Below are 57,671 nucleotides of genomic sequence, written 5' to 3'. Positions count from 1 at the left end.
GCGTCGGACTGCCGCTCACGGCGTTCATCTCGGTGAAACCGTTCGACCCCAGCGCCCCCGACGACATCGCCGAACGCCTCGCGGGCGTCCCGGAGATCGAGGCGTGCCACAGCGTGGCTGGCGACGAGAACTACATCCTCAAGGTCCGAGTGGCGACCCCCCTCGAACTGGAGCACCTGCTGAGCCGGCTGCGCGCCCTCGCCGGTGTCTCGACCCGTACGACGGTCGTGCTCTCCACTCCGTACGAGGCGCGGCCCCCGCAGGTCTGAGCCGCCCGTGGGCGACCCCTGCGCGGGGCGCCCGCACGCAGGGGCCAGACTGGTCCCATGAGCGAGAGCACCACCCCCCAGAACGGCCCTCAGGGCCACCGCACCGTGCTGCTGCGCGGCGGAGACGTCCACAGCCCCGCCGATCCGTTCGCCACGGCCATGGTCGTCGAACGCGGGCACGTCGCCTGGGTGGGATCCGAAGGCGCGGCCGACGCCTTCGCCGACGGCGTGGATGAGGTCATCGACCTCGAAGGGGCCCTCGTCACCCCGGCGTTCACCGATGCGCATGTGCACACCACGGCGACCGGACTCGCGCTGACGGGACTGGATCTGACGGGCGCCCGCTCCCTGGACGACGCCCTCGTCCGCGTACGCGAACACACGGCGGCCCGGCCGCACGACCGCGTCCTTCTCGGCCACGGCTGGGACGCCGCCCGCTGGGCCGACGGCCGTCCGCCCACGCGCGAGGAGCTCGACGAAGCGGCCGGCGGCCGTCCCCTCTATCTCTCCCGCATCGACGTCCACTCGGCCGTCGTCACCACCGCCCTGCTCGACCTCGTCCCCGGCATCACCGGGCGCACCGGCTTCCACCCGGACGCACCGCTGACCGCCGACGCCCACCACGCGGTGCGCGCCGCCGCCCTCGGCGCGCTCTCCCCGCTCCAGCGCACCGAGGCCCAGCGCGCGACCCTGCGCCATGCCGCGTCCCTCGGCATCGGCTCCCTGCACGAGTGCGCGGGACCCGACATCTCCGGCGAGGACGACCTCACCGGTCTCCTTCGCCTCGCCGCCGACGAGGCCGGACCGCGCGTCGTCGGCTACTGGGCGGAGCAGGGTGAGGCAGGCATCGCCCGTGCAAAGGAACTGGGGGCCATCGGCGCCGCGGGTGACCTGTTCGTCGACGGAGCGCTCGGCTCGCACACCGCCTGCCTGCACGAGCCGTACGCCGACGCCGGCCACACCGGCACCGCCTACCTGGATGCCGCCGCCGTCGCCGCGCATGTCGTCGCCTGCACCGAGGCCGGGATCCAGGCGGGCTTCCACGCCATCGGCGACGCCGCGGTGACCGCCGTCGTCGAGGGCATCCGCGCTGCTGCCGAGAAGGTCGGCCTGGCCCGCGTCCGCGCCGCCAGGCACCGCGTCGAGCATGCCGAGATGCTCACCCCCGAGTCCATCGCCGCCTTCGCCGAACTGGGCCTCACCGCCTCCGTGCAGCCCGCCTTCGACGCCCTGTGGGGCGGCGACGACGGCATGTACGTCCAGCGCCTCGGCGCCGAACGGGCCCGCACCCTCAACCCGTACGCCGCCCTCCTGCGCACCGGGGTCCCGCTGGCCTTCGGCTCCGACAGCCCCGTCACCCCGCTCGACCCCTGGGGCACCGTCCGCGCCGCCGCGTTCCACCAGAACCTCGAGCACCGTGTCTCGGTGCGCGCCGCGTTCACCGCCCACACCCGGGGCGGCTGGCGGGCCATCGGCCGGGACGACGCGGGCACCCTGGTGCCGGGGGCTCCGGCCGACTACGCCGTATGGCGTACGCGGGATCTCGTGGTCCAGGCGCCGGACGACCGTGTCGCCCGCTGGTCGACCGACCCGCGCTCGGGCACGCCCGGCCTGCCCGATCTGACGCCGGGCGCCGAACTCCCCGTCTGCCTGCGCACGGTGGTCTTCGGAGAGCCGGTGTTCGTACGGCCACAAGAGTGATGTCCCGGCGGTGCGTACCGCCGATCGCGGGCCGTCGGCGCGTCGTACGACCTGCGTATCCTCGGCACTGACCTGGCTGTCTTTGGAATAGGCCCAGGTCAAACGGCTATTGACAGAAAGCGCCCGTCGGCCGGTAGGTTCGGCCGGGTCCACCAAGGACGCCCGACCGTGAAACGTCCACGCAACCGTCGAACGCCGCTGGGCCATGGGCGGTGTGCCGCACCGGCGCACCACCACTGGGAGCCAGGTCCAGCGCCCGCGTCGCGGACGCGAGGGAACGTTCCACCGGACCGGCAGGTGTGACCCGGGTGGGGCCCGGACGCTCAGTAGACAACGGCTCTCGGTCGACCCGCAGCCAGCGGGCCCCAGGTCGGCCCGAAGGGTGCCGGGCCCCGATCCGCAGTACTCCCCCCCAACCGCCCGTGCCGTCGTGGCAGTGCGGGAGGCGGCCACTATGGTGGTCCTCTGCGTACGAACGAAGGGGCAGTAGTGAACGACGGCGGTGGGGTCTCCGAAACCGGTGACCAGGGGAGGCAGTTCGGCCCGCTCGGCATGGCCTTGGTGATCATTCCGACCTACAACGAGGCGGAGAACCTCCAGTCCATCGTCGGCCGGGTCCGTCTCGCCGTGCCCGAGGCGCACATCCTCGTCGCCGACGACAACAGCCCCGACGGAACCGGCAAGATCGCCGATGAGCTCGCGGGCGGGGACGATCACGTCCACGTACTGCACCGCAAGGGCAAGGAAGGCCTCGGCGCGGCCTACCTCGCGGGCTTCCAGTGGGGCCTTGACCACGACTACGGAGTGCTCGTCGAGATGGACGCCGACGGCTCCCACCAGCCGGAGGAGCTGCCCCGGCTGCTCACCGCGCTCAAGGGTGCCGATCTCGTCCTCGGCTCGCGCTGGGTGCCGGGCGGCCGGATCGTCAACTGGCCCAAGTACCGCGAGATCATCTCCCGCGGCGGCAGTACTTACTCCCGGCTGATGCTCGACGTGCCGATCCGCGACGTCACGGGCGGCTACCGCGCCTTCCGCCGCGAGACCCTCGAAGGCATCGGCCTGGACGAGGTGGCCTCACAGGGCTACTGCTTCCAGGTGGACCTGGCGCGCCGCGCGATCAAGTCGGGCCATCACGTCGTCGAGGTGCCGATCACGTTCGTCGAGCGGGAGCACGGCGACAGCAAGATGAGCCAGGACATCGTCGCCGAGGCGCTCTGGCGCGTCACGGCGTGGGGCGTGGGGGAGCGTGTCGGCCGTGTCGGCCGTGTGCTCGGCCGTAAGGACGCCGCCCCCGAGGGCGGAAAGAAGCCCTGACCCGCGGCTCCGGCCTCGCTGCCGTCGGCTCGGCTCCGGCCTGGCTTGTTGATCATCCCCTTATGCCGCTCTGAGCCTGGCCCAGGCACACTGGAGCCATGACGACTGGCGTACCGCCCACCCGACCCGCCCAGCCCCGGCGCTCCGGAGTTCTGAGGTTCCTGCCGCTGGGCATCGCCGCCTGGCTGGTCCTGGAGATCTGGCTGCTCACCGTCGTGGCGGGCGCCGCGAGCGGGCTCCTGGTGTTCCTGCTGCTCGTGGCCGGTGTCGTGCTCGGCGGCATGGTCATCAAGCACGCCGGGCGGCGCGCCTTCCGCGAGCTGAGCGAGGCGCTGCAACAGCAGCAGAGGGGCGTCGCGCCGCCGCCCTCCGAGCGGGGCGGCGGCAATGCCCTGACGATGCTGGGCGGCCTGCTGATCATCCTGCCGGGGCTGATCTCCGACGCCCTGGGGCTGCTCATCCTGGTGCCGCCCATTCAGAAGGCGGTCAGCCGTTTCGCGGAGAAGACCTTCGAGCGCAAGGTCCGCGAGGCGGCCACCCAGGGCGGTCTCGGCGACGCCTTCCAGCAGGCGCGCATGCGCCGCCCGGACGGCAAGGTCGTCCAGGGCGAGGTCATCAGGGACGACGAGCGTCCGGCCGGCGGTCCGCACCCGGACGACCCGCAGCTGCCGCCGCGCTGAGCGGTCCGGCCCGCCTCTGTGCGGGCCGGTACAGCACGAAGGCCGGGGCCACTGCTGAGCAGTGGCCCCGGCCTTCGTGTGTGCGGTGTTGTGCGGTGTTGTCAAATCCGCCGTCAGGCGGACTTGCGGCTGTCCCGCGGATGCACCGCGATGTTCATGGCTCCTGACCGGAGAACCGCGAGGCGCTCCTCCAGGACCTCCTCGAGTTCTTCTCGAGTACGGCGCTCCATGAGCATGTCCCAGTGCGTACGCGCAGGCTTCCCCTTCTTCTCTTCAGGTCCATCGCCGTCTACGAGGAGTGCCTGGACCCCGCAGACCTTGCACTCCCACTCCGGCGGGATTTCCGCTTCTACCGAGAAGGGCATCTCAAAACGATGTCCGTTCTGGCATGCGTACTCCACGGCCTGGCGCGGAGCCAAGTCGATGCCGCGGTCGGTCTCGTAGCTGGTCACCACGAGGCGCGTACCGCGAAGAGCTCGCTCACTCATGAATCGTGCCTCCCGGGCTTGTCGCCCACAGGACAGGTGTCGCTGTCGTCGTCATCCGGTCAACGTCCGGTCGGCGGTAAAGATTCCCGTTCAGGGTCATGCGTCGCCGTCGTATGCCGCCCCTTGTTGTACCCACCAGTGCCCGGTTTGTCACATCTAGCAACAGATGTCACCCAGCGATTCTGAATCTTCAGCGCGCAGTAACGGTCCGCCTGGTAGGCCAAACGCGTACACTACCGCCCTTTGGCTTCAGTTGCTAAATCCTGTCGGGTACGGGATTTCCCGCGTCGCGCACCGCTCGGCGTACGGGTACCCGCGCGAGGAGGGCGAAACCGATGACGAAGAAGGCGACGAGCGAGACGATCGCGTCCCGGTAGCTGCCCGTGAGCTGATAGGTCAGGCCGAAGATCAGCGGCCCGAGCCAGGCCATGCCGCGGTCGCTGATCTCGTACGCGGAGAAGTACTCGGCCTCCTTGCCCGCGGGCACCAGATGCGAGAACAGGGACCGCGAGAGCGCCTGCGAACCGCCCAGCACCAGGCCGATCCCCGCCGCCAGCACGAAGAACCACACCGGAGCCCCCGCGGGCAGGAAGTACCCGGCCCCGATCGTCAGCGTCCAGGCGACGAGCGAGCCGAGGATGGTGCGCTTGGCGCCGTACGTCCGTGCGAGGCGTCCCATGGCGAGCGCCCCCGCCACCGCGAGTACCTGCACGAGCAGGACCGCCACGATCAGCGTGGACTGTTCGAGGCCGAGCTCTTCGGAGCCGTAGACGGACGCCTGGGAGATCACCGTCTGTACGCCGTCGTTGTAGACCAGATAGGCGAGCAGGAAGGACAGGGTGTGCGGATGGCAGCGCATGTCGCGCACCGTCGACGCCAGCTGCCGCCAGCCGCGCGCCGTCGCCTCTGAGGGCGGCGCCTCGCGGTCACGGAGCCGCCGCAGCGGTACGAGGGTGAAGGCGCCCCACCAGACGCCCGCCGAGGCAAGACAGATGCGCACGGCCGTCGACTCCGAGACACCGAAGGTGTCATGGGCCAGGAACAGGACCAGATTCGCCACCAGGACGAGCGCGCCCGCCGCGTACCCGAACGCCCAGCCCCGCGAGGAGACCGCGTCGCGCTCCTCGGGTGGGGCGATCTGCGGCAGATAGGCGTTGTAGAGCACCATCGAGACGGCGAGCGAGGCATTGGCGACGATCAGCAGAAGGCCGCCGAGGAGATAGCGGTCGCCGTCCAGGAAGAACATGCCCGCCGTCGCCGCGGCCCCCAGATAGGCGGCCACCGCGAGCAGCGGCTTCTTGCGGCCCGTCCGGTCGGCGGCGGCGCCCGCCAGCGGCATGACCAGGACCGACACGAGCACCGACGCGGACACCGCGTACGCGAAGAAGGACCCGGCGCTGACCGGGATGCCCAGCGGGTGGACGTACCCGTCCCCGTCGGCGGCCGTCTTCGCGATCTCCGTCAGATAAGGGCCGAGGAACACCGTCAGGACGCTCGTGGAGTAGACCGAGCAGGCCCAGTCGTAGAAGTACCAGCCGCGCTGTTCGCGCCGCCGTTCGGCGGTGCTCTCGTCACTCTCGTCGGCTTGTGGCGTTGCCCGCACGGTGTCGGTGCCCACCCGTGCCCCCTCGCTGGTCCCCGTGTCCGGCGCCGCCTCCAAGGAGGTCAGGTCCAGGCTCCCCGGTCCTTCAGCACCTCGCGCAGCGTCTCGATGTGATCAGTGATGATGCCATCCACCCCCAGGTCGAGGAGCGCGGCCATGCGTTCCGCCTCGTTGACCGTCCAGACGTGCACCTGCAGCCCGCGCGCGTGGGCGGCGTGGACGAAGCGGTGGTCGACGACCCGGATGCCGGCGTGGGTCTCGGGCACCTGCGCGCAGACCGCGGAGCGGCGTACTGCGGCGCGGACGCCGTACGAGCTGAGCCGCAGGGCGGCCACGCCGCGCGTGCCGAACGAGGTGGCCAGGCGGGGGCCCGCGTGCAGCTGGGCCCTGGCCACCCGGGCCTCGGAGAACGAACCGACGCACACGCGGTCCCAGGCGTTGGTGCGGCTCAGCAGATCGAGCAGGGGGAGGAGTGCGGGCTCCGCCTTGACGTCCACGTTCCAGCGGACGCCGGGGAAGGACTCCAGGAGCTCTTCGAAGAGGGGTACCGGCTCATCGCCCGCCACGCGCGCGTGGCGCACGACGCTCCAGGGGAGAGCGGCGATGGCTCCGGCCGCGTCCGTCACCCGGTCGAGCGTCGCGTCATGGAACGCCACCAGACGGCCGTCCGACGTGGCGTGCACATCCGTCTCGATGTACCGGTAGCCCAGTTCGACGGCTCGCCGGAACGCGGCGGCCGTGTTCTCCAGGCCGCCCGCCGCACCACCGCGGTGGGCGAAGGCGAGCGGGCCGGGGTGGTCGAGATAGGGGTGGCGTGCGGGCGTGGTCACGGCTGCAGTATTGCCTGCTCCGGTTGCTTGTCGGCAGCCGCGATGCCTCCCCCGGATGGAGCGGGGACGGCGAAGAAGCGCAGGAAGAACTGGGCCAGCGGGCCGATCGTCAGGGCGTAGAGAACCGTTCCGACGCCCACCGTGCCGCCGAACGCGAATCCGGTGGCGACGACCGCCACCTCGACGAGCGTCCGCATCAGCCGGATCGAGCGGCCGGTGCGCTGATGCAGGCCCGTCATCAGGCCGTCCCGCGGGCCCGGACCGAACTTCGCGGAGATGTAGAGCCCGGTCGCCAGGCCGTTCAGGACGATCCCCGCCGCGAGCAGCGGGATCCGGACGCCGAGCGTGTGCGCGTCCGGCATCAGCGCGAGGGTGCCGTCCATGGCCAGGCCGACGACGAAGACGTTGGAGACCGTGCCGAGGCCGGGGCGCTGCCTCAGCGGAATCCACAGGAGGAGTACGGCGGCGCCCACGAAGATCGACACCACGCCGATGGACATCCCTGTCAGCTCGGCGAGGCCCTGGTGCAGGACGTTCCAGGGTTCGAGGCCGAGGCCGGACACCACGAGGAGCCCGGAGCTTGCGCCGTACAGAGCCAAGCCTACGTAGAGCTGGATCAGGCGACGCGCGAGGTGCGGTGCTGTTGCTGTTGCTGTTGCTGGTGGTGTCGGTGAGGTTGGCGGCGTCGGTGGTGTCGGTGGCTTCGGTGGCTTCGTCGTGGACAAGAGGTCCCCCCTGCTGGTGGTAGTGGCCTGACGCATGACACTCTGTGGCTTGTAAAGGGATGCCAACCATGGCCAATTCCAGGAAGGTGGACTGGGAATCATGGCTCAGTGGACCTCGGCAGTGGGCGCCACACAGCTTGCCCGGCTGCTTACTTCTCAGCAGACGCGCCCCGCGGGCCCCGGCACGCGCCGCCCGCCCGCCTATCGTGCCCTCGCCGACGGCATCCGCATGCTCGTCCTCGAAGGACGCATCCCCGTCGCCGCACGCCTGCCCGCCGAGCGCGAGCTCGCCGTGTCCCTCGCCGTCAGCCGGACCACGGTCGCCGCCGCGTACGAGGCGCTGCGTGCCGAGGGGTTCCTGGAGTCCCGCCGGGGAGCGGGCAGTTGGACCGCCGTGCCGGCCGGGAACCCCCTCCCCGCGCGCGGGCTCGAACCGCTGCCGCCGGACGCGCTCGGCTCCATGATCGACCTGGGCTGCGCGGCGCTGCCGGCCCCCGAGCCCTGGCTCACCCGCGCCGTCCAGGGCGCCCTGGAGGAACTCCCTCCGTACGCCCACACCCACGGCGACTTCCCGGCCGGTCTGCCCGCCCTGCGCCAGATGCTCGCCGAGCGCTACACCGCCCGCGGCATCCCGACCATGCCCGAACAGATCATGGTCACGACCGGCGCGATGGGCGCCATCGACGCGATCTGCCATCTCTTCGCGCCGCGCGGTGAACGCATCGCCGTCGAGTCCCCGTCGTACGCCAACATCCTCCAGCTCATGCGCGAGACGGGCGCCCGTCTCGTCCCCGTGGCCATGGCCGAAGGGCTCGAGGGCTGGGACATGGACCGCTGGCGCCAGGTGCTGCGCGACGCCGCGCCCCGGCTCGCCTATGTGGTCGCCGACTTCCACAACCCCACCGGCGCGCTCGCCGACGAGGACCAGCGGCGCCAGCTTGTCGACGCCGCGCGCTCCGCGGGAACGGTCGTCGTCGTCGACGAGACCATGATCGAACTTCAGCTCGACGGTGACCGGCATGACCGGCCGATGCCGCGTCCCGTCTGCGCGTTCGACCCGGCGGGCTCGACCGTCATCACCGTCGGCTCGGCGAGCAAGGCCTTCTGGGCGGGCATGCGCATCGGCTGGGTGCGGGCCGCGCCCGACGTGATCCGCAGCCTCGTCTCGGCCCGCGCGTACGCCGACATGGGCACCCCGGTCCTTGAGCAGCTGGCCGTGAACTGGCTGATGAGCACCGGGGGCTGGGAGTCGGCCGTGGAGGTGCGCAGGGCCCAGGCGCGCGAGAACCGCGACGCCCTGGTCACTGCCGTCCGCCGCGAACTGCCCGGCTGGGAGTTCGAGGTACCCGCGGGCGGCCTCACCCTGTGGGCCCGCGCGGGGGGCCTCTCCGGCTCACGTCTGGCCGAAGTGGGCGAGCGGGTGGGAGTCCGGGTTCCGTCAGGGCCACGCTTCGGAGTGGACGGAGCCTTCGAGGGGTATGTGCGGCTGCCGTTCACCGTGAGCGGCGCGGTGGCGGAGGAGGCGGCGGTGCGACTCGCGGCGGCGGCGCGTCTGGTGGAGACGGGGGCGGGGTCGGGCGTGGAGACTTCGCGGGCGTTCGTGGCGTGAGGCTGGCGGGGGCTGACGGGGGCTTGCGGGGGCTGGCGGGGCGCGATCCTGCTCGGCCCACGGGGGGCCTGAGTTTCGCCGGTGCTGATGGGCTGCTGGCCTGCTCGGTCCGCTTCCCTGCTCGTGCCGCGCTCCTGCTTGCTCCGCGCCCCGCAGGCCCCGCGCCCTGCCCGCCCCGCGGCTCACCCCTCGGCGGGCACAGGCTCCGGTGTCGCGCTGGTTTCCACTGCCGCCTCGGTTTGCGCCACTGCCTCGGTCTGCATCACCCCATCGGCTTCCGCCACCGCGTCCGCCCCGGATTCCGTAGCCACCGTGTCGGCCGGAGTACTCCGCACGGGCAGTAGCTCCAGTACCGCCTGGCGATGCGCCTCGCTCGTCGCCTCGTCGTACGGGTCGGGCGTCGCGGGGACCTGGAGCCGGTGCACCCGGCCCGTGCCGAGTCGGGCGTAGCCGCGGCCGGGCGGGACGTCGGATGTGGGGGTCGTGTGGGGCGGCACCCCGAGGACGTCCTCGACCTGGTCGAGTGTCGTGGGGCCGAGGACCACGCGCGCGCGGGTGTGCTGGCGCACCGGATCGCTCAGGGCGTCCAGGCTGTCGAACTGGTCGGCCACGACGACCGTGACATTGGCTGCCCTGCCGTGCCGCAGCGGCACCTGCAGCAGCGACTGCGGGTCCTTGCGTCCGTCGGCGGCGGCCAGGTGACCGAGGACGCTGGGGCGGTCCAGGAGGATCCACAGGGGGCGCTTGGTGTCCTCCGGGGCGGACTGGCCCGCCTGCCGGGCGCGGTTGGCGGAGATCAGGCGCCGCTCCGTCTCGTGCGCCGCCCACTCCAGGCTCGCCAGGGCCCCGGCGAGCCCGCACTCGATGGCCAGGACGCCGTCACGCCCGGTCAGGCAGGCGTAGTCGCCGATGCCGCTCCCCTCGACGATGAGGACGTCGCCGTGGAGGAGGGCTTGCAGGGCGATGGAGCGCAGCAGGGTGGTGGTGCCGCTGCCGGGTTCGCCGACCACCAGGAGGTGGGGCTCGGTGGAGCGGGGGCCCGTGCGCCACAGCACGGGGGGTACGTCGCGCTGCTCGTCGCCGTCTGCCACGGGGAGGGTGCGGGGGACCCCGGTGGGGTCGGTGAAGCCTAGGAGGGTCTCTCCGGGGGCCGTGACGAACCGCTGGGCGGCGATGTCGGTGGGCAGCGGGGACAGCACGTTGACAGTGAGCTGGTTGCCCTCCTCGTCCCACTCGAAGTGGTACTCACGGCCACGCCCCGACTTCGCGTGCAGCAACTGCTCGATCCGCCCGCGCGACTCGGCCTCGCCGTCCATGAAGTACGCGGGGTAGCTCACCACCAGGTGGGAAATCCGGCCGGTGTCGTCGAACTCGTACGAAGTGAGGGCCTTGTCCCACTCACCACCGTGCGCGAAGAGCGGGGCAGGGTCCTCGGGCACGGAGAAGTACGGGACGAGCGCTTCGTAGAGGGACTGCAGGCGCTGGGTCTGCGCCTCGTCGGGACCGTCCGGCACCGGCGCCGTCCGCTCCCGGCCGGTCCACGCGGCGGCCGCCATCAGGCAGATGGCGGCGAGCAGCGGACCGTACGGAATGAGGGCCACGACCAGGACCACGGAGGCCACCAGGAACAGCAGCGGTCCGCGCCGGTCCTTGGGTGTGTCGGCCCACTTGCGCCGCCCGGCCCCTGCCAGCCGGCGCAGTCCACGAGTGATCGTGATGAGCGGGTGGAGGACGTCGGTGGCGCTGTCGGCGGCTGACCGTGCGAGTTCCCGGCTCCGGGCGATCTGGGCGGTGCCGTTGCTCAGGATGCGGGGGAGGGGGCGCCGGGCCACGTCAGTCTCCAGTTGGTGCGAACGAAGTACTACAGGGAGCAGGAGGCGTCAGAACTTGATCCCGCCGAGGAGGCTCGCCAGGCTCGCGCTGCCGGCCTTGATGCTCGGGGCGATGGCGGTGCCCGCCATGAAGAAGCCGAAGAGCGCGCAGACCACCGCGTGGGACGCCTTGAGTCCGTCCTTGCGGAAGAAGAGGAAGACGATGATGCCGAGCAGCACGACGCCCGAGATGGAAAGGATCATGACGGTTCTCCTGGTTGGTGGGGACAGTCACCATGAGTTGTTCCAGGTTCACAGCATGTATCCATACGATAAAAGGTGCAAATGGGCGAATTTTGCTCAAATTCCCTCGGATGGTGGAGGGATGCTGGGCCACCCGAGCGCGGGTCCGGCGGGTGGCCGGTGCCCCTGCGTGATCTTTGCCGCGGGCGTGCCAGGTCATGTACCCGGACGCGCAGTACCCTGTCGATTCACCCATACGGCTGTACCGGGCTGCCGTACGCCCGGAGGCACCCCGTAGTCCCCGTAGTCCCCGTAGTCGAAAGGCGGTCCGGTTCATGAGTGAAGCCCCCGACCCTGAAGTCGTGGAGCTGGCGACCAAGATCTTCGATCTGGCGCGCCAGGGCGACGCGGCGGCGCTCGCCGCGTACGTGGACGCAGGGGTTCCGGCGAACCTCACCAACGACAGCGGCGACTCGCTCGTGATGCTCGCCGCCTACCACGGCCACGCTGACGCGGTCCGTGCCCTCCTGGAGCGCGGCGCCGACGCCAACCGCGCCAACGACCGGGGGCAGACGCCGCTCGCGGGCGCCGTGTTCAAGGGCGAGGAAGCGGTGATCAGGGCGCTGCTCGACGGCGGCGCCGATCCGGCCGCGGGCATGCCGTCGGCGGTGGACACCGCCCGGATGTTCGCCAAGACCGAGCTGCTCGAGCTGTTCGGGGCGGCCTGAGCGGGGTACCTGACCAGCAACAACGGGGGCGCTGGAAATGTGGTCGCGGCGGGCTGAACCGCTGGGTCATCATGACGACGTGATTTACGGACGCGACGGCGGGGCAGATGTTGCCGCACCGCGCGGACCGTGAGCGGCTCGCCCCTGGACCTCCCGTCCGGGATCCCCGCGGGCCACCGACGAGAGGCAGAGGAAGATGGTCTACAGCAAGCAAGAGACGGCGGGCGGCCCGACGTGTTGGCGCGCGGCCAGGTAATTCACGATTCCCGGTTGCGTCGACGCTTGATGTGAGGCTGTTTCCCATGTTCGATCCGGTCATAGCGCCCAGCGGTACGCTGCTCGGCCTGCTGCAGCGGGGCCGCGGTGACGGCACGCTGCACGCACTCACCGCCCCCCGCTCCGAGGCGCTCGCCGCCCTTGAGCAGTGTGTCCTCCACGACCCACGCCACGACTGGCAGGTGGAGAACCGCTCCCTCTACTACGCACGGCTCTACCTCGACCTCCATGGCGAGATCGACGTGATCGAGCGGCATCTGTTCGACCCCGAGGACGTCCTGGACACGGACGACTCACGCACCGGCCTCGCGCTCGCGGTCCTGGGCCACCTCGCCTCGTACGGCAGGCGCGACGCCCTCGAACTGCTGCGCCGGTACGCGGCCTTCGGCACCAACTGGGCCTGGGCCCTGGACGAACTGGCGCTGCGCGACGACGACGCGGGCCTGCGCGCACTCGCCGTGCCCGTGCTCGCCCGATTCCCCCACGACGCGGAGGGCGAGGCCGAACTGGCCGCCGTCGTGCGCGACGCCTACGAACCCCGGCCCTGGCGGCTGTGGGAGGAGGACCCGCGAGAGGCCGTCGGAGCGCGCGTGCGGGCCGCCCGTGAGCAGGGGTCCTTCGATCGCTGGCAGCGGCAGATGCGGCCATCGGGGCCACGCCCCGGGTGGAGCGTCCAGGCCGTCTTCGACTGGGCACAGGAAGGGCTCGAACGCGGCGCCGTCCTGCACGTGCCCGCCGCCCGCTGCCTGAGTGCCGTCGCCGGACCAGACGACCGGGCCGAGATCATCGAAGCCGCCCGCAACGGCTCCGACGGGGCGCGCGGCACGGCTCTGCGCTACCTCGCGGACTCCCATGACCCCGCCGTGTTCGAGCTGATCGAGTACGCGGTGGAGAGCCCGTCACGAACCGTCGTGGACGCCGCCGCCGAGGCCTTCGAACGGATGCGCGGTGTCGCCGCCGTCGAGCGGGCCCGCCGCTGGGCCCTGCGGCCCGACGAACTCGGCGCCGCCGCCGGACGGATGCTCGCCTGCAGGGGCGGCGCCCAGGACGACAAGCTCGTCCTCGCCGCGCTACGGGAAGCGGTCCGCGGCGAAGGACCGGACGCGCCTACCCTCTGGACGCTCGTCGACGGGGCCGGCCGGCTCGGCATCGCCTGCGCGGCCCCCGTACTGCGCCACGTCTACCGCGAGACCGCCTCCTCCCACCTGCGAGGCCGCGCGGCCCGCGCCCTCGCGGCCACCGATCCCTCCTTCGCCGCCGGATTCGCCGTCGAATGCCTGTGGGACTGCGAGGAATCCACCCGCGAAGTCGCCGCCCGGCACGCCGAGACCGGCGACGCCCGCGTGGTCACCCAGCTCAGAAGGCTCGCCGCGGACCCCGCCGAGGAGGACGAGGTGCAGACCGCGGTGCGCAGCAGGATCGGGCCCGACGCGGCCGAGGTGTAGCCGGGCGTGCCCTGGGGCGGGGCACGTGCGGAGCGCGACGCTCACGGGACATTCCTCGCCAGGAAAGATCGACGTCGACGTGACCACGCTCCGCGCGACGACAACACGGGTACGCGTGTCGTCATCGTCACCGAATCCTTCCCTCCCGATGTCAACGGAGTGGCGCACTGCGCCGTGCAGACCGCCCGGCAACTCGTCAGTCGGCGCCTGGCCGCCGCGCGCCTGGGCCTGCCCGCCGTCGCCGTCCACCCGGCGGTGGACTTCAACGCCGTGCCGCCGGGACGAACCGCAGCGGCGTACCCGGCACCGCCTGTGCCGCCCGCGCCAGGTCCGACTCCCTCACCACCGCGATGACCGGGTAGCCCCCGGTCGTCGGATGGTCGGCGAGGAACACCACGGGCAGGCCGTCCGGTGGAACCTGGACGGCGCCGAGGACCATGCCCTCACTGGGCAGCTCGGCGGTGAACGCCCGCTCCAGGGGCGGCCCTTCGGTGCGCAGGCCGATGCGGTTGCTCGCCGCCGACACCCTGTACGCGCGCGTGGCCAGCGTGCTCAGGGCCTCGGGCGTGAACCAGTCGGCGCGCGGCCCTGGCGTCACCCTCAGGATCAGTTCGCGGGGCGGCGCCGGAAGCGGAACGCCGTCCACGCGCGCGTGGGGCGCGACAGGGCTCCCCAGCGGGATGACGGCTCCATCCGCCAGCGGCGGAGGGCCGAGGCCGGAGAGCAGGTCCGTGGAGCGGCTGGCGAGGACCGGGTCGACGCCGACACCGCCCCCGAACGCGACATAGCCGCGTACTCCGGAGACAGCCGCTCCGACATCGAGCAGCGCACCGGCCGCTACCCGCACGGGAGCGCCCCACGCCACGGGCCGGCCGTCGACCCTCACCGGGCACGGCGCGCCCACGACCGCCACCGTCACCGCGCAACGCGGCCTTATGGAGCAGCCGTTGAGGGTGGTCTCCAGGACGGCCGCGTCAGGCGGATTGCCGACAAGGCGGTTGGCGAGGCGGGCCGCCGGCGGATCGAGGGCTCCGGAGCGCGGCACTCCGAGATGCGCGTAACCGGGACGCCCCTGGTCCTGCACCGTGGTCAGCGCCCCGGCCCGTACGACGGCGAAGGCCCGGTCGGTCATCGTGGCTCCGACACGGGTACGAAGCGCACCCGCACCCCGGGGGTGAGCAGCGCGGCGGGCACGCGCGCGTGGTCCCACAGCACGGCGTCCGTCGTGCCGATCAGCTGCCAGCCACCGGGGGAGGAGCGCGGATACATCCCTGTGTACGGCCCCGCCAGGGCCACGCTGCCCGCCGGGACGCTGGTGCGCGGCGTGTCCCGGCGAGGCACTTCGTAGCGCTCCGGCAGCCCCGTCAGATAACCGAAGCCGGGCGCGAACCCGCAGAAGGCGACCCGGAACTCGGCCGCCGAGTGGATCCGCGCCACCTCCGTCACCGGTACCCCCCAGAGCGCCGCGACCTCCGCCAGGTCGGGCCCGTCGTAGCGGACCGGGATCTCGCGTACGTCCTCGGCGCGCGCCGAGAGCGGCGGGATCTCCAGGGCGCTGAGCTCGGCGCCGACACGGCCGGGGTCGTCAAGGCCGTCCAGGAGCACCGTGCGGGCCGCCGGCACGATCTCCCGTACGCGGATGAGGCCCGCGGCCCTGCGGCGCAGCAGCTCGGCGTGGAGCGCCTGCGCCTCGTCGCCGTCGGCGAGTTCGACGAGCAGCGCCAGATCGCCGACCGGAAGCACCCTCACGCGAAGGCCTCCACCCGAACGCCCGCGCCTTCGAGGCGGGCCCGGACCTCCCGGGCCAGGTCCACCGCCCCCGGAGTGTCTCCGTGCAGGCACAGCGAGCGCGCGCGGACGCCGATGCGCTGTCCGTCCCGGGCGGTGACGGCCCCTGACCGGGCCATGCTCACGGAACGCTCGACCACGGCCTTCGCGTCCGTGATGACGGCGCCGTCGCTTCCGCGCGGCACGAGCGTCCCTTCCGGGGTGTACGCGCGGTCCGCGAACGCCTCGGTGACGACGGGCAGTCCGGCCTTCTCGGCCACCTCAAGGAAGCGCGATCCGGGCAGGCCGAGGACAGGAAGCGCGTCGTCCGCGAGCAGCACGCCCTCGACCACGGCGTGCGCCTGGTCCGTGTCGTGGACGACGCGGTTGTAGAGCGCGCCGTGCGGCTTCACATAGGCCACGCGCGCGCCGGCCGCCCGCGCGAAGACCTCCAAGGCGCCGATCTGGTACGCCACTTCGGCCGCCAGCTCATCGGCCGGCACGTCCATGGAGCGCCGCCCGAAGCCCGCCAGGTCGCGGTAGGAGACCTGGGCGCCGATCCGCACCCCCCGCGCGACGGCCTGCTCGCACACCCGGCGCATGGTGGCCGCGTCCCCGGCGTGGAAGCCGCAGGCCACGTTGGCGCTGGTGACTACGGAGAGCAGCTCTTCGTCGTCGGTGAGGCGCCAGCGGCCGAAGCCCTCACCCAGGTCGGCGTTGAGATCGATGACAGCGTCGGTCGTACGCCCGGTCACAGCAGCTCCCTTCCCCGCGTCTCGGGCAGCCCGAAGAGGGCGATGACGGCGATCGCGTACCCCATCGCGCCGAAGATCAGCGCACCGCCCACGCCCCAGCTGTCCGCCAGGAAGCCGACCATGGTGGGGAAGACGGCGCCCACGGCGCGACCGGTGTTGTACGTGAAGCCCTGCCCGGTGCCGCGCACCGCCGCCGGATACAGCTCGCTGAGGAACGAGCCGAAGCCGCTGAAAATCGCCGATATACAGAAGCCGAGCGGGAAACCGAGCACCAGGAGAAGGCCGTTGGCGCCGTCCGGGATGTTCGTGTACGCGAGGATGCTGGCCGCCGAGAGGAACGCGAAGAGCGTGATGTTCCGTTTGCGGCCCAGCTTGTCCGTCAGATAGCCGCCGGTCAGATAGCCGATGAAGGCACCGGAGATCAGGAACGCGAGATACCCGCCCGTGCCGACCACCGTGAGTCCGCGGTCGGACTTGAGGTACGTCGGCACCCAGGTGGCGAGCGTGTAGTAGCCGCCCTGCACGCCCGTGGAGAGCAGGACCGCGAAGAGGGTGATGCGCAGGAGACCCGGTTTGAAGATCGCGGTGAACGACCCCTTGTCGGTGCTCTTCCGGCGTTCCTCGGCCGCTTGCGGGGCGTCGTGCACATTGCGTCGTACGTAAATGACGAGCAGGGCGGGCAGCGCGCCGGTCCAGAACATCACGCGCCAGGCGATGTCCTCGTCGAGGAACTGGAACACCAGGGTGTAGACGATCACCGCGAGCGCCCAGCCGACCGCCCAGGCGCTCTGGATCGCGCCGAGCGTACGGCCGCGGTTCTTGGCGGTGGCGTACTCGGCGACCAGGATCGCGCCGACCGCCCACTCGCCGCCGAAACCGAGGCCCTGGAGGGCACGGAAGACCAGCAGCGTCTCGTAGTTGGGCGCGAAGCCGCAGGCGACGGTGAAGACCGCGTACGTGACGACGGTGATCATCAGGGCCTTGACCCGGCCGATCCGGTCCGCGATCACCCCGGCGATCGCGCCGCCTATCGCGGACACGACCAGGGTGACCGTGGTGAACAGGCCGGTCTGGCCACTGTCCAGGCCGAAGTACGCGGCCAGCGCGACCATGCTCAACGGCAGCGTGAAGTAGTCGTAGGAGTCGAGTGCGTAGCCGCCGAAGGCGCCCGCGAAGGCGCGGCGGCCGCGCGGGCCGAGGGCGCGCACCCAGCTGAACGCGCCGTCTTCGTCAGGAAGTTCGCCCTCTACGGGGCGTGCTTCGTCCGAGGCGGACCGGGCGGGAGGGGGTGTGCTCATGGGCACCTCGCAGAAGGGGGACGGAGCGGGCGGGGGCCGGGCCGTGCTCGACAAGGTAGAGGATCGTTGAACGATCCCTCAATACCCATGTTGTTTCGTTCTTGTATCTGCGATTGAATCCGGGCATGGCTGAGGGAATGGCTGAAGCGACCGGACTGGCCGGCGACCGTGCGCTCCTTGGGCGCACCAGCACTGCGGAGCGGGTCTCGGACATCCTTCGCAGCCGCATCGCGGAGGGCTATTTCCCGCCAGGGGCACGACTGTCGGAGGACAGCATCGGAGGCGCACTCGGTGTCTCGCGCAACACGCTGCGCGAGGCGTTCCGCCTCCTCACTCATGAACGACTGCTTGTCCATCAGCTCAACCGCGGGGTATTTGTCCGAGTTCTCACGGTCGAGGACGTGGAGGACATCTACCGCACGCGCCGCCTCGTGGAATGCGCCGTCGTCCGGGGGCTCGGGGACCCGCCCTTCGCGCTCGACGGACTGGCGAGCGCCGTCGCGGACGGCACGAAGGCCGCCCGTGAACGGAAGTGGAAGGGCGTCTCCACGGCCAACATCCACTTCCACCGGGAGCTGGTGGCCCTCGCCGAAAGCGCCCGTACCGACGAGGTCATGCGCAGCGTCTTCGCCGAACTGCGCCTGGCCTTCCACGTGGTGGACGACCCGCGCGGACTGCACGAGCCGTACCTCGCACGCAACCGGCAGATCCTGGCGGCCCTCCAGGCCGGTGACGCGGCAGAGGCCGAGCAGCTGCTCGCGGTCTACCTCGACGACTCGCGCCTCGGCCTCGTCGAGGTCTATGGCAAGCGCGTGGCGCAGGGCGAGCACACGGGCTGCTGAGCGCCCGGCGAGCCCGCGTCGGGCCCTGCCAGATCTGCGCCGTTTCGACCGTTGTCAGACCGAGGATCTAGTCTGTGCACCGTGACTTCGCCTGCCGTAACGGACACTGCTCCGCCCCAGCTCAGCGCGGGGCCGAGGCCCGCTCTGGGCCCGGCCGCCGACGAGGGCCTGGCGCGGCGGCTCCGCGCGCTCGCCTGCACGGCGCCGCTGCACGACCTGGACGTGCGCAAGGCCAACCTCGCGGGCGAGTACTCGGTGTACGCGATGGCGGAGGTGGCCCTCTCCGCCATCGACCTCGTCACACTGAACATGGACTTCGACACCGGCGCCGATCATGAGCAGATAGTGGCCAGGCTGATTCCGCGCGTCGCCGCCCAGGCCCCGCGGCGCCCCGCCGCCGAGCACGAGCGCGTGGCCCGCTGGGTCCTGGAGAACCTGATCAACGTCGGCAGCGTCGACCGCGGCTTCCGCGCCGTGTACGGCACCTTCGCGCCCGACGGCACCTATGTGCGCAGGGACTACGACTTCAAGCTCATCGAAGAGGTCCCCGGCTACGGGGGCGGTGTCTATCTCCGTACGACGGACGAAGCCGTCAACGTCCTGGTGGGCGCCCTCGACACGGACGTCACGAGCGCCCAGATCGCCGCCGAGGTCAAGCTCGAGGTGCTGATCAGCCGCGGCCGTCTCGCCGACGCCCAGCTCGCCGCGGAGCAGGCGCGCTACCGCACGGTGCAGTATTCGGAGACGCTCCGCAGAGCCCTCGACGCGACCCGGCGCAACGTCCGGGCGGTGGACTGGCTCGAATCCGTCCCCGACATGATCGCGGAGGCGCTCGACCACGTGGCCGACCGCTACCGCCACGAGAACGCCATCCTGACCAACATCCGCAAGGCCCGCGACGAGTCAGAGGCTGTTTTCGAATCGAAGGCGGGCGAGCACAAGCGCCGCGCCGCCGAGCTGGTGGACATCGTCAAGGACTGCATCCGCCGCCACACGCAGCTGCAGTCCCGGCTCCTCGACGCGGGCCCGCTGTTCCGCGCCGAGCAGGACCGCCAGGCTTTCGCGACGCCCACCGCCAAGTCCGGGCTCGATCTGTACGGCCAGCTTGTCGCGCCCCTCCTGCCGCTCCCGGTGGAGCAGGCGAGCCGCGTGACAAACGCGTTCTTCGCGCACGGCACGGGGCTGCGCACGCCCGTCTCCGTCCGCGTCGGTGACCTCGTCGACATACTGCTCACGCCGCCGCAGGAGCGCGAGCACCTGGGCGTGGAGATGCCCGAGCCCGACCTCATCGCCACACCTGACGACAGCCGCTTCAGCGAGGAACAGCTCGCCAACGCCATGGAACTGCTCGACCTGCCGTCCGACGCGCCCCGCCGGCTCTCCGGACTGCTCGCCGACGCCCGGCTCCAGGATCCCGAACTGCCCTACCTGGTCGCCCTGCTCGCCGTCCACGCGGCAAGCCCGCCGGTCGGCACCGCCTACCGCCAGGGCGAGGAGAAGCTCCTGTTCGCCGTGGACGACGGCACCGAACTCGACGACAAGGAATTCGGCGGCGCCGACCTCATCGTCGGCACGGCGCTCCTCGACGCGGCCGGCATGGCGGCCGGCCGGACGGAGGCCACGTGAGCACCCCCGGCACACGACACCTCACACGCCACCCTCTCCCGTACGACCGCCGCAAGGAGCACCAGCCGTGACCGAGCACCCCACAGAGCACGCCGCGTGGGGCGAGCCGGACGCGGCGGCGGCGCCCGCGGCGACCGCCGCCATCACCCCGGCCGACGCCGCCGACGCCGCGCGTCTCGTCGCCTTCGGGCTCCAGCCCAAGCTGCAGCCCGCCCGCGACCAGGAGTACGCCGAACTGCTGCGCCGCTACCGTGAGGACCCGCCCTTCGCGCGGCTCGCCGACGCCGTCGCCACCGGGCTCGGGCTCGTCGTCCTCGAAGTGTCCCCGCGCGCGGGGATGGCCGTGACGGCCGCCGAGGACTCCGTGTTCGCCGTCCGCATGGGCGACTACGCACGCCGCACGGCCGCCGACTCCACCGACCGCTTCCTGCACGGCCTCGCCCATCTCGCCGTCGCCGCCTTGGCATTCCCGCGCCCTGAGGACCTCGCCGACGACGGATACATCGGCAGGGTCACGGTCAACGGAGTCGACGCCTTCGTGCGCCAGGCCTGCCACCGCCTTGAGGAGCGCGCCGAGGAGCACGGCGAGAACACCGACCCGGCGACCGACGCCCCCGGCCTTGAGGCCGCCTGGCGGATCTGGGCACGGCGCAGCTCGACCGGCGCCACCAAGGACGCCCGGCGCCTCGCCGGGTCGACCACCGGGATCATCGCCAAGGCCGTCGCGTTCCTCACCGACTCCGGGTTCCTCCAGCGCACGGGCGACGACTCCGGCGGGACGTACCGCACCACGGCCCGCTATCAGCTGCAGGTGCGCGACATGGCGGGCGCCGCCGCGATGGCCGAGCTGTTGGAACTCGGCATCGTGCCCGTCACGGACGGGTCCGCGACCCTGCTGCCTCCCGACGAGTCCGACGATCTGGAGCTGGCCGCCGACGCGGGCCTGCCGTTCCACTCCTGACGTCGCCGCCCCGCCCGCCTCACCACTTCCTGCCGTTCCGCACGACTTACGACGAGAGTCCGCCGCCATGTACGAGCTGTCCCGGGTCCGCCTCTACTCCATCGGCCCCGCCGGTGCGCGCTACGCCGACACCGTGCTTGACCTGCGCGGCGTCGGCGCGGAGGTGCCCGACCCCGCGCCCGCCCAGGCGGAGTTCTTCGAGGACGAGCCGACCGGCCCGCCGCGCCGCCCGGCGCCCGCGGGCGTGCTCTTCCTGGAGAACGGCGGCGGCAAGTCCGTGCTGCTCAAGCTGATCTTCTCGGTGATGCTGCCGGGCCACCGGAACACCCTCGGTGGCGCCAGCTCCGGCGTCCTGCGCAAGTTCCTCCTCGCCGACGACTGCGGGCATGTCGCCCTGGAGTGGCAGCACACGCTGACCGGCGAGTGCGTCGTCGTCGGCAAGGTCAGCGAATGGCGCGGACGGCAGGTCTCCAACGACCCGCGGAAGTTCGCCGAGGCCTGGTACTCCTTCCGGCCGGGCCCCGGCCTGAGCCTGGACTCGCTGCCGGTCGCCGAGTCGACCGCCGTCCGGCCGTCCGTGGAAGGCGTCTCGGGCGCGCAGGGCAGGCGGCGCACCATGAAGGGCTTCCGCGACGCCATGACCGAGGCGGTCAAGGCGTACCCCCACCTCGAAGTGCACTGGGAGGAGATCCACGACCGCTGGATCGAACACCTCGGCGATCTGGGCCTTGACCCCGAACTCTTCCGCTACCAGCGGGAGATGAACGCCGACGAGGGTGAGGCCGCGGGCCTCTTCGCGGTCAAGAAGGACTCCGACTTCACCGACCTGCTGCTGCGCGCCGTCACGGACACCCGCGACACGGACGGCCTCGCCGACCTCGTCCACGGCTTCGGCAACAAGCTGGGGCGCCGCTCCGAACTCATCGCCGAACGGGACTTCACCGCGGGCTCCGTCGACCTGCTGGGTCGCATCGTCGACGCCACCGACGCGCGCGCGCGAGCGCGTGACGTGCACGCGGGTGCCGAGCGGCGCACCCGGACGCTCGCCCGCCGCCTCTCCGCGCGCGCCGTCGCCGAGCGGGGCCGCGCCGGGGAGCTCGCCGAGCGGGTCACCGCCGCCGCGCGGACCGTCACCACGGCGGAGGAAGCACGCGGCAGCTCCGCGCTGATCTCCGCCGAACTCGCCTTCCGGCACGCCTCGTTGGCGCTCACCGTCGCCGAGAAGGCCGCCGCGGCGCAGCGCCGTGAGCTCGCCGACGCCCGCCAGCTGCACTCCGCTTGGCAGGCGGCCGAAGCCGTCCTGCGGCACCGCGCCGCGGCCGACCGCTCCGCGCGCGTGGCCTCCGCGATCCTGGAGGCCGAGCGGGACGCGGCGCCCGCGCTGGCCGCCCGTTCCAAGGCGGCGGCCGATCTCGTCCGGGTCCTGCACACCGCGGCCGAAGGCGCCGAGTCCCTCGCGAACGAGGAGGAGGAGCGCTCGGCGGCGCTCCAGGAGACCGGCGAGGCGGCCCACCGCGACGCCACCGTCGCCGCGACCGAGGCGCAGCGCGCCCGCAGCGAGGCCGGACACCTGCGCCAGCGCCTCTCCGAAGTCGAGCAGGAGACCGCGGAGGCGGTCCGCGCGGGCTGGCTCGACGACACCGCACCGGACGCGGACCCGGCACGTGCGGCCCTGGCCGCGAGCGACGCCGAGAAGGCCGCGGGCGCCGCCTGGGACACCGCCCGCGAGACCTCGCTGCGCGCCACCGAACACGCCAAGGACGCGGCCGCCGCCGAGGCCCGCGCCGAACTCACCGCGGCCCGCGCCTCGGACGCGGCGGACGCCGCCGAGCACGCGTACGACGCCGAGCGCCGCGCCGCGGAGTCGATCGCCGAGGATGAGCGCGTCGCCGAACTGCTCGGCCTTCCGGGGGCGGTCTCCCCGCGCGGGGTTCCGCAGCCGCGGCAGGGCGCGGAGGCCCGCGGGGACGGCTCGTCGGACGGGGAAGACACGGGTTCCGCAGCCCCTGGAGCCATGGGCTCCGCAGCCCTCGAAGCCGCGGGCTCCGGCACCGCGACGGCCGCCTCCGCCGAGCGCCCGGGTGCCCGCACCGCCACCGCGTCGCTCCCCGAAGGCCCCCTCTCCCTCTCGGAGCTCGACCGCAGCGCCGACGACCTCCGCACACTCCTCGACGACGGGGTCGCATCCGCCGAGCGGCAGCTCTTCGAACTGCGGACCGCCGCCGCCGACGACTCCCGGATCCTGGCCGCCCTCGGTGACGGAGGGCTGCTGCCCCCGGGGCCCGACGTCCTGGCCACCGTCGAGTTCCTCGGCGAGCACGGCATCCCCGCGCTCCCCGGCTGGCGCTACCTCGCGCAGGCCGTCGACCCCACCGACCACGCGCGCGTGCTCGCCGCCCGGCCCGAGTTGGTCGACGGCGTCGTCATCACCGACCCCGCCACGCACGCCCGTGCCCGAGAAGCGCTCGCCGGAGCCGCCCTGCTGCCCCGCTCCGCCGTCGCCGTCGGCACCGCGGCCGCCCTCCTCGCCCCGACACCGAGCGAGGACGCCGGCGGCGGCTCCGACGGGAGCGTCTTCCTCGTACCGCCGAACCCCGCCATGCACGACGAACACGCCGCAGACGAAGAGCGGACGACGCTCCGCGCGCGGGCGGCGCGGCGCGACGAGGAGATCAGGGCGCTCGCCGTCCGCCTGGCCAAGGACCGCGAGCTCGCCGCGCGGCTCGCCTCCTGGCGCGGCGGCTGCCCGGCAGGCCGCATCGAAGAGCTCGCCGCCGCCGCACGCGACGCGCGCACCTTCGCCGAGGAGGCCGAGGCCGAGCTCGTCGAAGCCCGTACGATCCGGGCCGAGGCCGACGAGGCGGCGGCCGAAGCGGCACGCGCGCGTGACGAGCGGCAGGAAGCCGCCCAGCGCGCGCGGCGCGTCGCCGACGCCCTCGCGGGGCTCGCGTTCCGCCTGCGTGAGCGCGCGGGCTGGCAGACCAAGCTCCGCGAACTCGCCGAGGACGCCGTCGAGTCGGAGGCCCGCGCCCAGACCTGCCTGGACCGTGCCCGCGCCGCCGACGAGGACCGCCGCGCCGCCCAGCGCGCCGCCGACGACGCCCGCCGCACCGCCCGCGCCCTGCGCGCCGAACGCGCCGAGATCGCGGGCGCCCCCGAGGACCTGCCGGAAGACACCAGCGCCCCCAAGACCTCGCTGCCCGCCCTCCGCGAGGCCTACCGCGCCGCCTCCCAGCTCTACGAGAAGGTCGGCGTCGGCGCCGACCTGCGCTCCGAACAGGCCCGCGCCGAGAGCGACGAGAGCGGCGCCCTCGCCGAGCTCGACCGGCTCAGCAACAAGGTCCGCACCCGTGCCGCCCTCCTCCTGGAAGGCACGGACGGCTCCGACGGCCCCTCCCGGCAGGCCGCGTCCGCCCGCGCGGAGGCCCAGGTCCAGCTCATCGAGACCCGCGCGTCCGCCGCCAGCGAGCAGCTCGGCCGGCTCCGCGGCGAGGCCGAGCGGCTCGCCCCGCAGGATGACGCCGACGCACACACCGAGCTCCCCGAGGACCTCGTCCCCGCCGACGCCGAGCACGCCCAGGCCCTCCTGCGCACCGCCACCGGTGAACTGGCCGCCCACACCGAGGCGTTGAGCCAGGCCAAGGACGCGCACGCCACCCTCCTGCACGCCCACCGCGCCACCGAGGAAGCCGCCGGCGGCTTCGACGAGACGGCAGCCCTCCTGCGCGACCTGCTGCGCGAGCCGCACCAGGACACCGAGGGCGCCGCGGCGGCCGAGGAGCCCGAGCCCTATCCCGGCACCCTCGAAGAGGCCCGCAACGCCGCGGCCGAGGCGCGGCGCTCCCTGCGCGGCTGCGCCGCGGACCTCTCCGCCGCCGAGGCCGCCGTCCGCGAGGCCGGCGACATCCTCGTACGACATGCCAACTCCACCCGCTACGAACAGGTGCGCACCCCCGCCCGCCAGCAGATCCGCGAACTGCCCGCGTCCGCGCTGCCGGAGCACGCCAAGAAGTGGGCCGACGCCTTCGCGCCCCGCCTGCGCGTGCTCACCGACGAGCTTGAGCAGCTGGAGCGCAACCGCGACAGCATCGTGGACCGCCTGCGCGGGCTCGTGGAGTCCGCGCTCGCCACGCTCCGCTCCGCGCAGCGCCTCTCACAGCTGCCCGAGGGCCTCGGCGAGTGGTCGGGCCAGGAGTTCCTGCGCGTCCGCTTCGAAGAGCCCGACCAGGCCACGCTCACCGAGCGCCTCGGTGAGGTCATCGACGAGGCCACCCGGGCCGCGGTCAAGAAGAACTCCGACCTGCGGCGGGACGGAATGTCGTTGCTCCTTCGCGGAGTTCAGGCCGCCCTTGAGCCGCGCGGCATCGCCGTGGAGATCCTCAAACCGGACGCAGTGCTGCGCGCCGAGCGGGTGCCGGTCGGGCAGATGGGAGACGTCTTCTCCGGCGGCCAGCTGCTCACCGCCGCCATCGCCCTGTACTGCACGATGGCCGCGCTGCGCAGCAACGACCGGGGCCGCGACAAGCACCGCCACGCCGGCACGCTCTTCCTCGACAACCCCATCGGCCGCGCCAACGCCACATATCTGCTTGAGCTCCAGCGGGCCGTGTCGGACGCGCTCGGCGTGCAGCTGCTGTACACCACCGGCCTGTTCGACACGACCGCGCTCGCGGAGTTCCCGCTGGTCATCCGGTTGCGCAATGACGCGGACCTGCGTGCGGGCCTGAAGTACATCAGCGTCGAGGAGCACCTGCGGCCCGGCCTGCCGCAGCAGGACCCGGCCGAGGAGACGGTGCACGGGGAGATCACGGCGACGCGCATGTACAAGCGCCCCGCGACCGCCCCGTAGAACGACCGGCTAGGCCAGCCGACCGGTCAGCCACTCATGAAACAGCCCGATGTGATGCTCGGTCGGGACCAGCACCCCGCCCCCGCGGTAGGCGCGTGACGCCATCGCGGGCTGGGTGCGCTCGCAGGCCTCGAAGTCCTGTTCGTTCACCCGGTGGAAGAGCTCCACGGACTTGGTGAGATCGACGCCGGACGCCACGACCTCGGGCGCGTACAGCCAGTCGCACTCGACGACCGTGCGGTCCTCGGCCAGCGGGAACATCCGGTGCAGGATCACATGGTCGGGTACGAGGTTGATGAAGACGGTCGGCTTGATCGTGATCGCGTAGTAGCGGCGGTCCTGATCGTCGGCCACTTCGGGGAGACGGCCGAATCCCGGACTGCCGTCGACGGTGAAGCCGCTGACCTCCTCGCCGAACGAGGCACCGTGCCCGACGTAGTACTGCGCGGCGAACCCGTCCGCGAACTCCGGCAGGACATCGGTCAGTTCGGGGTGGATGGTCGCGCAGTGATAGCACTCCATGAAGTTCTCGACGATCAGCTTCCAGTTGGCGCGCACGTCATACGTGACGCGCTTGCCGAGGGCGAGTGACTCGGTCCCGTAGTGCTCGATGGACGCCGTCTCGCCGAGGCGTTCGACGGCCGCTCCGATGACGGTCTCCTCGAAGGAGGGCGGCTCGTCGGCCAGACACACCCAGACGTAACCGAGCCACTCCCGCAGGGCGACCTTGACCAGGCCGTACTCGGCGCGGTCGACGTCGGGCATCTTCACCAGGTTCGGCGCGGCGATCAGCTTGCCGTCGAGGTCGTACGTCCATGCGTGGTACGGGCATTGGAGCGCGCGGCGCACCTCACCCGACTCCTGGGTGCAGAGCCGGGCGCCGCGGTGGCGGCAGATGTTGAGGAAGGCACGCAGCTCTCCGGCACGGGAACGGGTGACCAGAACGCTCTCGCGGCCGATCTGGACCGTGCGGAAGGCACCGGGTTTGCCGAGGTCGGCGGCGCGCACCGCGCAGAACCAGAGGGACTCGAAGACGCGTTCCTGTTCCTGCCGGAAGATCTCCGGGTCGGTGTAGAAGTGGCCCGGGAGCGTGGTGATCAGGCTGGTGGCGGACGGTGCCGCGGGGGTCGTCGTCACGGTGGCGTACTCCTCAGGCGGGCGTGGCGGCAAGGCGGCTGGGGTCGAAGAGTTCGATGGGGTGCTCGGTTGCGCCCCGCAGCGCCAGATCGGCGACAATCTCGCCGACGACGGGGACGAATTTGAAGCCGTGCCCGGAGAACCCGGCCGCCACGGTGACCGAGTCCGGGTGGGCCGGGTGGCGGGCGATGACGAAGTGCTCGTCGGGCGAGTTGGAGTACATGCAGGTCGCGGCCTTGAGGAACTGGCCGGGCAGGGACGGGATATGGCGCGCCATGTGGTCGGCCATCGCCGAGACCTCATGGTCGTGGACCGTACGGTCGATGGTCTCGGGTGTGCAGACGGTGCCCTTGCGAAAGAAGGCGACCTTGGCGCCGAGCTCCGGGCCGTCGATGGCGGGGAAGCCGTAGACCTGCACGTCGTCCGCGTCCTCCCAGATGTAGATCGGGTGGTGCCGCGGAAGGAAGGGCCGCACACCGCCGCTTGGCTGGAACCAGTACATGACCTGCCGCTCGATGGTGAACGGAACCCCGATGTCGGTGAGCAGCCCTGGTGCCCAGGCCCCCGGACAGATCACCAACTGACCTGCCGTATAGGTGTCTTCGGCGGTATGCACGCGAACGCCGCCCCGGTACGGCTCCCAGCGCGTCATCGGCTCCTCGAAGTGCAGGTCGGCTTCCTGTCGCGTGGCGAGCTGAAGGTGCGCGGCGACGGTGTTCTCGGGTCGGACGAGCCCGGCCCGCGCCTCGTACAGCGCGACCTCGTCGTCGCGCGGGCTGAGCGTCGGGAAGCGCCGGCGTATCTCGGTCGCGTCGAGCATCTCGTGGGGGAGGCCCCACTGCTGGGCCGAGAGCAGCGACCCGGAGACGGTGCGGCTCTCGGGCCGGCCGAGCATCACACCGCCGCACAGGGTGGCGATCTCGCGGCCGGTGTCGCGCTCCAGTCGTTCGTACAGTTCGTACGAACGCAGCAGCAGCGGGACGTACGCGGGGTCCTCGAAATAGGACTGCCGGGTGATGCGCGAACCCCCGTGGCTCGAACCGCGGCTGTGGACGGGTCCGAACTTCTCCAGGCCGAGGACACGGGCTCCCCGCGCGGACAGATGGTGGGCGGCGGCGCTGCCCATGCCGCCGAGGCCGATCACGATCACGTCATAGGTGGGGGACACGGGGCTTCCTCCAGAACGCTGAGGGACTGCTGAACGCCGAGGGACTGCTAGCGGCGGCTATCGGCGGATGCGGGTCATCTTCGGGTCGAACAAGGGCTCTTCGGCGACCGTCGCGGGCACCTTCTCGCCGAAGTACTCGATGTGGACGCCCGACCCCGTCTCCAGCGGCGGCAGCCACGCGTAGGCGACGCAACGGCCCAGCGTGTAGCCGTAAGAGGCGCTGGTCACGTACCCGGCCGGTGCCCCGTCGACGTAGACCGGCTCCCTGCCGAGGACGACGGCGGCCGGGTCGTCGAGGAGCAGGGCGGTGAGTTTGCGAGTGGCGGGGCCGAGTTGTTCGAGCGCGGCACGGCCCACGAAGTCGCCCCTGTCCATGCGGACGGCGAAGCCGACCCCGGCCTCGTACGGATCGTGCTCGGTGGTCATGTCATGACCCCACGCGCGATACCCCTTCTCAAGACGCAGGCTGTTGAACGCCGACCGCCCGGCCGCGATCACGCCGTGCTCCTGCCCCGCCTCCCAGAGCGTGTCCCAGAGGCGGAGCCCGGTGTCGGCGCTCGTGTAGAGCTCCCAGCCCAGCTCACCGACGTAGGAGAGGCGCATCGCGGTGACCGGGACATGGCCGATATAGGTTTCCTTGGCCCTGAAATAGCCGAACCCCTCGTGCGAGAAGTCGTCGCGGGTCAGCGGCTGGACGAGCTCGCGGGCGAGCGGACCCCAGACGCCGACGCAGCAGGTGCCCGAGGTGATGTCCCGCAGGTGTACGTCGTCGGGGGCGTGCCGCTGCAGCCAGTCGAGATCGGCCGGGCTGTTGGCGCCGACCTGGAAGCGGTCAGGGGCGAGCCGGGCCACCGTGAGGTCGGACCGGATGCCGCCCGCCTCGTCCAGGAGGAGGGTGTACGTGACCGCACCGGGCTTCTTGGCCAGGTTGTTGGAGGTCATGCGCTGCAGGAAGGCGAGCGCTCCGGGCCCCGACACCTCCAGGCGGCGCAGGGGAGTCATGTCGTACAGGGCGACCTTCTCGCGGGTCGCCTTCGCCTCGGCTGCCGCGATCGGCGACCAGTGGCGGGCCGACCAGGCGTCGCGTTCGGGGACCTCGACGTCCGCGAGGAGCGGGGCGTTCGCCTCGTACCAGTGCGGACGCTCCCAGCCGCCGCCCTCAAGGAAGTACGCGCCCAGCTCCTCCTGCCGGGCGTAGAAGGGGCTGACCCGCAGCGGTCGCGGCTGCTCCATCGGCTGCAGCGGATGCAGGACGTCGTAGACCTCGACGAACTGCTGTGCGCCGCGGTCGGCGACGTACGCGGGAGAGCGCTGGGCATCGTCGAAGCGGGTGAGGTCGCAGTCGTGTACGTCGATGGAGGGCCGTCCGTCGACCATCCACTCGGCGACCGCCTTCGCGACACCTGCCGAGTGAGTCACCCACACGGCCTCGGCCAGCCAGAAGCCGCGCAGCGCACGGGATTCGCCGAGGACGGGCATGCCGTCCGGGGTGAAGGAGAAGACGCCGTTGAAGCCCTCCGCGACCTCGGTGCCGCGCAGCGCGGGAAGCAGTCGGCGGCAGTCCTCCCAACTGGGCGCGAAGTCCTCTTCAGTGAAGGGGTACGAGGACGGCATCTCATCGGAGTCGTCGTACGCCGGGACGGTGAACGCGTCGACGGGCAGCGGTCGGTGGGCGTACGAACCGATGCCGATGCGGTCGGTGTGCTCACGGAAGTACAGATCACGGTCCTGGAAGCGGAGGATCGGCTTCGAGGCTTCCGTGCGCGGGTCGTTGACGCCCGCGAGCTCGGGGAGCGGCTCCGTCTTCGCGTACTGGTGGGCGAGGGGCAGCAGCGGTATGCCGACACCGGCCATGCGGCCGATCACCGGACCCCAGAAACCGGCCGCCGACACGACGTGGTCGGCGGGGAAGCTGCCCCGGTCGGTGACGACGGCGGTGACCCGGCCGCCCTCCTGCTCGATGCCCGTCACGGTGTGCCGGTCGAGAAAACGTGCTCCACGCGCGCGTGCCCGCTCCATCTGCGCGCGGCAGGCGAGCACGGCGCGGGCGAGCCCGTCGTCGGGGGTGTGCAGGCCGCCGAGGACGATGCTCTCGTCGATGAGCGGCCACATCTCCTTGCACCGGGCCGGGCCGACCAGCTCCGCGCGGACGCCCCAGGAGGCGGCGTACCCGGCCTTGCGGTGCAGATCGGCCCAGCGCTCCGGCGTGGTGGCGAGTTCGAGGCCGCCGACCGGGTTGAAGCAGGAGAGGCCGTCCACCTCGAGAGCCCCGAACTTCTCGACCGTGTACGTCGCGAAGGCGGTCAGGGTCTTGGAGGGGCCGGTCTGGAAGACGAGGCCCGGGGCGTGCGAGGTGGAGCCGCCGGGGGCGGGCAGCGGGCCCTGTTCGAGGACGGTGACATCGGTCCAGCCGCGGGCGGTCAGCTCGTCGGCGAGGGAGCAGCCGACGATGCCGGCGCCGATGACGACGACGCGGGGTGTCGAAGGGCGGTCGCTCACAGGACCACCACCGAACGCAGGACCTCACCGCGGTGCATCCTGCCGAAGGCCTCCTCGACCTGGTCGAGCGTGATGGTCTCGGACACGAACCCGCCGAGGTCGAGCCTGCGGCTGAGGTACTGGTCGATGAGGATCGGGAAGTCCCGGGTCGGCAGGCAGTCCCCGTACCACGAGGACTTGAGGGCGCCGCCGCGCGAGAACAGATCGATCAGGGGCAGGTCGATGGTCATCTCCGGGTCGGGCACGCCGACTTGGACGAGCACGCCCGCGTGGTCGCGCATGTAGAAGGCTTGTTTGTACGTCGACGGGGTGCCGACCGCGTCGATCGCGACGTCGACCCCGAAACCGCCGGTGAGTTCGCGGACCGCGTCGACCGGGTCCGTGCCACGGGAGTTGACGGTGTGCGTGGCGCCGAACCGTGTCGCCCCGTCGAGCTTGGCCTCGTCGATGTCGACGGCGATGACGCGGCGCGCGCCCGCAAGGGAGGCCCCGGCGATCGCGGCGTTGCCGACACCGCCGCAGCCGATGACCGCCACGGTGTCGCCCCGGCCCACCCGGCCGGTGTTCACGGCCGCCCCGTATCCGGCCATCACCCCGCAGCCGATGAGTCCGGCGGCCTCGGGGCGGGCCGCCGGGTCCACCTTCACCGCCTGTCCCGCGGCGACCAGGGTCTTCTCGGCGAAGGCGCCGATGCCGAGGGCGGGGCTGAGGGGGGTGCCGTCCATGAGGGTCATGGGCCGGGTGGCGTTGCGGGAGTCGAAGCAGTACCAGGGGCGGCCGCGCAGGCAGGAGCGGCAGGCCCCGCAGGGCGCGCGCCAGGCGAGCACGACGTAGTCGCCGGGGGCGAGATCGGCGACGTCGGCGCCGACCGCCTCGATGGTGCCTGCCGCCTCGTGGCCGAGCAGGAACGGGAAGTCGTCGTTGATCGCGCCTTCCCGGTAGTGCAGATCCGTGTGGCAGACCCCGCAGGCCTGCACGGAGACGAGTACCTCTCCCGGTCCGGGATCTGGCACGACGATCGTCTGCACCTCGACGGGTGCGCCCTTCTTCGTGGCGACGACGGCACGGACCTCGTGTGGCACGGCCAGGCTCCTCTGCTGTTGCGCACTGCACGACGGGTTGCGCTATGAGAGACATACTGGGAACGCCATCAAGAGGCCGTCAAGGGGTGGGAGTTAACCCTTGGCAAATCAGCTGGGCACGGCGAAACGCGATCGAGACACGGGGCGTGGCCGACACGCAGCGAGGGCGGAACCGGGGTTTCCGGTTCCGCCCTCGTCCCGCGCGCCTGGTGACCGTTGGTCAGAAGCCGTAGCCCATCCGCCGCGACAGCTCCACGGCGGCGGCGACCGTGCGCTTGGCCAGCTCCGTGAGGCGGTCCTCGGTCAGGCGGTACACGGGCCCCGACGCGCTGAGCGCCCCGATCACCTTGCCGTCGTGCGCGCGCACCGGCGCGGCGACCGCGGCCAGGCCGACCTCCAACTCCTCCACGGCGATGGCGAAGCCCTGGTCGACGACGTTCTCGAGCTCGCCGCGCAGCGCCACCATCCCGGTCACCGTGTGCTCGGTCAGGCGTGGCAGCGTCCGCGCGATCAGGCCCTCGCGCAGCGTCGTCGGCAGGTGGGCCAGGAGGATCTTGCCGCTGGAGGTGGCGTGCAGCGGGGTGCGCCTGCCCAGCCAGTTCTGCGCGGTCACGGACGCGGGGCCGCGGGCCTGCATGATGTTGACCGCGGCGTCGTCGTCCAGGATCGCGATGTTGACCGTCTCGCCCAGCTCGTCGGCGAGGTCACGGCAGACCGGGCCGCCCTCCTGGGAGATGTCCAGACGCACTGCCGCCGCCCCCGCGAGGCGCAGTACGCCGGCCCCCAGGAAGTACTTCCCGCGGTCCTTGGCCTGGCCGACAAGGCCCCGGTTCTCCAGGACGCCGAGCAGCCGGAAGGCCGTCGACTTGTGCACCCCCAGCTCATCGGCGATCTCGGTGACCCCGGCCTCGCCGAGCCGGGCGAGTATCTCCAGGACGCTGACGGCGCGGTCCACGGACTGGACGGACGCCGGGGCCGCTTTCGGCTGCTTCTCGCGGGACTCGGGTCGGTTTTCGGGGCGATCCTCGCGCGGCTCCTCGTTCTGATCAGGCTGTTTCCGCGTGCCGGTCATATCTCAACTCTCACCACCTGGCGGCCGGTTGAAGCCGCATCTTCGGGAAGCCCTTGACGCGACGGGCTCCCCGACTGGACTCTGTTGCGTATAGCGCTCCCTCGTGCGCCATGTGAAACATCATGTTACCGAAGGGTCCTGGACCGGGAAGGTGTCAGGACCGGGCCGAGAGAGATCAAGAGGGGGGCCCAATGATTCCCGTCTGCCGCCTTGAAGACCTCCCCGCGGGCGAATCCGTCCGTGTCGACACCACTCCACCCATCGCGGTGTTCAACGCCGACGGCGAGATCTACGCCATCGACGACACCTGCAGCCACCAGGACGCCTCTCTCTCCGAGGGATGGCTCGAAGGCTGTCTGGTCGAATGCCCGCTCCATGCCGCCTCATTCGATCTCCGTACCGGGCGGCCGACCTGTCTGCCGGCCCGCCGCGCCGTGCGCACCCACCGGGTGAGCGTCGACGACGGCACGATCCACGTCCACCTCGTGGCCGAGGAGGGTTCCGCCGCATGAGGACCATCACCGTGGTGGGCGCCTCGCTCGCCGGGCTCTACGCGGCGCGCGAGCTGCGCGCCCAGGGATTCGACGGGCGACTCGTGATCATCGGCGACGAGCCGCATCCACCGTACGACAGGCCGCCGCTGTCCAAGGACTTCCTCACCGGCAAGGCCGACGAGGCCCAACTCGCCCTGTCCGACGCCGAGGAGACGACCGAACTCGCCGCCGAGTGGCTGCTCGGGGTGCGGGCCCGCGCCCTGGACCCGCGAGGCCGCACCGTGCTCCTCGAAGACGGCAGGACCGTCTCGGGCGACGGGGTGGTCATCGCCACCGGAGCGTCCGCGCGCCGCCTGCCGGGGCCACAGCTGGCGGGAGTGCACACCCTGCGCACCCTGGACGACGCCCGCGCCCTGCGCGCGGAACTCACCGCAGGGCCGCGGCGGGTCGTCGTGATCGGCGGCGGGTTCATCGGTGCCGAAACAGCGTCATCCTGCGTGGCGCTCGGGCATGACGTGACGGTCGTCGAGGCCGCCCCGCTGCCGCTCGTCCCGCAGTTGGGCGCGGACATGGCGGCCGTGTGCGCGGGGCTGCACGCGCGCGGGGGAGCGGAGCTGGTGACCGGCATCGGTGTGGCCGCACTGCACGGCCGCACGGCCGTCCGCTCCGTGGAACTGGCCGATGGCCGCCTGCTCCCCGCCGATGCGGTCGTCGTCGGCATCGGAGCCGCACCCAACACCGGCTGGCTCGCGGGCTCCACCCTCGCGCTGGGTGACGGAGTCCTCTGCGACGACGGCTGCGTCTCCGCGCTGCCGCAGGTGGTCGCCGTGGGCGACGTCGCCCGAGTGGGCGGCTCACGCGCCGAGCACTGGACGAGCGCCACGGAGCAACCCCGCGTCGCCGTACGCAACTTGCTGGCGGGCCACACCGCCGAGACCGTGCGTCCCGCGCCCTACTTCTGGTCCGACCAGTACGGCTCGCGCATCCAGTTCGCCGGGCGGCGGCGCGCCGAAGACACTGTGCGCCTCCTCGAAGGGTCCCCGGACGAGGGGAGTTTCCTCGCCGCGTACGAGCGGGACGGGCACACCACGGCGGTCCTCGCCATGGACCGGCCACGTCCGTTCATGCGGGCGCGGCGCGGGCTGAAGGCGGCGGTGCCGGCCGGGGTCTGACCCCCGGTGGGCCGCCCCGTTGGTCCAACCTCGGAACTCCCGGCAGCCGCGCTCCTAGGAGTGCGACAACTGCCCCGCCCTGCCGCGCCTGCGTATGCGTCCCTCACTGCGCGCGGCCGTCCGGGCCTGCCGACGCGCCCGGCGCCGCTCGCGCCGCAGCTGACGCGCCGTGCTGCTCGGCACCGACACCACCCCGTACCGCTGGTTCCAGACCTGGCGGGTCACCCACACGTCGAGGACGCCCCAGGTCGCGACCACGGTGCTGGCCACGCTGCTGAGCACCATCGGGAAGGACAGCCAGGATCCGGCCAGCGTGCACAAGAACGCCGTCATCGCCTGAAGGAGGGTCAGGGCCACGATGATCACGGCCCGCACCGCGGCCGTACGCACCGGATCGGGCAGCCGCCGTCTGCGCGCCGGCTCCTCGACCCACAACTCCCTGCGGTCCTCCGGCTCGCCGCGGTACTCACCCGACGGACGCGCGGATGCCTCGTACGCGTCTTCGGCGGTCCTCTGGCGCTCTGCCGTGCCCATCAACTTGTCACTCCCCGATGCCCCGCGGGCCGTTCGATGAGATGTCGGCGGACCCGACTCCCCAGTGGGTGCCCGGTATACGCGGCTTTACGCCACCTGGATACGGCATGCGGTCTCTGGCGCCCGCTGCCCCAACTCCCGTACTGAATGACGAATGGGAAGCCGGGAAGATTCCCGGGCGGTTTCGGGAAAGCGAAGAGATCCGGCCAACTGGGGGGAGCGCCAGGAGTGACTGTGCCGAGTGGCATGTGCCACAGGCGGGATGCAATCTCCCGAATTGGAGGGACAACTGGTGACGTCCCTTTTGCGTCACGGCTGAAATCCGTCCGGACACGCCTTCGAGTTGCTCCTGGGTCAGTAGTAGGCTCACGCCGTTTGTTGACGCACATGTGTGCCCCTGGCCATAGCGCGGCCACAGGGGGCCGATCTGGGGGAGGCCATGCGCTTTCGCGGGAAGTCCATCCGCCGGAAGATCGTGGCATTGCTGCTGGTGCCGCTCATTTCACTGACCGCGATGTGGGGTTTCGCCACTTACATCACCGGTCAGTCGGCCAAGGACCTCATCGACGTCACGAACGTCGTCGACAAGATCGGCTACCCGATCGAGGACACCGCCCGGGTCGTCCAGCAGGAACGCCGCCAGACACTGGTCTATCTCGCCGACCCCCGTGCCTCCGACGCGCTCGCCGCACTGCGCCGCAGCCGCAGCGCCACCGACGACATGGTGGCCAAGGTCGTGGAGAACGCGGCCGACCCTGACGTACGCGGCGAGGTCACCGGGCAGTCGGCGGACCGGCTCGCCTCGCTCCTCGACTCCTTCGAAGGCATCGAGTCGCTGCGCCGCACGGTCGAGGAAGGCACGATCACGCGCGCCGGCGCGCTGAAGATGTACACGAAGCTGATCGACCCGTGCTACGGCTTCCTGATGACCCTCCACGGTCTCGACGACGTGAAGATGGACCAGCAGGGCCGGGCCCTCGTCGGGGTGGCACGCGCGCGTGAACTGCTCTCCCGCGAGGACGCGTTGCTCGGTTCCGCGCTCGTGGCGCGTCGCCTCACCAAGGCCGAGCTCCGGCAGATCTCCGACCTCAGGGCCCAGCGCAAACTGCTGTACGAGGTCAACCTCGCGCAGCTGCCCGGGGACGAGCGCGCCAACTACGAGCGTTACTGGAACGGCGCCGAGACGACCGAGCTGAGGGCCGCGGAGAAGGACGTCATCGAGTCCGCGGCCGGCACCCCGCGCGTCGTCACGGCGGCCCGCTGGGACGCCGCATCGGGCAAGGCCCTGAAAGATCTCGCCGAGCGCGACAAGGCGGCGGGCGACCGCTTCCAGGAGCGGGTCGAACCGGTGGCCGTCGGCGTCATCGTGCGCGTGGCCGTGGCGGGCGTGTTCGGTCTGCTCGCGCTGTTGTTCTCGGTCTTCATGTCGATGCGCATCGGCCGCAGCCTCATCCGCGACCTGCGCCGGCTGCGCCTGGAGGCCCATGAGGCCTCCGGAGTCCGGCTGCCCGGCGTGCTGCGCCGCCTCGCCGCGGGCGAGCAGGTCGACGTGGAGACCGAGGCGCCCCGCCTCTCGTACGAGAAGGACGAGATCGGCCAGGTGGGCCAGGCGCTCAACACCCTGCAGCGCGCCGCGGTCGAGGCCACCGTCAAACAGGCCGATCTGCGCCGCGGCGTCTCCGAGGTGTTCGTCAACCTCGCACGGCGCAGCCAGGTGCTCCTGCACAAGCAGCTCACCCTGCTCGACACCATGGAGCGCAGGACCGAGGACACCGACGAACTCGCCGACCTCTTCCGCCTCGACCACCTGACCACGCGCATGCGGCGGCACGCCGAGGGCCTCGTGATCCTCTCCGGCGCCGCGCCGTCCCGCCAGTGGCGCAAGCCCGTCCAGCTCATGGACGTCGTCCGCGCGGCCGTCGCCGAGGTCGAGGACTACGAACGCATCGAGGTGCGCCGCCTGCCGCGCATCGCCGTCACCGGCCCCGCGGTCGCCGACCTCACCCACCTGATGGCGGAACTCTTGGAGAACGCCACGGTGTTCTCGCCGCCGCACACCGCGGTGCAGGTCCTCGGAGAGCACGTGGCCAACGGCTTCACCCTGGAGATCCACGACCGTGGCCTCGGCATGGCGGCCGACGCGCTCCTGGATGCCAATCTCCGCCTCGCGGAGACACCGGAGTTCGAACTCTCCGACACCGACCGGCTCGGCCTCTTCGTAGTGAGCCGCCTCGCCCAGCGCCAGCGCGTACGCGTCTCCTTGCAGCCCTCTCCGTACGGCGGCACCACCGCGGTCGTGTTCATCCCGGAGACGCTCCTCACGGACGACGTACCGGACACGAACGGCATCGGTTTCCGCCTCGACCGGCCGCAGCCCAAGGAGGCCGTGGGCCGCGACACGTCGGGCGACAAGCAGGCCGCGCTCGGCCAAGTCCCCGTGCAGCTGCCGGGATTGCCCTCCTCCGTCCTCGACGGCCCCGTAGAGCTCGAGGCGCCGGTCGGCATAGCGGGCCTCGACCCCTTCCCGGGCGCCCTCGGCGACGAGGACAGCGAGCGTGGCGGGCTCTTCCGCCCGCGCCGCCGCATGGCCGGCATCCCGGGGGACGAGCAGCACCAGCAGGCCCGCGACGAGCGGGAGACGGGCGAGCGTGAGCCCGCCCGCACCGACGACGCGGGCATCGCGGACGCGGTGCCGCTGCCCCGCCGCAGGACCCCGAAGCTGGTCTCCTCCCACGGCCGCCCCGTGACGCACAGCAGGCCCCGTGGCGCGGCGGAGGACGACTCGGCGGCCCCGGAGCGCCCGGAGCGCTCCGAGCGCCCAGAGGCCCCCATGGGGCGCCCCCAGGGCGGCGCCGTGGACCGGGACAGGAGCGGCGGCGCCGAAGCCGACGGCCTCGGCCTGCCGCGCCGCCCCGAGCCGCAGTCCGCCTGGCCCGACCTCTCCCCGCCGCACCGCGACGTCACCGCGGCCGACGACGACCCGCAGCCGGACCTCCCAAGGCGCGGCAGGCGCACGGAGGCACGGAGCACGGAGAGCCCGTCCCGCACCGGGACGGCACCGGGCGCCGAACAGGCGCCCGCCCTCGCACCCGGCGGACTGCCCCGGCGCGTCCGTCAGGCCAACCTCGCCCCGCAGTTGAAGGACGGGCCGGAGCAGCGTACGGAACGGGACTCGGCCCCGGCCAGGACCAGGCCGGAAGAGCGTGACGCCGATGAGGTACGCAGCCGGATGGCTTCGCTCCAGCGTGGCTGGCAGCGTGGCCGTGAAGAGAACGCCGGGGGCGAAGACGCCTTTGACGGCACAGCACCAGGAACGACATCTGAGGGGGACGGTCGATGACCGCACCGAAGGCCGACGCACGTACCGCCACACCCGGGGCAGGGAGAGAGCTGAACTGGCTCCTCGACGACCTGGTGCAGCGGGTCGCCAGCATCCGCAAGGCGCTCGTGCTCTCCGGCGACGGTTTGCCCACCGGCGTATCGCAGGATCTGACCAGGGAGGACAGCGAGCACCTCGCGGCTGTCGCCTCCGGCTTCCACAGCCTCGCCAAGGGCGTCGGGCGCCACTTCGAGGCGGGCCGGGTCCGCCAGACCGTGGTCGAGCTCGACGACGCGTTCCTCTTCGTCACGGCCGCGGGTGACGGCAGCTGCCTCGCCGTCCTCGCGGACGCGGACTCCGACGTAGGTCTGGTGGCGTACGAAATGACGCTGCTGGTCAAGAGGGTGGGTGTGCATCTGGGTACGGCGCCGCGCACCGACCTGCCCACGGGAGGGTAGCGGGAGGGTATGAGCGAAGACGGCACAGGGACACAGGGGACCCATCGCTGGTTCGACGACGACGCCGGGCCCGTGGTGCGCCCGTATGCCATGACGCGCGGCCGGACCACCAGTCCGGCGCAGCACCGTCTCGATCTGATCGCCGTGGTCATCGCCGAGGCCCGCGCCGGTGACCCGGAGGCGGACCGGACGCTGTCCCCGGAGCACGTGGACATCGTCGGTCTCTGCCGTGACAGCCCCCAGTCGGTCGCCGAACTGGCGGCCGAACTGGACCTTCCCATCGGCGTGATCCGCGTCCTCATCGGCGATCTCGTCGACGACGAACTGGTGCACGTGACACGTCCCGTACCCCCCGCGGAACTGCCCGACGAGAGTATTCTGCGCGACGTGATCAACGGCCTCCGGGCGCTCTGAGCAGCGCGGAAGCGGGGAGTGAGACGTGACAGGCTGGCAGTTCTGGGTGGACAGGGGCGGCACCTTCACCGACGTCGTGGCGCGGCGGCCCGACGGCCGTCTGCTCACGCACAAGCTCCTGTCGGACAACCCGTCCCGCTATGCCGACGCGGCCGTCGCGGGCATCCGCGAGCTCCTCGGTGAGGCCCGCGACACTCCCGGAGGCTTAGGGAGCGCTCCCGGCGGTGTACCCGACGTATCCGATGTCCCCATCGACTCCGTCCCCATCGACTCCGTCCCCATCGACTCCGTCCGCATGGGCACCACCGTCGCCACCAACGCCCTCCTGGAGCGCAAGGGAGAACGCACCCTCCTGGTGATCACCCGCGGCTTCGGCGACGCCCTGCGCATCGCCTACCAGAACCGCCCCCAGATCTTCGCCCGCCAGATCGTCCTCCCGGAGTTGCTGTACGACCGGGTCGTCGAGGTCGACGAGCGCGTCACCGCGGACGGCGAGGTCCTGCGGACACCCGACCTGGAGTCGCTCGCCGGGCCGCTGCGCCAGGCCTACGAAGACGGCATCCGGGCCGTCGCGGTCGTCTGCGTGCACAGCCATCTGTACCCCGCCCACGAACAGGCCGTCGGCGACCTGGCCGTGCGCACCGGCTTTCCGCAGGTCTCGCTCTCCAGCGAGGTCAGCCCGCTGATGAAGCTGGTCCCGCGCGGTGACACGGCCGTCGTCGACGCGTATCTGTCGCCCGTCCTGCACCGCTACGTCCAGCACGTCTCGAACGAACTCCGGGGCGTGCGGCTGATGTTCATGCAGTCGAACGGCGGCCTTACTGAAGCGGGCCAGTTCCGCGGCAAGGACGCGATCCTGTCAGGGCCCGCCGGTGGCATCGTCGGCATGGCCCGCATGTCGCACCGCGCGGGCTTCGACCGCGTCATCGGCTTCGACATGGGCGGCACGTCCACGGACGTGTCGCACTACGCAGGCGGCTACGAACGGGTGTTCACCACGCAGATCGCGGGCGTGCGGCTGCGCGCCCCGATGCTGGACATCCACACGGTCGCCGCGGGCGGCGGATCCCTCCTGCACTTCGACGGCAGCCGCTACCGCGTGGGCCCCGATTCGGCGGGCGCCACGCCAGGCCCGGCCAGCTACCGGGGCGGAGGGCCGCTCACGGTCACCGACGCCAACGTCGCCCTCGGACGCGTGCAGGCCGACCATTTCCCGCGGGTGTTCGGGCCGGACGGCGACCAGCCGCTCGACGAGACGCTCGTACGCGAACGCTTCACGGCCCTCGCCCATGAGGTCAGGAAGCACACCGGCGACGACCGCACTCCGGAGCAGGTCGCCGAGGGCTATCTGCGGATCGCCGTGGCGAACATCGCGGCCGCCGTCAAGCGCATCTCGGTCCAGAAGGGTCACGACGTCACCCGCTACGCTCTCACGACGTTCGGCGGTGCGGGCGGCCAGCACGCCTGCATGGTTGCCGACTCGCTCGGCATCCGCACCGTCCTCGTACCACCGATGGCAGGAGTGCTCTCGGCGCTCGGCATCGGCCTGGCCGACACCACCGCGATGCGTGAGCAGTCCGTGGAGGCACGCCTCGAACCGTCCTCGATGCCCCGCGTCCTGAAAACCGCGGACCGCCTGGAGGAAGCGGCCCGTGCCGAACTCCTCGCCGAGGACGTGCCCGAGGACAGCATCCGCGTCACCCGCCGCGCCCAGCTGCGCTACGACGGCACGGACACCACGCTGACCGTGGAGCTCACGGAGCCCGGCAGCATGACCCGCCTCTTCGAAGAACGCCACCGCACCACCTACTCCTTCACCCTGGACCGCCCCGTCGTCATCGAGGCCCTCTCCGTGGAGGCCACCGGCCTGACGGAGCAGCCCGACCTCTCCCCACTCTCCGGTGACGCCCGTCGCGGCACTCCCCGGACCGTCAGCCTGCACACGGGCGGTACCTGGCGCGACGCGCCCCTCCACCGCCGCGAGGAGCTGCCACCGGGGGAGAGGGTCACCGGACCCGCGATCATCACCGAGGCCGGCGCCACGACGGTCGTGGACGAGGGCTGGCAGGGGGCCATGACACCCGAGGGACACCTGGTCATGGAACGCGTGGCGGTGCCCGAGGGTTCCGGCGTGAGCACCGCGGCCGACCCCGTCCTGCTCGAAGTCTTCAACAACCTCTTCATGTCGATCGCCGAACAGATGGGCGCCCGGCTGGAGTCCACCGCCCAGTCGGTGAACATCAAGGAGAGGCTCGACTTCTCCTGCGCGCTCTTCGACCCTGACGGCAATCTCGTCGCCAACGCCCCGCACATCCCCGTACACCTGGGCTCGATGGGCACCAGCGTGAAGGAGGTGATCCGGCGCCGCGGCACCGGCATGCTCCCCGGGGACACCTACGCCGTGAACGACCCCTACCACGGCGGGACCCACCTCCCCGACGTCACCGTCATCACCCCGGTCTTCGACACGCAGGGAGAGCAGGGCTCTTCGGGACAGCGGATTCTCTTCTACGTGGCTTCGCGCGGGCACCACGCGGAGATCGGCGGCATTGCCCCCGGCTCCATGCCCGCGAACAGCCGCACCATCGAGGAGGAGGGCATCCTCTTTGACAACTGGCTGCTGGCGAAGGACGGCCGCTTCCGCGAGGCCGAGACCCTGAGCCTGCTCACCGATGCCCCCTACCCCTCCCGCAACCCGGCCACCAACCTCGCCGACCTGCGCGCCCAGATCGCCGCCAACCAGAAGGGCGTCGACGAAGTCGCCCGCATGATCGAGAACTTCGGGCTCGACGTCGTCCAGGCCTACATGCGGCACGTACAGGACAACGCCGAAGAAGCGGTGCGGCGCGTCATCGACGTCCTGGAAGAGGGCGAGTTCGTATATCCAACGGACTCGGGCGCCGTCATCCGGGTACGCGTCAGTGTCGATCGTGAAGCCCGTTCGGCGACCGTCGACTTCACCGGTACGTCGCCTCAGCTCGCCACGAACTTCAACGCACCCTTCGCGGTGGTCAACGCGGCGGTCCTGTACGTCTTCCGGACCCTGGTGGCCGAGGACATCCCGCTCAACGACGGCTGCCTTCGTCCGCTGCGCATCATCGTGCCGCCGGGCTCCCTGCTCGCCCCCGAGCCACCGGCTGCCGTCGTCGCCGGGAACGTCGAGACCTCACAGGCCATCACCGGCGCGCTCTACGGCGCCCTGGGCGTCCAGGCCGAGGGCTCCGGCACGATGAACAACGTCACCTTCGGCAACGACCGCCACCAGTACTACGAAACGGTGGCCTCGGGCTCCGGAGCGGGCGACGGTTTCGACGGGGCATCCGTCGTCCAGACCCACATGACCAACTCCAGGCTCACCGACCCCGAAGTCCTCGAATGGCGGCTTCCCGTACTCCTTGAGGAGTTCGCGGTGCGGCGCGGGAGCGGCGGCACCGGGAAGTGGCGCGGCGGGGACGGGGCCGTGCGCCGCATCCGGTTCCGCGAGCCGATGACGGTGTCCACCCTCGCGCAGCACCGCAGGGTGGCGCCGTACGGCATGGCGGGCGGCGGCCCCGGAGCGCTCGGGGCAGGCCGCGTGGAGAGGGCCGACGGGGGCGTCCAGACCCTCGAAGGCAGCGATTTCGCGGACGTGGGCCCCGGCGACGTACTCGTGATCGAAACCCCAGGCGGTGGCGGATACGGTCCGGCCCCGCTCGACACCACTGATCCAGGAGAAACGAGCGATGATCTTCAAGCGATCTGAGCGCGGCAAGGCCCCCGTCGAGCCGGTCACGCTGAAGATCCTGGTGGCAGGCGGCTTCGGCGTGGGCAAGACGACGCTCGTCGGCGCCGTCAGCGAGATCAAACCGCTGCGCACCGAGGAACTGCTCAGCGAGGCCGGCCGACCGGTCGACGACACCAGCGGCGTCTCGGGCAAGCACACCACCACGGTCGCCATGGACTTCGGCCGCATCACGCTCCGCGAGGACCTGGTGCTGTACGTCTTCGGCACTCCTGGCCAGGACCGCTTCTGGTTCCTCTGGGACGAGCTGGCCACCGGGGCGCTCGGCGCCGTGGTCCTCGCCGACACCAGGCGCCTGGAGGACTGCTTCGCGGCCGTCGACTACTTCGAGCGCCGCTCCATACCCTTCGTCGTCGGCGTCAACTGCTTCGAGGACGCCTCCCGTTACCCCGCCGATGCCGTACGCCAGGCGCTCGACCTCGACCCCGGTGTCCCCGTGGTGATGTGCGACGCGCGCGAGCGGCAGTCCGTCAAGGAAGTGCTCATCGGGGTCGTCCAGCACGCGATGGCCACGGCCGCGGCGGCGAGGGAACCCGCGACGACCTGACCCCGGACAGGGCCGCGGCCCGCACCCCCACCGACCGGGGTGCGGGCCGCGGCCGTCCTCGGCTCAGCTCGCGCCGTCCTCGTGCCAGCCGAAGCTCCGCTCCACCGCCTTGTGCCAGTTGTGGTACTCACGCTCACGCGCCTCGGCGTCCATCACCGGCGTCCACTCGACGTCCGGCTGCCAGTGCGCCTTCAGCTCGTCGAGGTCGTTCCACACCCCGGTCGCGAGGCCTGCGGCGTACGCGGCACCAAGACACGTCGTCTCGGAGACCCGCGGCCGGATCACCGGCACCCCCAGGACATCGGCCTGATGCTGCATCAGCAGATTGTTCTTGGTCATGCCGCCGTCCACCTTCAAGGTGTTGAGCCGCACTCCGGAGTCCTGGTACATGGCATCGACGACCTCACGGGTCTGCCAGCTGGTCGCCTCCAAAACGGCACGCGCCAGGTGCGCCTTGGTCACGTACCGGGTGAGTCCGGTGACGACACCGCGCGCGTCGGAGCGCCAGTAGGGCGCGAAGAGGCCGGAGAACGCGGGCACGATGTACGCGCCGCCGTTGTCCTCCACGCTCGCGGCCAGGGGCTCGATCTCGTCGGCGTTGCGGATGATGCCGAGCTGGTCGCGGAACCACTGCACCAGCGCGCCGGTGATCGCGATCGCGCCTTCCAGGCAGTAGACGGGCGCGTCCGACCCGATCTTGTAGCCCATCGTGGTGAGCAGCCCGTTCTTCGAGGGCACGGGCCGGTTGCCGGTGTTGAGAAGAAGGAAACTGCCGGTTCCGTACGTGTTCTTGGCCGTCCCCGTGTCGTAGCAGGCCTGCCCGAAGATGGCCGCCTGCTGGTCGCCGAGGGCGGAGGCGACCGGCACCCCGGAGAGCTGTCCGACCGCTGTGCCGTAGACCTCGGCCGAAGACCTGATCTCCGGCAGGATCGCCTCGGGGACGTTCATCGCGGCCAGAATCGACTGGTCCCACTGGAGTGTCGCCAGGTTCATCAGCATGGTGCGCCCGGCGTTGGTGACATCCGTGACGTGCACGCCGCCGTCCGTGCCGCCGGTGAGGTTCCAGATCAGCCAGGAGTCGATGGTGCCGAAGGCGATCTCGCCGCGCTCCGCGCGAGCCCGTAATCCTGGCACGTTGTCGAGCAGCCAGGCGGCCTTGGGCCCGGAGAAGTAGCTCGCGAGGGGCAGCCCGGTCTGTTCCCGGAACCTGTCCTGGCCGTCAGCGCCGCCCAGTTCAGTGCAGAGCGCCGATGTCCGGGTGTCCTGCCAGACGATCGCGTTGTGCACGGGCTTGCCCGTCGCGCGGTCCCACAGGACCGTCGTCTCGCGCTGGTTGGTGATGCCGAGCGCGCTGAGCTGGTCGGCACGGAGCCCGGCCTTGGCGATCGCCCCCGCGACCACGGCCTGCACCTTGGACCAGATCTCGGTGGCGTCGTGCTCCACCCACCCCGGCTTCGGGAAGATCTGGCGGTGTTCGCGCTGGTCGACGGCGACGATCTCACCGGAGTGGTTGAAGATGATGCAGCGGCTGGAGGTGGTGCCCTGATCGATGGCGGCGACGAACTTCTCGGAGTTGTCCGGCATGGCTACCCCTTGCGTCAGAAGGCTACGTTGTAGATGAGGCCTGCGAGCGCTCCGCCGATCAGCGGCCCGGCCACCGGGATCCAGGCGTAACTCCAGTCGGAGGTGCCCTTGTTCGGGATCGGCAGGAACGTGTGCACGATGCGCGGGCCCAGGTCACGGGCCGGGTTGATGGCGTAGCCGGTGGGCCCGCCGAGCGAGAGGCCGATGCCGACGACCAGGAACGCCACGATCAGCGTCTGCGTACCGGACTCGCCGAGCCCCTTGGTGAGCCCGAAGGCGAGGATGGGCAGCACCAGGCCCACGGTCGCGATGATCTCCGTGACGAGGTTGGCGACCGGGTTACGGATCTCCGGAATGGTCGAGAAGATGCCGAGCGTCGGCGTGGGCTCGTGCGCGCCCGTCACCTTGTCCTTGACGCTCCCGGTGACGTTGGCGTTGAACTGCGCGTAGTACACGAGGTACGCGAGGACGGCGCCGAGCATCGCGCCGACCATCTGCCCCAGCAGATAGATCCAGACCTTGCCCCACTCCCCGGTGTCGATCGCGATGCCGAGCGTGACGGCGGGGTTGAGATGACCACCGGAGAGGGGACCGGCGGTGTACGCGCCCGCGAGCACGCCGAAGCCCCATCCGAAGGCGATGACGACCCATCCGGAGGCTTTCGCCTTCGAATGGGTCAAGGTGACGGCGGCGCATACGCCGGCGCCGAAGAGGATGAGAATCGCGGTGCCGATGATCTCACCGACGAAGATGTCCCCATTCGAGTACATGGCGGCTCCTAGGCCCTCGCCCGGGGCGGTCGCCCCGGTACTCCGTGCAGGGTGCGGTCCCACGACTACTGCTGGCCGCGCCCGGTGACGTCAGCCGAAGGCAGGGGTGTCCCGCGCCCTGCCCGGCATCTGTGGCGAGCGTGCCGTCGCAGTCGAATCGCCCAGAGGGGGGATGACCCGCTGAACAGGCCTTCGTGCAAGGCCTTGGCGCGTACAGGGGCCCTAGGTGGCGTGGAGCCGAAGTGCGGCGATGCCGACTGACACCGGAAGTGTTCACCGGTGGTGATGGAGCGTCAAGGTCGCGGACGGCAACGGTTAACCGGTGTACGCCGTTCCTCCACGGCCCGCCCGCGGCCTCCCGCTGCGATGTGGCGAAAGGGGCCGGTGGCAGCGCTCAACGCACCGCGATGACCGACGAGCCGTGCCCGAAGAGACCCTGGTTCGCGGTGATCCCCGCGCGCGCCCCCGCCACCTGCCGCGCCCCCGCGGTACCCCGCAACTGCCACGTCAGTTCGCACACTTGGGCAATCGCCTGGGCCGGAACGGCCTCTCCGAAGGACGCGAGTCCGCCGCTGGGGTTGACGGGTATGCGCCCGCCCGGAGCGGTCGCCCCCTCCCGCAGCAGCTTGGCCCCCTCTCCCTCGCCGCAGAGTCCCAGGTCCTCGTACCACTGCAGCTCGAGCGCGGTCGAGAGGTCGTACACCTCCGCGAAGGAGAGCTCGTCGGGCCCGACGCCGGCCTCCTCGTACGCGGCGCGCGCGATGGAGGCCCTGAATGTCACGTCGGCCGGCGCGACGGCGGCCGCGGAGTCCGTCGCGATGTCCGGCAGGTCGAGTGCCGTGGTCGGATACGTCGGTGTCACCGTGGACACAGCGCGGATCCGCACCGGGTCCGCCGGGCCGTGCCGCCTCGCGAAGTCCATGCTGGAGAGCACGAGCGCCGCCGCCCCGTCCGACGTCGCGCAGATGTCGAGCAGCCGCAGCGGGTCGGCGACGACGGCCGAAGCGGCCACGTCATCGGCCGTGACGGCCTTGCGGTAGCGCGCGTTCGGATTGAGCGCTCCCGCCGCCGCGTTCTTCACCTTGACCTGAGCGAAGTCCTCCAGTGTGTCGCCGTGCACGGCCATCCTGCGGCGCGCGTAGAGACCGAAGTACGTGGGGTTGGTCGCGCCGAGGAGCCGGAACCGCAGCCAGTCCGGGTCGTCGTGCCGGTCCCCACCCGCGGGCCGGAAGAACCCCTTGGGCGCGGCGTCCGCCCCGACCACGAGGACGACGTCGGCGAGGCCCGAAAGGATCTGCGCACGCGCCGCGTTGATCGCCTGCGCCCCGGAAGCGCACGCCGCGTACACGCTCGCGACCCGCGCGCCCTGCCAGCCGAGCGCCTTCGCGAACGTCGCCCCGGCCACATACCCGGGATAGCCGCCGCGCACGGTGTCCGCGCCGACGATCGAGCCCACGTCCCGCCAGTCCACACCGGCGTCGGCGAGTGCCGCGCGGGCCGCCGCCGTGCCGTACTCGATGAAGCTCCGTCCCCATTTGCCCCACGGGTGCATCCCCGCGCCGAGCACCGCCACCTCGCTGGTCATGCGCCCACCCCCACCGGCCGCCAGTACCACGTCGTGCATGCCGTCGCTGAGTCCCCGTCGGCCTCGCCGGTCTCGTCCGCCCCGTCGAGCACGCCGGGGACGACCTCCACCTCCATGCCGACCTCCAGATCGGCGACGGATACCCCCGGAACCGCCTGGCCGAGCACCACCATCCGCTCGGCTTCCAGCTCCACAGCGATCAACGCGTAAGGCTGCCAGGGAAGTTCCGGATCGGACACATAGGGCGCGGGCGGCCGGTAACGGCTGTCGGTGTACGACCAGACCCGGCCACGCCGGGAGAGCGGCACCTCGTCTAGGTCGCCGCCCGAGCAGCCGGGGTTGCGGCAGAAGCCGTCCTCGCGGGGGAAGAAGACACAGGCGCAGGCCGAGCAGCGTGTGCCCAGAAGGCGGAAGTTGTCTCCCTCCCCGGCGAACCAGCCGGTCACCACGGGGGTACGCGTACGCGACAAGGTTCCTCCACGACACTGGATCTGACGGAACGTCAGAAGTGTGTCACGGGCAACCGGATCCCGTCAGTAGCGCGGCACGCCCTACTTCCCGTTCAGCGAGCGGCGGGCCACGGGGAAGTCGAAGTAGGTGTCAGGGAAGAGCTCGGGCTTGTAGGTGAAGTGCCACCACTCCTCAGGGAGATTCACGAACCCCGCCTTGGTCAGCGCGCCCCGCAACAGATCCCGGTTGGCACGTTGCTTGCCGGCGATGCGGGGGTCGTCCGTGTGGGAGAGGGTGTCGAAACAGTCGAAGCCCGTCCCCATGTCCACGGAGTTGTCGGGAAACCGCTCGTCCTGCGGCCCGTAGCAGGGCGTGAGCGCCTCTCCGGGGACGTACGGACGCGTCGGCGGCGCGGGCAGCTTCACGACCGTCAGGTCGAGCGTGGAGCCCCGGCTGTGCCCGGACTTCGCCGCGATGTAACCATCCTCGAACAACCGCGACTTGTCGACATGGGGATAGAACTCCGCCTTCATGCGTACGTCGCCGAGATCCTCGGCCCAGTCGACGAACTGGTCCACCGCCCGCTGCGGCCGGTAACAGTCGTACACCTTCAGGGAATAGCCCTTGCGCAGCAGCGTGCGCTGCGCCTTGTGCAGGGCCTTCGCCGCGGGCTCCGTAAGGATGCACATCGGCTTCTTGTAGCCGTCGATGGGCTCGCCCACGAAATTGTGCGGCGTGAAGTAACGCATCTCCTGGATGATCGTCGGGTCGACGTCACGCAGGGCCACGAACGCGTCAGGGGCCTTGGGTTCGGGCTTGGCATGGGCGGGCGCGGACGCGGCGGCCACGGCGACGAGAGCGGTGGCGGTGACGGCGAGATTCCGCGGGACGGACGCAATTCCTGTCATGACCCCTGCATCTATCAGGATCCGGTCCCGGAGCGGAAGACCGGCACCCGGGTGATCGGATACAGTCCGCGGCGTGTCCGCATCCCAGCACCACGCCAACCCCCTTCCGGGCAGCCACTGTTCGAGCTGTGGGACGTCCTACGGGGAGCGCGATTCCGGCTGGCCCCGCACCTGCGCCGCCTGCGGCGCGACGGCTTACCGCAACCCGCTGCCCGTGGCCGTCGCGATCCAGCCCGTGTACGACACCAAGGGCACCGCCCTCGTCGTCGTGACCCGGACCATCGCCCCCGCGCGCGGGGGAGTGGCCCTGCCGGGAGGATTCATCGACGACCGGGAGGACTGGCGGCACGCCGTCGTCCGCGAGCTCAAGGAAGAGACCGGCATCAGCGCGGCCGGCCAGGACGTCCGCCTCGCCGACGCGCTGAGCGCACCCGACGGGTACCTGCTGCTCTTCGGGATGCTGCCCGAGCGCCCGGCGGCCGAGCTGCCGATCTCCGCCCCGACGGCCGAGACCGAAGGCTGGCAGCTGCTGTACCGCCCCGTCGAACTCGCCTTCCCTCTGCACACGCTGGCCGTCCGCGCCTGGTTCGAAGGGCGCTACACCTGACGCTCGCTACGTCGGACGCTGCGGCGCCCCCCGGACCGTCACCCGCAGCCCGACCTCGCCCGCGGCGTCCTCGCCGTCCCTGCCGTCCCGCTCGACCACCACACGCCCCCCGATCCACCGCGCGGCGAACCGCTCGATCTCGGGCTGCTCCCACCCGTCCCCCGCGTCCCTGACGACCAGACCCCCGCCCGTACGCCCCGGAGCCGGCGCCCACACCTCCAGCTCTAGGCCTCCGTCGGCCCCACGCACCGGCAGCACCGCACCGGCACGCGCGAGCACCGGGACACGGGACAGCGGAGCCTCCAGGAGCACACGGGCAGGCCCCTCGTAGGCCTGGCCGGTCGCCGTGTCGTACCAGCGGCCCCGCGGCAGCCGCACCGTACGGCGCACAGCCCCCGGCTCCAGGACAGGCGCCACAAGCAGGCAGTCCCCGAGCAGAAACGCGTCCTCGCAGTCACGCAGCGCCCGGTCCTCCGGGTTGCCCCACCACAACGGCCGCACATACGGCGTCCCCGTACGCCGCGCCAGATGCGCGAGCGTCACGAAGTACGGCAGCAGCCGCCGACGCTCGACGAGCGCCACGCGCGCGTGCTCCAGCACGTCGGGACCGAACTCCCAGGGCTCCCTGCGCCCTGCCCGCAGCGCCGCGTGCGTACGGAACAGCGGGAGATACGCCCCGAGCTGGAACCACCGCAGATACAGCTCCGGCGAAGGACTGCCGTCGAAGCCGCCCACATCAGGACCCGAGTACGGCACCCCGCACAGCCCCAGACCGAGAACCAGCGACAGGGACGCCCGCAAACCGGGCCACCCCGTGGCCACACCCCCGGACCACGTCCCTCCGTAGCGCTGCATTCCCGCCCAACCTGAGCGCGAGAACAGGAACGGCCGCTCCTGGGGGTGCAGTTCACACAGCCCCTCGTAGCCGGCGCGGGCCATGCCGAGGCCGTACACGTTGTGCGCCTCACGGTGGTCGCCACCCCGGCCCTCCAGGGCGTGGCGGGCCGAGCGGGGCAGCGTCGGCTCCCCGAAGGCGGCGAACGACACCGGCTCGTTCATGTCGTGCCAGAAACCCGCGAACCCCTGGGCGAGCCGCTCCTTGTAGAGACCGCCCCACCACGCCCGCACCCGCCCGTCGGTGAAGTCCGGGTACACCGCCTCGCCCGGCCAGCCGACCCCGCGCACCGTCCGCCCCACGGCATCCCGCACAAAGACGTCCGCGGCCCTGCCGCTGTCGTACACCTCATTGCCCGGCTCGGCCTTCACCGCCGGATCGACGATCGACACCAGGCGCACACCGTCCCTGAGCAAATCGTCCGCCAGCTGCGGCAGATGGGGATAGGTCTCCTTGTCGACGGTGAACACCTGATGCGCTTCGTAGTGATCGATGTCCAGATGGACGGCGTCCAGCGGCAGCTCCCGCTCCCGGTAGCCCGCGACGATCCGCCGCACCTCCCGCTCACCGCCGAAGCCCCACCGCGCGTGATGGTGCCCGAGCGCCCACGAGGGAGGCAGCGCGGGCGGCCCGGTGAGCGAGGCCCAGGTGTGCAGCACGCGCGCGGGAGTGCCCACCATGACCCAGCACCGCAGCGGCCCGCCGTCCATGCGCACCTCGCACGAGCCCGGCCTGTCATGCCCCGACCCGGCACCCTCCTCGCCCACGCGCAGGGCCACGGTGCCGTCCCACGTGTTGTCGTGGAACACCAGATGACAACCGACGTCGGCCACCACGAGCTGCACGGGCATGGTGATGTACAAGGGGCCGTCGCCGGGCCCGAACGGAACGCCCGGATCGGAGTTCCACATCCGATACGTCCCATCGCGCAGCCGAGGCCCCTCAGCGCGCCCCCCGAGGCCGAAGAACCGCGCGTCGGCCGCCACTTGCGACCGCTGAAGCCAGCGGCCCCCGTCCCCGTCGTCCGACTCCCACCAGCGCGGCGGCATATCACGGCGCAGCATGAGGCCACCGGGCGTCTGGAGCTCCACGGCGCCGTGCCGCGACACGACAACCGTCGCCCGCTCCGACACCACCCGCCAGCCGCCCTCCTTGTCGGGCTCAAGGACGGCCCGGGGGTCCGCCTCCGGGCTGCCGTCGACAAGCGCGTACGACGGATCGGGCTCCGCACCGTCCCAGCCCCAGAAGATCGCCCCGCCGGCCGTGACCCGGATCCGCAGCTCGGAACGCGCGAACCGCACGACCCCGCCCCCGGGCTCCGGCTCCACACCCACCACCGGTCCGGGCACCCGCGCGCGTTCGACTCCCCGGGGGGAGAGCCCGACGGCGTCAACCCGCCGCCTGCGCCAAGAGGACCGCACCGCACGCAACCCCTGCGCCGTACCGACCAAGCTGACCGCCTTCATCGAACGCACCAGGTCACGACCGTTCATGCTGCTCACCCTGCCACCGAAGAAGCCGCGCGTGTGCATCGTTCAGCTGCCGTTCACCTGGGGTTACGGCACATAGCCGCCGCGCCGACTGTGTGAGGCACACCCTGGTGCCGAAATCGATCACGTGGCATCGTCCCTGTCAGCCGTGTCGCGCGCACGACCAGCACGCGCGCACCTCACACGCATACGACGCGCACAGCCCGGGAGCCGCCCCATGTCCTCAGCGAACCCCTCACCGCTCTGGCAGCCCGACCAGGAACGGATCGCCGCCGCGCAGATCACGCGCTTCCAGGCGTGGGCCGCCGAGCACCACGGAGCACCCGCCGACGGCGGCTACGCGGCACTGCACCGCTGGTCCGTGGACGAACTGGACACGTTCTGGAAAGCCGTCACGGACTGGTTCGACGTACGGTTCTCGACGCCCTACGCGCGCGTGCTCGGCGACCGCTCGATGCCGGGCGCCGAATGGTTCCCCGGCGCCACGCTCAACTACGCCGAACACGCCCTGCGCGCCGCCGAGGACCCCACGCGCGCGGGCGACCCGGCTCTCCTCCACGTCGACGAAACCCATGAGCCGACGGCCGTGACCTGGGCCGAACTGCGCCGCCAAGTCGGCTCCCTCGCGGCGGAACTGCGCACACTCGGCGTACGCCCCGGGGACCGCGTCAGCGGCTACGTCCCGAACATCCCACAGGCCGTCGTCGCCCTCCTGGCCACCGCCGCCGTCGGCGCCGTGTGGACGTCCTGCGCCCCGGACTTCGGCGCCCGCAGCGTCCTCGACCGCTTCCAGCAGGTCGAACCGGTCGTCCTGTTCACCGTCGACGGCTACCGCTACGGCGGCAAGGAGCACGACCGTCGCGACGCCGTCGCCGAGCTGCGCCGCGAACTGCCCACCCTGCGCGCCGTCGTCCACATCCCGCTCCTTGGCACCGAGGCACCCGAAGGCGCCCTGGAATGGGATTCCCTCACCGCGTCGGACACCGCTCCCGTCTTCGAACCGGTCCCCTTCGACCACCCCCTGTGGGTGCTCTACTCGTCCGGTACGACAGGGCTGCCCAAGGCCATCGTCCAGTCCCAGGGCGGCATCCTCGTCGAGCACCTCAAGCAGCTCGGCCTGCACTGCGACCTGGGCCCCGACGACCGCTTCTTCTGGTACACGTCCACCGGCTGGATGATGTGGAACTTCCTCGTCTCCGGCCTCCTCACCGGCACCACGATCGTGCTCTACGACGGCAGCCCCGGCTACCCCGACACAGGCGCCCAGTGGCGTATCGCCGAACGCACGAAGGCCACCCTCTTCGGCACCTCGGCGGCGTACGTCATGGCGTGCCGCAAGGCGGGCGTGCACCCGGCCCGCGACTTCGACCTCTCGCGCGTCCAGTGCGTCGCCACCACCGGCTCACCGCTCCCGCCCGACGGCTTCCGCTGGCTGCACGACGAGTTCGAGGACACCCCCGGCGGCCTCTGGATCGCCTCCGTCAGCGGCGGCACCGACGTCTGCTCCTGCTTCGCGGGAGCAGTACCGACCCTCCCCGTCCACATCGGCGAACTCCAGGCCCCGGGCCTCGGCACGGACCTCCAGGCCTGGGACCCCCAGGGCAAGCCCCTCGTCGACGAGGTCGGCGAACTCGTCGTCACCAACCCGATGCCCTCCATGCCGATCCACTTCTGGAACGACCCGGACGGCAGCCGCTACCACGACAGCTACTTCGACACCTACCCCGGCGTCTGGCGCCACGGCGACTGGATCACCGTCACCTCACACGGCTCCGTCGTCATCCACGGCCGCTCCGACTCCACGCTCAACCGCCAGGGCGTACGCATGGGCTCGGCCGACATCTACGAAGCCGTCGAACGGCTCCCGGAGATCCGCGAATCCCTCGTCATCGGCGTCGAACAACCCGACGGCGGCTACTGGATGCCCCTCTTCATCCACCTCGCCCCAGGCGCCACCCTCGACGACGGCCTCCGCGAGCGCATCAAACAGACGATCCGCGCGCAGCTCTCCCCACGCCACGTCCCCGACGAAGTCATCGAAGTCCCCGGCATCCCGCACACCCTCACCGGCAAGCGCATCGAGGTCCCGGTCAAGCGACTGCTGCAGGGCACCGCACTGGACAAAGCCGTCAACGCGGGCTCCGTCGACAACCTCGACCTCCTCCGCTTCTACGAGGAACTGGCCCGCAAGCGCTCCTGATCTCCCGCGCAGCCGCCGTTGTCAGTGCCCGCAATTACTCTGAGTGAGCATTGATCGACGGACCGCAGGGGGAACCATGACTCGCACACCACACACCACCATGCGCCGCGCACTACGCCGCGAAGTCGCCGGAACCATCGGCCTACTGGCCGACGAGGTCGACTTCGCGGCCATGCGCCGCTACCGCACCTTCACCTTCGACGACCACAAGACCTACCTCCGCCAGGCAGAGGGCCTGCTCAGGTCCCTCGCCTCCGACGGCCGGCACACCACCATCGCGCTCTTCGACCCCGAGGAGTACGAGATGTACTGCGCCGACGCGGGGCTCGACCCCGACGCCCCGGCCAGCCGCACCCGCTTCACCGCCGAACTGGCCGCCACCGGGCCCACCGTGCCCTACGAAGGCCAACCCCTCGCCGAGCTCCTCCCCGACCTCGTCGACGAGGCGGTCCGCCAGGCCACCTGGGAGTACGCGACGACGCTCCTGGCACGCCTCGGTGCCTGCACGGTCTGCGGCGAAGACATCGGCCGAGCCGCCTTCGACCGGGCCGCCGACCTGCTCGTCCTACTGCTGGACAACTCCGGACCCGGGACCCGGCACCTCGTCTGCAGCGTGCCCGCCACGCCGGAGACTCTCCTGGCCGCACTGCACGCGGCGCAGGACACCGAAGGCGCCACGCAACTCGACGAAACCGAAGCCCTGGAGTTCACCACGGTCCTCGCGGCCGGCATCGCCACCCACAGCGCCGCGGGCCTGGTGATGCGCACCACCGCGGAGGGCGAACCGGACCGCGTCCAGGGCTGGCGTCTGCACGGCGAGCGACTGCTGCCGCTCACCGCGGCCGAGGTCTTCGACGCCTACTGCACCGACGCCGTGTCAGGAGACCTCGTCGCCCCGGAATCAGGCGTCGACTACTGCGCCGCACCGCCCATCGGACACGGCGAACCCGACGGGGGACACCGGCACTGAACGCCCGAGGGGCGCCCCACCCTTGTCGGATGAAGCGCCCCTCGCACAGTCCTTCAGCCGTTACTCGCCGGACAGCACGGCATGCGCGGCCTTCCGGGCATCCTCGGCGGTGTCAGCGGCACGCGCGGCAGCCGCCGCGCGCTCGCACTGAGCCAGCGTGTACTTGCCCAGCGTCGCCCGCACGTAAGGAATGGACGCCGCACCCATCGACAGGGAGGTAACGCCGAGACCAGTCAGCACACACGCGAGCAGCGGGTCGGACGCCGCCTCGCCACACACGCCACAGCTCTTGCCCTCGGCCCTTGCCGCGTCGGCGGACAGCGCGACCAGGTCGAGCAGCGCGGGCTGCCACGGGTCCTGGAGCCGGGACACGGCGCCCACCTGACGGTCGGCGGCAAAAGCGTACTGCGCGAGGTCGTTGGTGCCGAGCGAGAGGAACTCGACCTCCTGGAGAATCGAGCGCGCCCGCAGAGCGGCCGACGGAATCTCCACCATGGCACCGAACTTGGCCTGCAGCCCCGCCTCACGGCACGCGTCCGCGAACGCCTTGGCGTCAATGCGGTCGGCGACCATCGGCGCCATGACCTCGAGGTAGACCGGCAGCCCTTCCACGGCCTTGGCCAGCGCGGTCAGCTGCGTACGCAGCACGTCGGGGTGGTCGAGCAGAGACCGGAGCCCCCGCACGCCCAGCGCCGGGTTCGGCTCGTCGGCCGGGGTCAGGAAGTCGAGCGGCTTGTCGGCACCGGCGTCGAGCACACGCACGACGACCCGGCCCTCGGGGAACGCCTCGAGCACCTTGCGGTACGCCTCGACCTGCTTCTCCTCCGACGGCGCCTTGGTGCTGTCGTCAAGGAAGAGGAACTCGGTACGGAACAGACCGACGCCTTCGGCACCGGCCTCCACCGCCGCGGGCACATCGGCGGGACCACCGATGTTGGCGAGCAGCGGCACCTTGTGCCCGTCGGACGTCGCACCGGGACCGGTGGTCGCGGCAAGCGCGGCCTTGCGCTCGGCGGCCGCGGCCTCCAGCTGAGCACGCTTCTCCGCGCTCGGCTCGACGAAGATCTCACCGGTGCTGCCGTCCACGGCGACAACCGTGCCCTCGGCCAGCTCACCCGCACCCGGCAGAGCGACCACGGCGGGCACACCGAGCGCCCGCGCGAGAATCGCGCTGTGACTGGTCGGCCCACCCTCCTCGGTGACGAAGCCGAGCACCAGCGCCGGGTCGAGCAGCGCCGTGTCCGCAGGCGCGAGGTCACGCGCGATCAGGACGTAGGGCTCATCGCTGTCCGGCACACCAGGCATCGGAACGCCGAGAAGCCGCGCGACGATACGATTCCGCACGTCGTCAAGGTCGGCCACGCGACCGGCCATGTACTCACCGGCGCCCGCGAGCAGCTCGCGGTAGTGGGAGAACGCGTCATAGATCGCGCGCTCCGCCGAACTGCCGACGGTGATACGCCGGTCGACGTCGGACATGAGCTCGGGGTCCTGAGCGATCATGGCCTGCGCCTCGAGCACTCCCTGCGCCTCACCACCGGCCAGATTGCCGCGCGCGTTCAGATCGGCAGCCACAGCTTCCACTGCCTGACGAGCGCGCCCCTGTTCGCGCTCGGCCTCCTCCGCGGGAATCTGCTTGGCCGGCGGCTCGAGCACCGCCGTCCCCATGTGCCGAACCTCGCCGATCGCCACACCGTGACTCACGCCGACGCCTCGCAGCGTTGTCTCCATTTCACCCGTCTCCGATTGAGCGACGGGCCCAGCCGTCGCGGTGGATGTCCTACCTGCCGTCAAGGACGGCGATGACGTCACTTCCAAGTGAAGAGAGCGTCGCCGGCCTTCACGTCGCCATCCTCCACGAGGTCGGAGAGGGAGTCGGCAGTGGCCTCGAGTGCCACGATCGGGCACACCGGAGACTTGCCGGCCGCCTCGACGCGCGCCGGGTCCCAGCGCACGATGGACTGGCCGCGCTGCACGGTGTCGCCCTTGTTGACGAGCAGCTCGAAGCCCTCACCGTTGAGCTGGACGGTGTCGATGCCCAGGTGCGTCAGCACGCCGTGCCCCTGGTCGTCGACGACGACGAAGGCGTGCGGATGAAGCGAAACGACGATGCCGGAGACCGGGGCGACAGCCTCGGAGGCCTCGCGTACGGGGTCGATGGCGGTGCCAGGTCCGACCATCGCGCCTGAGAAGACGGGGTCGGGTACAGCAGAGAGCCCAATGGCGCGTCCGGCAAGCGGGGACGTCACGCTGGTCATGCAAGCCTCCCAGGGGGTGGAGATTCGTAGCCGCCGTCACTACTTGTCCTGGACGACGCACTGTTCAGAAGGGTAAGTCACAAAAAGCCCCGGTTCCGCGCGAGTGGTCCCGGATGACTGAGTAGGGGCACTGCACAAACGATTTGCGCCTGGGCCAACGCCCCATGTACAGTCGGAGACCTGCCTGAGGCGAGCGACGCGGTCAAGCGTCCGGACTCGGCAGCATCTATCAAGTCAGATCCTAATCCCTGGGTCCGGTTCTGCGTGCTCGCAGACGAGTGGTCAGGGAGTCGAAAAAGACCTGATAGAGTTTGGAACACAACGAAGGAAGCGCCCGGAGGAAAGCCCCCAGAGAATGTTCTGAGGGTGAGTACAAAGGAAGCGTCCGTTCCTTGAGAACTCAACAGCGTGCCAAAAGTCAACGCCAGATATGTTGATACCCCGTCTCCGGCCGTCA

General features: G+C 71.3%; 45 protein-coding genes (1 of these 45 running past the window's edge). 21 read left to right on the top strand and 24 right to left on the bottom strand.

Annotated elements, in window-relative coordinates; all coding sequences use genetic code 11:
• The 4 genes from ACGFX9_RS06780 to fxsA all read left to right on the top strand — a co-directional run.
• A protein-coding gene (locus ACGFX9_RS06780; RefSeq protein WP_393465920.1) for an Lrp/AsnC family transcriptional regulator crosses the window boundary here: on the top strand, window positions 1-269 show its 3' portion. It extends 172 nt beyond the left edge of the window; the window shows 269 of its 441 coding nt (coding positions 173-441); its start codon lies off the left edge, out of view; the stop codon is at window positions 267-269.
• Window positions 270-326: 57 nt separating this feature from the next.
• Window positions 327-1,970, top strand: a complete 1,644-nt coding sequence (locus tag ACGFX9_RS06775) for an amidohydrolase (protein WP_393465917.1) — start codon at window positions 327-329, stop codon at window positions 1,968-1,970.
• Window positions 1,971-2,459: 489 nt separating this feature from the next.
• Window positions 2,460-3,284, top strand: a complete 825-nt coding sequence (locus tag ACGFX9_RS06770; RefSeq protein WP_393465913.1) for a polyprenol monophosphomannose synthase — start codon at window positions 2,460-2,462, stop codon at window positions 3,282-3,284.
• 98 nt (window positions 3,285-3,382) lie between these two features.
• Window positions 3,383-3,964 (top strand): FxsA family membrane protein, encoded by a 582-nt coding sequence (gene fxsA, locus ACGFX9_RS06765; RefSeq protein ID WP_393465907.1) that lies wholly within the window; start codon window positions 3,383-3,385, stop codon window positions 3,962-3,964.
• A 113-nt stretch (window positions 3,965-4,077) separates the two neighbouring features.
• Here the strand turns inward: fxsA and ACGFX9_RS06760 are convergent, their stop codons facing one another.
• The 4 genes from ACGFX9_RS06760 to ACGFX9_RS06745 all read right to left on the bottom strand — a co-directional run bounded on the left by ACGFX9_RS06760 (window position 4,078) and on the right by ACGFX9_RS06745 (window position 7,646).
• Complete coding sequence (locus ACGFX9_RS06760) at window positions 4,078-4,452, bottom strand: RNA polymerase-binding protein RbpA (protein WP_249591189.1); 375 nt, start codon at window positions 4,450-4,452, stop codon at window positions 4,078-4,080.
• Window positions 4,453-4,708: 256 nt separating this feature from the next.
• Window positions 4,709-6,070 carry an MFS transporter gene (locus ACGFX9_RS06755; protein ID WP_393465901.1) on the bottom strand — a complete coding sequence of 454 codons (1,362 nt, stop codon included), beginning with the start codon at window positions 6,068-6,070 and terminating at the stop codon, window positions 4,709-4,711.
• 47 nt (window positions 6,071-6,117) lie between these two features.
• Window positions 6,118-6,885 (bottom strand): glycerophosphodiester phosphodiesterase, encoded by a 768-nt coding sequence (locus ACGFX9_RS06750; protein WP_393465895.1) that lies wholly within the window; start codon window positions 6,883-6,885, stop codon window positions 6,118-6,120.
• Window positions 6,882-7,646 carry a YitT family protein gene (locus ACGFX9_RS06745; RefSeq protein ID WP_393465891.1) on the bottom strand — a complete coding sequence of 255 codons (765 nt, stop codon included), beginning with the start codon at window positions 7,644-7,646 and terminating at the stop codon, window positions 6,882-6,884. Before ACGFX9_RS06745 ends, ACGFX9_RS06750 begins: the two co-directional genes overlap by 4 nt.
• A gap of 64 nt (window positions 7,647-7,710) precedes the next feature.
• Here ACGFX9_RS06745 and ACGFX9_RS06740 point away from each other — a divergent pair, with 64 nt between their 5' ends.
• Complete coding sequence (locus tag ACGFX9_RS06740) at window positions 7,711-9,219, top strand: PLP-dependent aminotransferase family protein (RefSeq protein WP_393465887.1); 1,509 nt, start codon at window positions 7,711-7,713, stop codon at window positions 9,217-9,219.
• 182 nt (window positions 9,220-9,401) lie between these two features.
• On the opposite strand, the gene ACGFX9_RS06735 is transcribed toward ACGFX9_RS06740, so the two are convergent.
• On the bottom strand, window positions 9,402-11,051 hold the full coding sequence (locus ACGFX9_RS06735; RefSeq protein ID WP_393465881.1) for a hypothetical protein: 1,650 nt from the start codon (window positions 11,049-11,051) through the stop codon (window positions 9,402-9,404).
• 48 nt (window positions 11,052-11,099) lie between these two features.
• Window positions 11,100-11,294 (bottom strand): hypothetical protein, encoded by a 195-nt coding sequence (locus ACGFX9_RS06730; protein WP_160503705.1) that lies wholly within the window; start codon window positions 11,292-11,294, stop codon window positions 11,100-11,102.
• A gap of 314 nt (window positions 11,295-11,608) precedes the next feature.
• On the opposite strand from ACGFX9_RS06730, the gene ACGFX9_RS06725 reads away from it, so the two are divergent.
• Window positions 11,609-12,001 (top strand): ankyrin repeat domain-containing protein, encoded by a 393-nt coding sequence (locus ACGFX9_RS06725; RefSeq protein ID WP_393465876.1) that lies wholly within the window; start codon window positions 11,609-11,611, stop codon window positions 11,999-12,001.
• Window positions 12,002-12,303: 302 nt separating this feature from the next.
• Window positions 12,304-13,722: a HEAT repeat domain-containing protein gene (locus ACGFX9_RS06720; protein ID WP_393465873.1), complete on the top strand. Its 1,419-nt coding sequence runs from the start codon at window positions 12,304-12,306 to the stop codon at window positions 13,720-13,722.
• A gap of 262 nt (window positions 13,723-13,984) precedes the next feature.
• Here ACGFX9_RS06720 and ACGFX9_RS06715 read toward each other — a convergent pair whose 3' ends face one another.
• The 4 genes from ACGFX9_RS06715 to ACGFX9_RS06700 are packed head-to-tail and all read right to left on the bottom strand — an operon-like array spanning window position 13,985 to window position 17,542.
• Window positions 13,985-14,854, bottom strand: a complete 870-nt coding sequence (locus ACGFX9_RS06715) for a biotin-dependent carboxyltransferase family protein (RefSeq protein WP_393465870.1) — start codon at window positions 14,852-14,854, stop codon at window positions 13,985-13,987.
• Window positions 14,851-15,471, bottom strand: coding sequence for an allophanate hydrolase subunit 1 (locus tag ACGFX9_RS06710; protein ID WP_393465867.1), 621 nt, complete (start codon window positions 15,469-15,471; stop codon window positions 14,851-14,853). The genes ACGFX9_RS06715 and ACGFX9_RS06710 overlap by 4 nt, the downstream gene beginning before the upstream one ends.
• Window positions 15,468-16,244, bottom strand: a complete 777-nt coding sequence (locus ACGFX9_RS06705; RefSeq protein WP_393465864.1) for a LamB/YcsF family protein — start codon at window positions 16,242-16,244, stop codon at window positions 15,468-15,470. Before ACGFX9_RS06705 ends, ACGFX9_RS06710 begins: the two co-directional genes overlap by 4 nt.
• On the bottom strand, window positions 16,241-17,542 hold the full coding sequence (locus tag ACGFX9_RS06700; RefSeq protein WP_393465861.1) for an MFS transporter: 1,302 nt from the start codon (window positions 17,540-17,542) through the stop codon (window positions 16,241-16,243). The genes ACGFX9_RS06705 and ACGFX9_RS06700 overlap by 4 nt, the downstream gene beginning before the upstream one ends.
• A 137-nt stretch (window positions 17,543-17,679) precedes the next feature.
• Between ACGFX9_RS06700 and ACGFX9_RS06695 the strand changes: the two genes are divergently transcribed.
• From ACGFX9_RS06695 to ACGFX9_RS06680, 4 genes are all read left to right on the top strand, one after another.
• Window positions 17,680-18,384 carry a GntR family transcriptional regulator gene (locus tag ACGFX9_RS06695; RefSeq protein WP_393468233.1) on the top strand — a complete coding sequence of 235 codons (705 nt, stop codon included), beginning with the start codon at window positions 17,680-17,682 and terminating at the stop codon, window positions 18,382-18,384.
• An 81-nt stretch (window positions 18,385-18,465) separates the two neighbouring features.
• Window positions 18,466-20,010 (top strand): hypothetical protein, encoded by a 1,545-nt coding sequence (locus ACGFX9_RS06690; RefSeq protein WP_393465855.1) that lies wholly within the window; start codon window positions 18,466-18,468, stop codon window positions 20,008-20,010.
• A 67-nt stretch (window positions 20,011-20,077) separates the two neighbouring features.
• Window positions 20,078-20,971 carry a hypothetical protein gene (locus tag ACGFX9_RS06685; protein ID WP_393465852.1) on the top strand — a complete coding sequence of 298 codons (894 nt, stop codon included), beginning with the start codon at window positions 20,078-20,080 and terminating at the stop codon, window positions 20,969-20,971.
• A gap of 67 nt (window positions 20,972-21,038) precedes the next feature.
• Window positions 21,039-25,820, top strand: coding sequence for a hypothetical protein (locus ACGFX9_RS06680; RefSeq protein WP_393465847.1), 4,782 nt, complete (start codon window positions 21,039-21,041; stop codon window positions 25,818-25,820).
• Window positions 25,821-25,829: 9 nt separating this feature from the next.
• On the opposite strand, the gene ACGFX9_RS06675 is transcribed toward ACGFX9_RS06680, so the two are convergent.
• The 5 genes from ACGFX9_RS06675 to ACGFX9_RS06655 all read right to left on the bottom strand — a co-directional run bounded on the left by ACGFX9_RS06675 (window position 25,830) and on the right by ACGFX9_RS06655 (window position 32,778).
• Window positions 25,830-26,957 (bottom strand): aromatic ring-hydroxylating dioxygenase subunit alpha, encoded by a 1,128-nt coding sequence (locus tag ACGFX9_RS06675; RefSeq protein ID WP_393465840.1) that lies wholly within the window; start codon window positions 26,955-26,957, stop codon window positions 25,830-25,832.
• Between the two features lie 13 nt (window positions 26,958-26,970).
• Window positions 26,971-28,125: an N-methyl-L-tryptophan oxidase gene (gene solA, locus ACGFX9_RS06670; protein ID WP_393465834.1), complete on the bottom strand. Its 1,155-nt coding sequence runs from the start codon at window positions 28,123-28,125 to the stop codon at window positions 26,971-26,973.
• Between the two features lie 57 nt (window positions 28,126-28,182).
• Window positions 28,183-30,624: an FAD-dependent oxidoreductase gene (locus tag ACGFX9_RS06665; RefSeq protein WP_393465830.1), complete on the bottom strand. Its 2,442-nt coding sequence runs from the start codon at window positions 30,622-30,624 to the stop codon at window positions 28,183-28,185.
• Window positions 30,621-31,706 carry an S-(hydroxymethyl)mycothiol dehydrogenase gene (locus ACGFX9_RS06660; RefSeq protein ID WP_393465825.1) on the bottom strand — a complete coding sequence of 362 codons (1,086 nt, stop codon included), beginning with the start codon at window positions 31,704-31,706 and terminating at the stop codon, window positions 30,621-30,623. Before ACGFX9_RS06660 ends, ACGFX9_RS06665 begins: the two co-directional genes overlap by 4 nt.
• 220 nt (window positions 31,707-31,926) lie before the next feature.
• Entirely contained in the window at window positions 31,927-32,778 is an 852-nt protein-coding gene (locus ACGFX9_RS06655) for an IclR family transcriptional regulator (protein ID WP_393465819.1), read from the bottom strand.
• Window positions 32,779-32,969: 191 nt separating this feature from the next.
• Between ACGFX9_RS06655 and ACGFX9_RS06650 the strand changes: the two genes are divergently transcribed.
• Window positions 32,970-33,290 carry a bifunctional 3-phenylpropionate/cinnamic acid dioxygenase ferredoxin subunit gene (locus ACGFX9_RS06650; RefSeq protein ID WP_160503688.1) on the top strand — a complete coding sequence of 107 codons (321 nt, stop codon included), beginning with the start codon at window positions 32,970-32,972 and terminating at the stop codon, window positions 33,288-33,290.
• Window positions 33,287-34,444 (top strand): NAD(P)/FAD-dependent oxidoreductase, encoded by a 1,158-nt coding sequence (locus ACGFX9_RS06645; RefSeq protein WP_393465813.1) that lies wholly within the window; start codon window positions 33,287-33,289, stop codon window positions 34,442-34,444. Before ACGFX9_RS06650 ends, ACGFX9_RS06645 begins: the two co-directional genes overlap by 4 nt.
• Window positions 34,445-34,498: 54 nt before the next feature.
• On the opposite strand, the gene ACGFX9_RS06640 is transcribed toward ACGFX9_RS06645, so the two are convergent.
• The gene (locus ACGFX9_RS06640) at window positions 34,499-34,978 is read right to left on the bottom strand and encodes a hypothetical protein (protein ID WP_393465807.1); all 480 of its coding nucleotides are present in this window, start codon (window positions 34,976-34,978) and stop codon (window positions 34,499-34,501) included.
• Window positions 34,979-35,417: 439 nt separating this feature from the next.
• On the opposite strand from ACGFX9_RS06640, the gene ACGFX9_RS06635 reads away from it, so the two are divergent.
• From ACGFX9_RS06635 to ACGFX9_RS06615, 5 genes are read left to right on the top strand one after another with little or no spacing between them, the layout of a single operon-like run.
• On the top strand, window positions 35,418-38,318 hold the full coding sequence (locus ACGFX9_RS06635; protein ID WP_393465803.1) for a nitrate- and nitrite sensing domain-containing protein: 2,901 nt from the start codon (window positions 35,418-35,420) through the stop codon (window positions 38,316-38,318).
• Window positions 38,315-38,755, top strand: a complete 441-nt coding sequence (locus ACGFX9_RS06630; RefSeq protein WP_393465796.1) for a roadblock/LC7 domain-containing protein — start codon at window positions 38,315-38,317, stop codon at window positions 38,753-38,755. The genes ACGFX9_RS06635 and ACGFX9_RS06630 overlap by 4 nt, the downstream gene beginning before the upstream one ends.
• 9 nt (window positions 38,756-38,764) lie before the next feature.
• Complete coding sequence (locus ACGFX9_RS06625) at window positions 38,765-39,169, top strand: DUF742 domain-containing protein (protein WP_361844008.1); 405 nt, start codon at window positions 38,765-38,767, stop codon at window positions 39,167-39,169.
• A gap of 25 nt (window positions 39,170-39,194) precedes the next feature.
• A complete protein-coding gene (locus ACGFX9_RS06620) occupies window positions 39,195-42,911 on the top strand; it encodes a hydantoinase B/oxoprolinase family protein (protein ID WP_393465785.1) in 3,717 nt (1,238 codons plus the stop codon).
• The gene (locus tag ACGFX9_RS06615; RefSeq protein WP_393465782.1) at window positions 42,892-43,497 is read left to right on the top strand and encodes an ATP/GTP-binding protein; all 606 of its coding nucleotides are present in this window, start codon (window positions 42,892-42,894) and stop codon (window positions 43,495-43,497) included. The genes ACGFX9_RS06620 and ACGFX9_RS06615 overlap by 20 nt, the downstream gene beginning before the upstream one ends.
• 63 nt (window positions 43,498-43,560) lie before the next feature.
• Here ACGFX9_RS06615 and glpK read toward each other — a convergent pair whose 3' ends face one another.
• The 5 genes from glpK to ACGFX9_RS06590 all read right to left on the bottom strand — a co-directional run bounded on the left by glpK (window position 43,561) and on the right by ACGFX9_RS06590 (window position 48,794).
• On the bottom strand, window positions 43,561-45,081 hold the full coding sequence (glpK, locus tag ACGFX9_RS06610; RefSeq protein ID WP_393465779.1) for a glycerol kinase GlpK: 1,521 nt from the start codon (window positions 45,079-45,081) through the stop codon (window positions 43,561-43,563).
• A gap of 14 nt (window positions 45,082-45,095) precedes the next feature.
• Window positions 45,096-45,851: an MIP/aquaporin family protein gene (locus ACGFX9_RS06605; protein ID WP_393465775.1), complete on the bottom strand. Its 756-nt coding sequence runs from the start codon at window positions 45,849-45,851 to the stop codon at window positions 45,096-45,098.
• A gap of 394 nt (window positions 45,852-46,245) precedes the next feature.
• On the bottom strand, window positions 46,246-47,436 hold the full coding sequence (locus tag ACGFX9_RS06600; protein ID WP_393465772.1) for a lipid-transfer protein: 1,191 nt from the start codon (window positions 47,434-47,436) through the stop codon (window positions 46,246-46,248).
• Window positions 47,433-47,885: a Zn-ribbon domain-containing OB-fold protein gene (locus ACGFX9_RS06595; protein WP_393468230.1), complete on the bottom strand. Its 453-nt coding sequence runs from the start codon at window positions 47,883-47,885 to the stop codon at window positions 47,433-47,435. Before ACGFX9_RS06595 ends, ACGFX9_RS06600 begins: the two co-directional genes overlap by 4 nt.
• A gap of 102 nt (window positions 47,886-47,987) precedes the next feature.
• Window positions 47,988-48,794: a M15 family metallopeptidase gene (locus tag ACGFX9_RS06590; protein WP_393465769.1), complete on the bottom strand. Its 807-nt coding sequence runs from the start codon at window positions 48,792-48,794 to the stop codon at window positions 47,988-47,990.
• Between the two features lie 73 nt (window positions 48,795-48,867).
• Here ACGFX9_RS06590 and ACGFX9_RS06585 point away from each other — a divergent pair, with 73 nt between their 5' ends.
• Window positions 48,868-49,401 (top strand): NUDIX domain-containing protein, encoded by a 534-nt coding sequence (locus ACGFX9_RS06585; protein ID WP_393465765.1) that lies wholly within the window; start codon window positions 48,868-48,870, stop codon window positions 49,399-49,401.
• 6 nt (window positions 49,402-49,407) lie between these two features.
• On the opposite strand, the gene ACGFX9_RS06580 is transcribed toward ACGFX9_RS06585, so the two are convergent.
• Entirely contained in the window at window positions 49,408-51,789 is a 2,382-nt protein-coding gene (locus ACGFX9_RS06580; protein ID WP_393465762.1) for a glycoside hydrolase family 31 protein, read from the bottom strand.
• Between the two features lie 214 nt (window positions 51,790-52,003).
• Between ACGFX9_RS06580 and ACGFX9_RS06575 the strand changes: the two genes are divergently transcribed.
• Window positions 52,004-53,986: an acetoacetate--CoA ligase gene (locus ACGFX9_RS06575; protein ID WP_393465759.1), complete on the top strand. Its 1,983-nt coding sequence runs from the start codon at window positions 52,004-52,006 to the stop codon at window positions 53,984-53,986.
• 76 nt (window positions 53,987-54,062) lie between these two features.
• Window positions 54,063-54,956 carry a hypothetical protein gene (locus tag ACGFX9_RS06570; protein WP_393465756.1) on the top strand — a complete coding sequence of 298 codons (894 nt, stop codon included), beginning with the start codon at window positions 54,063-54,065 and terminating at the stop codon, window positions 54,954-54,956.
• A gap of 60 nt (window positions 54,957-55,016) precedes the next feature.
• Here ACGFX9_RS06570 and ptsP read toward each other — a convergent pair whose 3' ends face one another.
• Together ptsP and ACGFX9_RS06560 are read right to left on the bottom strand one after the other, a co-directional pair.
• The gene (ptsP, locus tag ACGFX9_RS06565; RefSeq protein ID WP_393465754.1) at window positions 55,017-56,687 is read right to left on the bottom strand and encodes a phosphoenolpyruvate--protein phosphotransferase; all 1,671 of its coding nucleotides are present in this window, start codon (window positions 56,685-56,687) and stop codon (window positions 55,017-55,019) included.
• Between the two features lie 77 nt (window positions 56,688-56,764).
• Entirely contained in the window at window positions 56,765-57,214 is a 450-nt protein-coding gene (locus ACGFX9_RS06560; protein ID WP_393465750.1) for a PTS glucose transporter subunit IIA, read from the bottom strand.
• Between the last annotated feature and the right edge of the window lie 457 nt (window positions 57,215-57,671).

The organism is Streptomyces sp. NPDC048436 (assembly GCF_043200355.1).
Classification (GTDB): Bacteria; Actinomycetota; Actinomycetes; order Streptomycetales; family Streptomycetaceae; genus Streptomyces.
This window is presented reverse-complemented; position numbering and strand designations above follow the sequence as displayed.

Coding starts and splice junctions, on each gene's coding strand:
- ACGFX9_RS06625 (WP_361844008.1), top strand. CDS start 38,765: ATGAGCGAAGACGGCACAGGGACACAGGGGACCCATCGCTGGTTCGAC.
- ACGFX9_RS06560 (WP_393465750.1), bottom strand. CDS start 57,214: ATGACCAGCGTGACGTCCCCGCTTGCCGGACGCGCCATTGGGCTCTCT.
- ACGFX9_RS06700 (WP_393465861.1), bottom strand. CDS start 17,542: ATGAGCACACCCCCTCCCGCCCGGTCCGCCTCGGACGAAGCACGCCCC.
- ACGFX9_RS06775 (WP_393465917.1), top strand. CDS start 327: ATGAGCGAGAGCACCACCCCCCAGAACGGCCCTCAGGGCCACCGCACC.
- ACGFX9_RS06720 (WP_393465873.1), top strand. CDS start 12,304: ATGTTCGATCCGGTCATAGCGCCCAGCGGTACGCTGCTCGGCCTGCTG.
- ACGFX9_RS06655 (WP_393465819.1), bottom strand. CDS start 32,778: ATGACCGGCACGCGGAAACAGCCTGATCAGAACGAGGAGCCGCGCGAG.
- ACGFX9_RS06600 (WP_393465772.1), bottom strand. CDS start 47,436: ATGACCAGCGAGGTGGCGGTGCTCGGCGCGGGGATGCACCCGTGGGGC.
- ACGFX9_RS06570 (WP_393465756.1), top strand. CDS start 54,063: ATGACTCGCACACCACACACCACCATGCGCCGCGCACTACGCCGCGAA.
- glpK (WP_393465779.1), bottom strand. CDS start 45,081: ATGCCGGACAACTCCGAGAAGTTCGTCGCCGCCATCGATCAGGGCACC.
- ACGFX9_RS06635 (WP_393465803.1), top strand. CDS start 35,418: ATGCGCTTTCGCGGGAAGTCCATCCGCCGGAAGATCGTGGCATTGCTG.
- ACGFX9_RS06575 (WP_393465759.1), top strand. CDS start 52,004: ATGTCCTCAGCGAACCCCTCACCGCTCTGGCAGCCCGACCAGGAACGG.
- ACGFX9_RS06645 (WP_393465813.1), top strand. CDS start 33,287: ATGAGGACCATCACCGTGGTGGGCGCCTCGCTCGCCGGGCTCTACGCG.
- ptsP (WP_393465754.1), bottom strand. CDS start 56,687: ATGGAGACAACGCTGCGAGGCGTCGGCGTGAGTCACGGTGTGGCGATC.
- ACGFX9_RS06590 (WP_393465769.1), bottom strand. CDS start 48,794: ATGACAGGAATTGCGTCCGTCCCGCGGAATCTCGCCGTCACCGCCACC.
- fxsA (WP_393465907.1), top strand. CDS start 3,383: ATGACGACTGGCGTACCGCCCACCCGACCCGCCCAGCCCCGGCGCTCC.
- ACGFX9_RS06730 (WP_160503705.1), bottom strand. CDS start 11,294: ATGATCCTTTCCATCTCGGGCGTCGTGCTGCTCGGCATCATCGTCTTC.
- ACGFX9_RS06740 (WP_393465887.1), top strand. CDS start 7,711: ATGGCTCAGTGGACCTCGGCAGTGGGCGCCACACAGCTTGCCCGGCTG.
- ACGFX9_RS06580 (WP_393465762.1), bottom strand. CDS start 51,789: ATGAACGGTCGTGACCTGGTGCGTTCGATGAAGGCGGTCAGCTTGGTC.
- ACGFX9_RS06715 (WP_393465870.1), bottom strand. CDS start 14,854: ATGACCGACCGGGCCTTCGCCGTCGTACGGGCCGGGGCGCTGACCACG.
- ACGFX9_RS06650 (WP_160503688.1), top strand. CDS start 32,970: ATGATTCCCGTCTGCCGCCTTGAAGACCTCCCCGCGGGCGAATCCGTC.
- ACGFX9_RS06695 (WP_393468233.1), top strand. CDS start 17,680: ATGGCTGAAGCGACCGGACTGGCCGGCGACCGTGCGCTCCTTGGGCGC.
- ACGFX9_RS06760 (WP_249591189.1), bottom strand. CDS start 4,452: ATGAGTGAGCGAGCTCTTCGCGGTACGCGCCTCGTGGTGACCAGCTAC.
- ACGFX9_RS06640 (WP_393465807.1), bottom strand. CDS start 34,978: ATGGGCACGGCAGAGCGCCAGAGGACCGCCGAAGACGCGTACGAGGCA.
- ACGFX9_RS06630 (WP_393465796.1), top strand. CDS start 38,315: ATGACCGCACCGAAGGCCGACGCACGTACCGCCACACCCGGGGCAGGG.
- ACGFX9_RS06745 (WP_393465891.1), bottom strand. CDS start 7,646: ATGCGTCAGGCCACTACCACCAGCAGGGGGGACCTCTTGTCCACGACG.
- ACGFX9_RS06680 (WP_393465847.1), top strand. CDS start 21,039: ATGTACGAGCTGTCCCGGGTCCGCCTCTACTCCATCGGCCCCGCCGGT.
- ACGFX9_RS06725 (WP_393465876.1), top strand. CDS start 11,609: ATGAGTGAAGCCCCCGACCCTGAAGTCGTGGAGCTGGCGACCAAGATC.
- ACGFX9_RS06605 (WP_393465775.1), bottom strand. CDS start 45,851: ATGTACTCGAATGGGGACATCTTCGTCGGTGAGATCATCGGCACCGCG.
- ACGFX9_RS06615 (WP_393465782.1), top strand. CDS start 42,892: ATGATCTTCAAGCGATCTGAGCGCGGCAAGGCCCCCGTCGAGCCGGTC.